The 55352-nt window shown below is 39.9% G+C and carries 69 protein-coding genes and 7 tRNA genes (1 of these 76 running past the window's edge); 18 read left to right on the top strand and 58 right to left on the bottom strand.

Annotation, left to right across the window (positions count from 1 at the left end; genetic code table 11):
- The 9 genes from lipA to rsfS all read right to left on the bottom strand — a co-directional run.
- Window positions 1-420 carry the 5' portion of a lipoyl synthase gene (lipA, locus tag AACU95_RS08750; RefSeq protein WP_004246057.1) on the bottom strand. 546 nt of this gene lie to the left of the window's left edge, so 420 of the gene's 966 nt are visible here — the first part of the coding sequence; its start codon is at window positions 418-420; its stop codon lies beyond the left edge, outside the window.
- A 101-nt stretch (window positions 421-521) separates the two neighbouring features.
- Entirely contained in the window at window positions 522-1166 is a 645-nt protein-coding gene (gene lipB / locus AACU95_RS08745) for a lipoyl(octanoyl) transferase LipB (RefSeq protein WP_004246056.1), read from the bottom strand.
- A 367-nt stretch (window positions 1167-1533) separates the two neighbouring features.
- A complete protein-coding gene (ybeD, locus tag AACU95_RS08740) occupies window positions 1534-1797 on the bottom strand; it encodes a DUF493 family protein YbeD (protein WP_026090527.1) in 264 nt (87 codons plus the stop codon).
- Between the two features lie 198 nt (window positions 1798-1995).
- Window positions 1996-3207 carry a D-alanyl-D-alanine carboxypeptidase DacA gene (gene dacA, locus AACU95_RS08735; protein ID WP_004246054.1) on the bottom strand — a complete coding sequence of 404 codons (1212 nt, stop codon included), beginning with the start codon at window positions 3205-3207 and terminating at the stop codon, window positions 1996-1998.
- Window positions 3208-3333: 126 nt separating this feature from the next.
- Entirely contained in the window at window positions 3334-4317 is a 984-nt protein-coding gene (rlpA, locus tag AACU95_RS08730) for an endolytic peptidoglycan transglycosylase RlpA (RefSeq protein WP_161737237.1), read from the bottom strand.
- A 10-nt stretch (window positions 4318-4327) separates the two neighbouring features.
- Window positions 4328-5440 carry a peptidoglycan glycosyltransferase MrdB gene (gene mrdB, locus AACU95_RS08725; protein ID WP_004246052.1) on the bottom strand — a complete coding sequence of 371 codons (1113 nt, stop codon included), beginning with the start codon at window positions 5438-5440 and terminating at the stop codon, window positions 4328-4330.
- Window positions 5441-5444: 4 nt separating this feature from the next.
- Window positions 5445-7340 (bottom strand): peptidoglycan DD-transpeptidase MrdA, encoded by a 1896-nt coding sequence (gene mrdA, locus AACU95_RS08720; RefSeq protein WP_049217381.1) that lies wholly within the window; start codon window positions 7338-7340, stop codon window positions 5445-5447.
- Window positions 7341-7377: 37 nt separating this feature from the next.
- A complete protein-coding gene (gene rlmH, locus AACU95_RS08715) occupies window positions 7378-7848 on the bottom strand; it encodes a 23S rRNA (pseudouridine(1915)-N(3))-methyltransferase RlmH (RefSeq protein ID WP_004246050.1) in 471 nt (156 codons plus the stop codon).
- Window positions 7849-7850: 2 nt separating this feature from the next.
- On the bottom strand, window positions 7851-8177 hold the full coding sequence (gene rsfS, locus AACU95_RS08710) for a ribosome silencing factor (RefSeq protein ID WP_004246049.1): 327 nt from the start codon (window positions 8175-8177) through the stop codon (window positions 7851-7853).
- A gap of 390 nt (window positions 8178-8567) precedes the next feature.
- On the opposite strand from rsfS, the gene AACU95_RS08705 reads away from it, so the two are divergent.
- The gene (locus AACU95_RS08705; protein WP_004246048.1) at window positions 8568-9323 is read left to right on the top strand and encodes a YbgA family protein; all 756 of its coding nucleotides are present in this window, start codon (window positions 8568-8570) and stop codon (window positions 9321-9323) included.
- 13 nt (window positions 9324-9336) lie between these two features.
- Here the strand turns inward: AACU95_RS08705 and nadD are convergent, their stop codons facing one another.
- From nadD to AACU95_RS08665, 8 genes are all read right to left on the bottom strand, one after another.
- Window positions 9337-10008: a nicotinate-nucleotide adenylyltransferase gene (nadD, locus tag AACU95_RS08700; RefSeq protein ID WP_004252240.1), complete on the bottom strand. Its 672-nt coding sequence runs from the start codon at window positions 10006-10008 to the stop codon at window positions 9337-9339.
- Window positions 10001-11035 carry a DNA polymerase III subunit delta gene (gene holA, locus AACU95_RS08695; protein ID WP_017628838.1) on the bottom strand — a complete coding sequence of 345 codons (1035 nt, stop codon included), beginning with the start codon at window positions 11033-11035 and terminating at the stop codon, window positions 10001-10003. The genes nadD and holA overlap by 8 nt, the downstream gene beginning before the upstream one ends.
- A complete protein-coding gene (gene lptE, locus AACU95_RS08690; RefSeq protein ID WP_004246045.1) occupies window positions 11032-11580 on the bottom strand; it encodes an LPS assembly lipoprotein LptE in 549 nt (182 codons plus the stop codon). Before lptE ends, holA begins: the two co-directional genes overlap by 4 nt.
- Before the next feature lie 12 nt (window positions 11581-11592).
- Window positions 11593-14175, bottom strand: coding sequence for a leucine--tRNA ligase (gene leuS / locus AACU95_RS08685; RefSeq protein ID WP_004247439.1), 2583 nt, complete (start codon window positions 14173-14175; stop codon window positions 11593-11595).
- A 359-nt stretch (window positions 14176-14534) separates the two neighbouring features.
- On the bottom strand, window positions 14535-15260 hold the full coding sequence (locus AACU95_RS08680) for an amino acid ABC transporter ATP-binding protein (RefSeq protein ID WP_004246043.1): 726 nt from the start codon (window positions 15258-15260) through the stop codon (window positions 14535-14537).
- Window positions 15261-15935 carry a glutamate/aspartate ABC transporter permease GltK gene (gene gltK / locus AACU95_RS08675; protein ID WP_004246042.1) on the bottom strand — a complete coding sequence of 225 codons (675 nt, stop codon included), beginning with the start codon at window positions 15933-15935 and terminating at the stop codon, window positions 15261-15263.
- Window positions 15935-16675, bottom strand: a complete 741-nt coding sequence (locus AACU95_RS08670) for an amino acid ABC transporter permease (protein WP_004247440.1) — start codon at window positions 16673-16675, stop codon at window positions 15935-15937. Before AACU95_RS08670 ends, gltK begins: the two co-directional genes overlap by 1 nt.
- Before the next feature lie 118 nt (window positions 16676-16793).
- Window positions 16794-17687 carry an amino acid ABC transporter substrate-binding protein gene (locus AACU95_RS08665; RefSeq protein ID WP_161737236.1) on the bottom strand — a complete coding sequence of 298 codons (894 nt, stop codon included), beginning with the start codon at window positions 17685-17687 and terminating at the stop codon, window positions 16794-16796.
- Window positions 17688-18043: 356 nt separating this feature from the next.
- Here AACU95_RS08665 and AACU95_RS08660 point away from each other — a divergent pair, with 356 nt between their 5' ends.
- The 4 genes from AACU95_RS08660 to AACU95_RS08645 all read left to right on the top strand — a co-directional run bounded on the left by AACU95_RS08660 (window position 18044) and on the right by AACU95_RS08645 (window position 21784).
- Window positions 18044-18433, top strand: a complete 390-nt coding sequence (locus AACU95_RS08660) for a metal resistance protein (protein WP_181407163.1) — start codon at window positions 18044-18046, stop codon at window positions 18431-18433.
- An 80-nt stretch (window positions 18434-18513) separates the two neighbouring features.
- Window positions 18514-20550: a protein-disulfide reductase DsbD family protein gene (locus tag AACU95_RS08655; RefSeq protein ID WP_110229828.1), complete on the top strand. Its 2037-nt coding sequence runs from the start codon at window positions 18514-18516 to the stop codon at window positions 20548-20550.
- Window positions 20550-21281 carry a DsbA family protein gene (locus AACU95_RS08650; protein ID WP_004246037.1) on the top strand — a complete coding sequence of 244 codons (732 nt, stop codon included), beginning with the start codon at window positions 20550-20552 and terminating at the stop codon, window positions 21279-21281. The genes AACU95_RS08655 and AACU95_RS08650 overlap by 1 nt, the downstream gene beginning before the upstream one ends.
- A complete protein-coding gene (locus AACU95_RS08645) occupies window positions 21281-21784 on the top strand; it encodes a protein disulfide oxidoreductase (RefSeq protein WP_004252236.1) in 504 nt (167 codons plus the stop codon). Before AACU95_RS08650 ends, AACU95_RS08645 begins: the two co-directional genes overlap by 1 nt.
- Window positions 21785-21792: 8 nt before the next feature.
- Here AACU95_RS08645 and AACU95_RS08640 read toward each other — a convergent pair whose 3' ends face one another.
- From AACU95_RS08640 to miaB, 6 genes are all read right to left on the bottom strand, one after another.
- Window positions 21793-22476 carry a hypothetical protein gene (locus tag AACU95_RS08640; protein WP_129623567.1) on the bottom strand — a complete coding sequence of 228 codons (684 nt, stop codon included), beginning with the start codon at window positions 22474-22476 and terminating at the stop codon, window positions 21793-21795.
- A gap of 76 nt (window positions 22477-22552) precedes the next feature.
- Window positions 22553-24076 (bottom strand): apolipoprotein N-acyltransferase, encoded by a 1524-nt coding sequence (gene lnt / locus AACU95_RS08635; RefSeq protein ID WP_161737235.1) that lies wholly within the window; start codon window positions 24074-24076, stop codon window positions 22553-22555.
- Between the two features lie 7 nt (window positions 24077-24083).
- Complete coding sequence (gene corC / locus AACU95_RS08630) at window positions 24084-24965, bottom strand: CNNM family magnesium/cobalt transport protein CorC (RefSeq protein WP_004246033.1); 882 nt, start codon at window positions 24963-24965, stop codon at window positions 24084-24086.
- 70 nt (window positions 24966-25035) lie between these two features.
- Window positions 25036-25503: an rRNA maturation RNase YbeY gene (gene ybeY / locus AACU95_RS08625; RefSeq protein WP_004246032.1), complete on the bottom strand. Its 468-nt coding sequence runs from the start codon at window positions 25501-25503 to the stop codon at window positions 25036-25038.
- Complete coding sequence (locus AACU95_RS08620) at window positions 25496-26557, bottom strand: PhoH family protein (RefSeq protein WP_004246031.1); 1062 nt, start codon at window positions 26555-26557, stop codon at window positions 25496-25498. The genes ybeY and AACU95_RS08620 overlap by 8 nt, the downstream gene beginning before the upstream one ends.
- Before the next feature lie 28 nt (window positions 26558-26585).
- Window positions 26586-28016, bottom strand: a complete 1431-nt coding sequence (gene miaB / locus AACU95_RS08615) for a tRNA (N6-isopentenyl adenosine(37)-C2)-methylthiotransferase MiaB (RefSeq protein ID WP_004246028.1) — start codon at window positions 28014-28016, stop codon at window positions 26586-26588.
- 212 nt (window positions 28017-28228) lie between these two features.
- Between miaB and ubiF the strand changes: the two genes are divergently transcribed.
- Window positions 28229-29416 (top strand): 3-demethoxyubiquinol 3-hydroxylase, encoded by a 1188-nt coding sequence (ubiF, locus tag AACU95_RS08610; protein WP_017827457.1) that lies wholly within the window; start codon window positions 28229-28231, stop codon window positions 29414-29416.
- Between the two features lie 48 nt (window positions 29417-29464).
- Here the strand turns inward: ubiF and fghA are convergent, their stop codons facing one another.
- From fghA to nagB, 13 genes are all read right to left on the bottom strand, one after another.
- Window positions 29465-30295, bottom strand: coding sequence for an S-formylglutathione hydrolase (gene fghA / locus AACU95_RS08605; RefSeq protein WP_017827456.1), 831 nt, complete (start codon window positions 30293-30295; stop codon window positions 29465-29467).
- Between the two features lie 53 nt (window positions 30296-30348).
- Window positions 30349-31461, bottom strand: a complete 1113-nt coding sequence (locus AACU95_RS08600) for an S-(hydroxymethyl)glutathione dehydrogenase/class III alcohol dehydrogenase (RefSeq protein WP_004246024.1) — start codon at window positions 31459-31461, stop codon at window positions 30349-30351.
- Between the two features lie 19 nt (window positions 31462-31480).
- Window positions 31481-31756: a formaldehyde-responsive transcriptional repressor FrmR gene (gene frmR, locus AACU95_RS08595; protein ID WP_004246023.1), complete on the bottom strand. Its 276-nt coding sequence runs from the start codon at window positions 31754-31756 to the stop codon at window positions 31481-31483.
- 262 nt (window positions 31757-32018) lie between these two features.
- Window positions 32019-32103: transfer RNA gene (locus tag AACU95_RS08590), tRNA-Leu, on the bottom strand.
- Window positions 32104-32154: 51 nt separating this feature from the next.
- Window positions 32155-32229, bottom strand: a tRNA-Gln gene (locus AACU95_RS08585).
- Window positions 32230-32232: 3 nt separating this feature from the next.
- Window positions 32233-32309: transfer RNA gene (locus AACU95_RS08580), tRNA-Met, on the bottom strand.
- Between the two features lie 44 nt (window positions 32310-32353).
- A tRNA-Gln gene (locus AACU95_RS08575) sits at window positions 32354-32428 on the bottom strand.
- A 44-nt stretch (window positions 32429-32472) separates the two neighbouring features.
- A tRNA-Gln gene (locus AACU95_RS08570) sits at window positions 32473-32547 on the bottom strand.
- 25 nt (window positions 32548-32572) lie between these two features.
- Window positions 32573-32657: transfer RNA gene (locus AACU95_RS08565), tRNA-Leu, on the bottom strand.
- Window positions 32658-32665: 8 nt separating this feature from the next.
- Window positions 32666-32742: transfer RNA gene (locus tag AACU95_RS08560), tRNA-Met, on the bottom strand.
- Window positions 32743-33156: 414 nt separating this feature from the next.
- Window positions 33157-34389: a DNA-binding transcriptional regulator NagC gene (gene nagC / locus AACU95_RS08555; protein ID WP_004246020.1), complete on the bottom strand. Its 1233-nt coding sequence runs from the start codon at window positions 34387-34389 to the stop codon at window positions 33157-33159.
- Window positions 34390-34398: 9 nt separating this feature from the next.
- Complete coding sequence (gene nagA / locus AACU95_RS08550) at window positions 34399-35562, bottom strand: N-acetylglucosamine-6-phosphate deacetylase (protein WP_004246019.1); 1164 nt, start codon at window positions 35560-35562, stop codon at window positions 34399-34401.
- Window positions 35563-35685: 123 nt separating this feature from the next.
- The gene (nagB, locus tag AACU95_RS08545; protein ID WP_004247451.1) at window positions 35686-36492 is read right to left on the bottom strand and encodes a glucosamine-6-phosphate deaminase; all 807 of its coding nucleotides are present in this window, start codon (window positions 36490-36492) and stop codon (window positions 35686-35688) included.
- A gap of 387 nt (window positions 36493-36879) precedes the next feature.
- On the opposite strand from nagB, the gene nagE reads away from it, so the two are divergent.
- Window positions 36880-38883 (top strand): N-acetylglucosamine-specific PTS transporter subunit IIBC, encoded by a 2004-nt coding sequence (gene nagE, locus AACU95_RS08540; protein ID WP_004252221.1) that lies wholly within the window; start codon window positions 36880-36882, stop codon window positions 38881-38883.
- A gap of 227 nt (window positions 38884-39110) precedes the next feature.
- Here the strand turns inward: nagE and AACU95_RS08535 are convergent, their stop codons facing one another.
- The 17 genes from AACU95_RS08535 to AACU95_RS08455 form a co-directional block, all read right to left on the bottom strand.
- Window positions 39111-40112 (bottom strand): tyrosine-type recombinase/integrase, encoded by a 1002-nt coding sequence (locus tag AACU95_RS08535; protein WP_036932466.1) that lies wholly within the window; start codon window positions 40110-40112, stop codon window positions 39111-39113.
- Window positions 40069-40314, bottom strand: a complete 246-nt coding sequence (locus tag AACU95_RS08530; RefSeq protein ID WP_012367595.1) for an excisionase — start codon at window positions 40312-40314, stop codon at window positions 40069-40071. The genes AACU95_RS08535 and AACU95_RS08530 overlap by 44 nt, the downstream gene beginning before the upstream one ends.
- Entirely contained in the window at window positions 40311-40631 is a 321-nt protein-coding gene (locus AACU95_RS08525) for a phage protein NinX family protein (RefSeq protein ID WP_036907939.1), read from the bottom strand. Before AACU95_RS08525 ends, AACU95_RS08530 begins: the two co-directional genes overlap by 4 nt.
- Window positions 40624-40800, bottom strand: coding sequence for a hypothetical protein (locus AACU95_RS08520; protein ID WP_162837621.1), 177 nt, complete (start codon window positions 40798-40800; stop codon window positions 40624-40626). Before AACU95_RS08520 ends, AACU95_RS08525 begins: the two co-directional genes overlap by 8 nt.
- Window positions 40801-40957: 157 nt before the next feature.
- Window positions 40958-41233 (bottom strand): hypothetical protein, encoded by a 276-nt coding sequence (locus tag AACU95_RS08515; protein ID WP_036907940.1) that lies wholly within the window; start codon window positions 41231-41233, stop codon window positions 40958-40960.
- Window positions 41226-41453: a hypothetical protein gene (locus tag AACU95_RS08510; RefSeq protein ID WP_036907941.1), complete on the bottom strand. Its 228-nt coding sequence runs from the start codon at window positions 41451-41453 to the stop codon at window positions 41226-41228. Before AACU95_RS08510 ends, AACU95_RS08515 begins: the two co-directional genes overlap by 8 nt.
- A 52-nt stretch (window positions 41454-41505) precedes the next feature.
- Window positions 41506-42090, bottom strand: coding sequence for a hypothetical protein (locus tag AACU95_RS08505; protein WP_036907942.1), 585 nt, complete (start codon window positions 42088-42090; stop codon window positions 41506-41508).
- 115 nt (window positions 42091-42205) lie between these two features.
- Window positions 42206-42889, bottom strand: coding sequence for a hypothetical protein (locus AACU95_RS08500; RefSeq protein ID WP_087726682.1), 684 nt, complete (start codon window positions 42887-42889; stop codon window positions 42206-42208).
- 62 nt (window positions 42890-42951) lie between these two features.
- Window positions 42952-43539 (bottom strand): Rha family transcriptional regulator, encoded by a 588-nt coding sequence (locus AACU95_RS08495; RefSeq protein ID WP_232467332.1) that lies wholly within the window; start codon window positions 43537-43539, stop codon window positions 42952-42954.
- 286 nt (window positions 43540-43825) lie between these two features.
- Entirely contained in the window at window positions 43826-44365 is a 540-nt protein-coding gene (locus tag AACU95_RS08490; protein ID WP_110144533.1) for a single-stranded DNA-binding protein, read from the bottom strand.
- On the bottom strand, window positions 44355-45239 hold the full coding sequence (locus AACU95_RS08485) for an ATP-binding protein (protein ID WP_087726680.1): 885 nt from the start codon (window positions 45237-45239) through the stop codon (window positions 44355-44357). Before AACU95_RS08485 ends, AACU95_RS08490 begins: the two co-directional genes overlap by 11 nt.
- A gap of 1 nt (window position 45240) precedes the next feature.
- Entirely contained in the window at window positions 45241-45561 is a 321-nt protein-coding gene (locus tag AACU95_RS08480; protein ID WP_017628824.1) for a hypothetical protein, read from the bottom strand.
- Window positions 45558-45710 (bottom strand): hypothetical protein, encoded by a 153-nt coding sequence (locus AACU95_RS08475; RefSeq protein WP_017628823.1) that lies wholly within the window; start codon window positions 45708-45710, stop codon window positions 45558-45560. The genes AACU95_RS08480 and AACU95_RS08475 overlap by 4 nt, the downstream gene beginning before the upstream one ends.
- A complete protein-coding gene (locus AACU95_RS08470) occupies window positions 45707-45961 on the bottom strand; it encodes a hypothetical protein (protein ID WP_161737234.1) in 255 nt (84 codons plus the stop codon). Before AACU95_RS08470 ends, AACU95_RS08475 begins: the two co-directional genes overlap by 4 nt.
- Before the next feature lie 7 nt (window positions 45962-45968).
- Window positions 45969-46124, bottom strand: a complete 156-nt coding sequence (locus tag AACU95_RS08465) for a hypothetical protein (RefSeq protein ID WP_162837622.1) — start codon at window positions 46122-46124, stop codon at window positions 45969-45971.
- Window positions 46125-46212: 88 nt separating this feature from the next.
- Window positions 46213-46440, bottom strand: a complete 228-nt coding sequence (locus AACU95_RS08460) for a hypothetical protein (protein ID WP_004247466.1) — start codon at window positions 46438-46440, stop codon at window positions 46213-46215.
- Between the two features lie 122 nt (window positions 46441-46562).
- Window positions 46563-46838, bottom strand: coding sequence for a hypothetical protein (locus AACU95_RS08455; RefSeq protein WP_004247467.1), 276 nt, complete (start codon window positions 46836-46838; stop codon window positions 46563-46565).
- A 164-nt stretch (window positions 46839-47002) separates the two neighbouring features.
- Here AACU95_RS08455 and AACU95_RS08450 point away from each other — a divergent pair, with 164 nt between their 5' ends.
- A complete protein-coding gene (locus AACU95_RS08450) occupies window positions 47003-47188 on the top strand; it encodes a hypothetical protein (protein ID WP_004247469.1) in 186 nt (61 codons plus the stop codon).
- Here AACU95_RS08450 and AACU95_RS08445 read toward each other — a convergent pair.
- Window positions 47185-47337, bottom strand: a complete 153-nt coding sequence (locus AACU95_RS08445) for a hypothetical protein (RefSeq protein WP_004247470.1) — start codon at window positions 47335-47337, stop codon at window positions 47185-47187. The two genes, AACU95_RS08450 and AACU95_RS08445, sit on opposite strands and share 4 nt — an antisense overlap.
- A 185-nt stretch (window positions 47338-47522) precedes the next feature.
- On the opposite strand from AACU95_RS08445, the gene AACU95_RS08440 reads away from it, so the two are divergent.
- On the top strand, window positions 47523-47735 hold the full coding sequence (locus AACU95_RS08440) for a hypothetical protein (protein WP_004247471.1): 213 nt from the start codon (window positions 47523-47525) through the stop codon (window positions 47733-47735).
- 106 nt (window positions 47736-47841) lie between these two features.
- Here AACU95_RS08440 and AACU95_RS08435 read toward each other — a convergent pair whose 3' ends face one another.
- From AACU95_RS08435 to AACU95_RS08420, 4 genes are all read right to left on the bottom strand, one after another.
- On the bottom strand, window positions 47842-48162 hold the full coding sequence (locus tag AACU95_RS08435) for a transcriptional antitermination N peptide (RefSeq protein WP_004247473.1): 321 nt from the start codon (window positions 48160-48162) through the stop codon (window positions 47842-47844).
- Window positions 48163-48548: 386 nt separating this feature from the next.
- On the bottom strand, window positions 48549-48725 hold the full coding sequence (locus AACU95_RS08430) for a hypothetical protein (RefSeq protein ID WP_159037577.1): 177 nt from the start codon (window positions 48723-48725) through the stop codon (window positions 48549-48551).
- Entirely contained in the window at window positions 48718-49629 is a 912-nt protein-coding gene (locus tag AACU95_RS08425; protein ID WP_107033972.1) for an SDH family Clp fold serine proteinase, read from the bottom strand. The genes AACU95_RS08430 and AACU95_RS08425 overlap by 8 nt, the downstream gene beginning before the upstream one ends.
- Before the next feature lie 48 nt (window positions 49630-49677).
- A complete protein-coding gene (locus AACU95_RS08420; RefSeq protein WP_004247476.1) occupies window positions 49678-50322 on the bottom strand; it encodes a LexA family protein in 645 nt (214 codons plus the stop codon).
- A 105-nt stretch (window positions 50323-50427) separates the two neighbouring features.
- Between AACU95_RS08420 and AACU95_RS08415 the strand changes: the two genes are divergently transcribed.
- The 9 genes from AACU95_RS08415 to AACU95_RS08375 form a co-directional block, all read left to right on the top strand.
- Window positions 50428-50637 carry a helix-turn-helix transcriptional regulator gene (locus AACU95_RS08415; RefSeq protein ID WP_004247477.1) on the top strand — a complete coding sequence of 70 codons (210 nt, stop codon included), beginning with the start codon at window positions 50428-50430 and terminating at the stop codon, window positions 50635-50637.
- Window positions 50638-50782: 145 nt separating this feature from the next.
- Window positions 50783-51130 (top strand): hypothetical protein, encoded by a 348-nt coding sequence (locus AACU95_RS08410; RefSeq protein WP_004247478.1) that lies wholly within the window; start codon window positions 50783-50785, stop codon window positions 51128-51130.
- A 95-nt stretch (window positions 51131-51225) separates the two neighbouring features.
- A complete protein-coding gene (locus AACU95_RS08405; protein ID WP_004251793.1) occupies window positions 51226-51399 on the top strand; it encodes a hypothetical protein in 174 nt (57 codons plus the stop codon).
- Window positions 51396-52163: a helix-turn-helix domain-containing protein gene (locus tag AACU95_RS08400; RefSeq protein WP_049213519.1), complete on the top strand. Its 768-nt coding sequence runs from the start codon at window positions 51396-51398 to the stop codon at window positions 52161-52163. The genes AACU95_RS08405 and AACU95_RS08400 overlap by 4 nt, the downstream gene beginning before the upstream one ends.
- Window positions 52163-53548 (top strand): replicative DNA helicase, encoded by a 1386-nt coding sequence (locus AACU95_RS08395; RefSeq protein ID WP_012367618.1) that lies wholly within the window; start codon window positions 52163-52165, stop codon window positions 53546-53548. The genes AACU95_RS08400 and AACU95_RS08395 overlap by 1 nt, the downstream gene beginning before the upstream one ends.
- A 25-nt stretch (window positions 53549-53573) precedes the next feature.
- On the top strand, window positions 53574-54023 hold the full coding sequence (locus AACU95_RS08390; RefSeq protein ID WP_012367619.1) for a YbcN family protein: 450 nt from the start codon (window positions 53574-53576) through the stop codon (window positions 54021-54023).
- A gap of 78 nt (window positions 54024-54101) precedes the next feature.
- The gene (locus AACU95_RS08385; RefSeq protein WP_004245984.1) at window positions 54102-54392 is read left to right on the top strand and encodes a DUF1364 domain-containing protein; all 291 of its coding nucleotides are present in this window, start codon (window positions 54102-54104) and stop codon (window positions 54390-54392) included.
- Window positions 54389-54745, top strand: a complete 357-nt coding sequence (locus AACU95_RS08380; protein ID WP_004245983.1) for a RusA family crossover junction endodeoxyribonuclease — start codon at window positions 54389-54391, stop codon at window positions 54743-54745. The genes AACU95_RS08385 and AACU95_RS08380 overlap by 4 nt, the downstream gene beginning before the upstream one ends.
- Window positions 54679-55352: bacteriophage antitermination protein Q (locus AACU95_RS08375; RefSeq protein ID WP_237612039.1), on the top strand; the 674-nt coding region annotated here is incomplete at its 3' end. The genes AACU95_RS08380 and AACU95_RS08375, both read left to right, overlap by 67 nt.

Raw genomic sequence — 55352 nt, 5'->3', positions numbered from 1 at the left:
GTCATCGCGATCTACTGAGGTGATAACAACATAACGTAATCCCATATCTTTTATCGTTTGGGCTAATTTAATTGGCTCTTGGGGATCGGGTGCGTTAGGACGACCATGGGCAACGTCGCAAAATGGGCAACGACGCGTACAGATTGCCCCTAAGATCATAAAGGTTGCGGTACCGTGGTTAAAACATTCTGCAAGATTAGGGCATGAAGCCTCTTCACAAACAGAATGCAGGCCATTTTTACGCATGGCCGCTTTAATACCTTGAATTTTACTTGAATCTGCGGGCAACTTTATTTTCATCCACTCAGGTTTGCGTAGCAGTTCTTCACGTTCTGTAACGATTGTTTTAACAGGAATAAGTGCCATTTTATCGGCGTCACGATATTTTACGCCGCGTTCCATCTGAATAGGTTTACTCATAATTGTGCCAGTTCCAGTTATCTAGGGTGATTAACACGATGTGACTGAGGTAATCAGGGTTTTAAAAAAAAATGATAAATGTTAAAAAAATTATAGCATTTTTATTGCTGTGGTTGGAATCCCAGTTGTGTACAAAAATGGTTGATTAATAATGATGCCACTTGTTCCGATGTTGCATTCGGCGCCAAATCAACCAGTTGTGTCATTTTTAGATCAGGATAACCACAAGGATTTATTCGCGTAAAAGGAGATAAGTCCATATCAACATTAAGTGCTAGACCGTGAAAAGAGCAACCTTTGCGTATACGTAATCCCAAAGAGCAAATTTTATCACCATTAACATACACGCCCGGTGCATCTGCACGAGCATATGCGTCTACATTAAATTCTGCGAGTGTGTTGATCACAGTATTCTCTAAAACAGTGACTAATTGGCGAACGCCAATATGGTTACGTTTTAGATCAAGCAAAACATACATCACTTGTTGGCCAGGGCCGTGGTAGGTCACTTGTCCACCGCGGTCAGATTGGATCACCGGTATAGAGCCTGTGTTTAAAAGGTGTTCTGCTTTACCCGCTTGACCTTGGGTAAAAACCTGTTCATGTTGAACCAGCCAAATTTCATCAGGTGTATGACTTTCCCGTTTTTCCGTAAACTGATGCATAGAATCAGAAACCGGTAAATAGGGTTTCATACCCAATTGGCGAATAATGATTGTTTTATCTTGCACCGTGAAAATCTTCATTTGTAGCGTAATTGTGAAAGGCAGTATAACGCTCCAACAAATGAACTACCAGAATGAGATGAGATTATTGCTTCAGTTTGTGTTTGATAAAGGAATATTGATAAAAAAACGACGTAGTGAGAAGGGGAGGAAGGGGAGATAGATGTGATTAACCAAGCAGTGCTTAATTGGCGATTAACCCCAATTAGGCTTTTATTTAAGTGAGACTTGCTAAATCTAGGTGACAAATCAATAACGAAATAATAAGAATTAATATAAGAAGTAAGGTGAAAGAGAAAGAGAAAGATAAAGAGAAGATACTGCGTAATATTGCTTCTTAAGTACGTCTAATGCCCCCTAATAGGGTAAGGGGGCAAATAGAAAACAATTATAACACCATGCGAACAAGCTCTAATTCACCTAACTCTTTATAGAGGGTTTCTACTTGTTCAATATGCGTTGCGTTGATAGTCACAGAGACTGAGTGATAGTTACCTTTGCTACTTGGTTTTACTGAAGGTGTATAATCACCGGGTGCATGACGCTGGATCACTTCAACGACTTGGTCAACTAATTCGGGTTTAGCATGACCCATGACTTTGTAAGTAAATGAGCAAGGGAACTCTAATAGTTCGTTTAATTTTGTTTTCATCATAATGTAATCCTTAAGACAACAGGCGATGTTGTTTTAATAATCTCTTTTACACCTCATCAGCACAAATAAAAAGCGCATTCCTCCTATGATGAGGAATGCGATACTGATAGTTAGGGTAAATATAGAATGGGTAAATGTGTTTATTCCAATATCGATATAATCTTTATATATGGACACATTTATCCTTTTCAAGCCTTAACCAAACCAACGTGAAAATAATAATTTGATGTAATCAATCAAGCGGCTGAAAATGCCACCTTCTTTCACTTCATTCATAACAACAAGTGGACGTTGTTCAATGACTTGCCCATCAAGTTGGAAATTAATGGTGCCAACCACTTGGTTTTTACTGACTGGCGCATGTAATTCAACATTATCTAATACATAACTGGCCTTTAGATCTTTGAGTCGGCCACGGGGGATCGTGAGATAAACATCTTTATCAACCCCTAATTGCACTTTATCAGTATCACCATACCAGATAGGTTCAGCGGCAAATTCTTTACCCACTTGCAGCGGTTTTACCGTTTCAAAGAAGCGAAAACCCCAAGTAAGTAGTTTTTTACTTTCAGCATCACGGCCTTTAGATGAGTGTCCCCCCATCACAGCAGAAATCAAGCGCATATTTCCTTCTGTTGCAGAGGCAACAAGATTATAACCCGCAGCTTCAGTATGACCTGTTTTAATACCATCAACATTGAGGCTAGTATCCCAAAGTAAACCATTACGGTTAGTTTGACGGATATTATTGTAGGTAAACTCTTTTTCTTTATAAATGGCATATTCTTCTGGAACATCACGAATTAATGCGGCGCCAATCAATGCCATATCTCGTGCACTACTGTATTGCCCAGGTGCATCTAAACCATGTACAGTTTGAAATTGTGTGTTTTGTAAACCTAGACGCTTAACATAGTCATTCATCATAGTGACAAAGGTATCTTGGCTTCCCGCAACATAAGAGGCCATTGCTACACAGGCATCATTACCTGATTGTAGATTGATACCGCGTGTTAATTGTGAAACGGTGACTTTATCACCGGGTTTCAAAAACATTAATGATGAGCCGCGAAATACAGGGTTGCCCGTTGCCCATGCTTCTTCACCAATAGGAACAATATCGTTGTTCGATATTTTTCCTGCACGAATGGCTTGACCTATAACATAACTGGTCATCATTTTGGTTAAACTGGCTGGATCACGACGGACATCTGCGTTTTTTTCCGCGAGGACTTTCCCAGAATTATAGTCGATAAGAATATAGGATTCGGCTTCGATATTAGGAACAGCGGGTATCATTGTTTTTAATGTGTCATCAGCAATAGCATGATGGCTAATAGCTAATAATATAAAGGTTGCACTAAATAGACGTGTTCTTAGTAATTTCACTGGGCGTGTCTGTTTCATTCTGTTTGTCTGTTCCGGAAATTCAGGGAAAATAAATAAAAGTTGATAAGAAAAATATCAGCAAACTCAGGTGATTCTATGCCTGAATTTGCTTTTAGAAAAAGAGTTTTTACGAATTATTACCCTTTATTGGCTAACAATAAACCCATCGATATTTTTACTTTGTTTCAACGCACTTTTTATTGTTTCGGCTTGCGTTTTTGATGAGTAGGGGCCTAATTGCACTTTATGTAGTCCATTAGTTGTATTAATGACACCTTGGGTATTTAAAGCATTGGTTAATTCAGATAACCATGTTTGTGCATTAGTTTGATTACTTAAAGCACCTACTTGTACATAGTAGCCTTGCGCTATTGCGCTAGATGAAGATACTGGCTGTGGAGCTGGAGCTGGAGCTGGAGCTGGAGCTGGAGCTGGAGCTGGAGCTGGAGCTGGAGCTGGAGCTGGTTGAGTCACTGTTATGGGAGACGGTGCTGTTACAGAGGGTTGGGGAGCCATTGTCGATGGCTGAGTATTAAAGTTAGGACGCTCAGGTAATGTAGTAGCTCTTTTCTCTATTTGTGCACCTTGAGTACCAATACCACTTATTTGGCCATTTTGATCAACGACAATACCTTCAATTTGAATAGGGGTTGTTGGCATTAACTGCAAACTGTTATAAACAGCAGGTGTAACCTGTATTTGTTTGCCTTCAACGTAAGGGCCACGATCGTTAATTCGCACAATCATTGTGCGTCCATTGATTAAGTTTGTTATTTTCGCATAACTTGGAATAGGCAATGTTGGGTGTGCCGCAGCAAACTCATAAGGGTTGACTCGTTCACCTATGGTTGTTAAGCGACTCATTGCTAAGCTGTCGTAAACAATCGCTTGTCCTCGTTCACTAAAGTTCGCCGGATCTTTGACTATGCGATAAATTACCCCATTTTTACGATAATCTTGATTCGCAGTCGGGTGATAAGGCTCATAACGAGGCTCTATACCTAATACGGGTTGTGTAGGTACATTTGGCAACCTTGTGGTTGGCTGATTATTATTCACAGGTTTATCAGCAACACATCCTGCAAGTAGCAATGCACTGACACCCATCAAAACCCATTGCAAACGCATAGAAACCTCATTATAAACTTTTTGATAATAGTTTTCGGTGTGTATGAATTGACATAACAATGCCAAATCCTGCCATTAGTACAATTAATGCCGATCCCCCATAGCTTACCAGTGGTAATGGCACGCCGACTACTGGGAGGATCCCACTCACCATACCAATATTGACGAAAACATAAACAAAGAAGATCAGCATTAATCCACCAATCATGACTCTGCCAAATGTATTTTGTGCTTTTGTCGCGAGATAAAGACCTCGAGCAATTAAGAGTATATAGAGCGTTAGTAGGATTAAAACACCAATCAGTCCTAATTCTTCTGCGAGTACGGCAAAAATAAAGTCGGTATGGCGCTCTGGTAAAAATTCAAGTTGAGACTGAGTCCCTTGTAACCAACCTTTGCCATGTAATCCACCAGAACCGATAGCAATTTTAGATTGGATAATGTGATATCCGGCTCCTAAGGGGTCAATTTCAGGATCAAGTAACATCATGACCCGTGTTCGTTGGTAATCATGCATCAAGAAAAACCAGAGTATCGGAATAAATCCAGCAATTAATAGTGTTGCGACAGTAATCAAACGCCAACTCATACCGGCAAGGAAGATAACAAAAATTCCTGAAGCAGCAATTAAAATAGAGGTACCCAAATCAGGTTGTGCTGCCACTAAAAGGGTGGGAACGAAGATCAACACTAAGGCTATTGCTGTGTTACGTAATGTTGGCGGGCAAACATCACGGTTCATAAAGCGAGCGACCATTAGAGGAACGGCAATTTTGGCAATTTCAGAAGGCTGAAAACGTATGATACCTAAATCAAGCCAGCGTTGTGCACCTTTACTAATTTGCCCAAAGACATCAACAAAAATAAGTAATACAACACAAAATACGTAAAGGTGAGGAGCCCAGTTTTCATACACCCGTGGAGGGATCTGCGCCATGATAATCATAACGATAAAACCCGTAGCAATTTGTCCCAGCTTGCGTTCCATCATATCGGGATCTTGCCCACTTGCTGTCCACATAATAAATGCGCTATAGCATAATAAGGCAATAATACAGAGCATAAAGAATGGATCGATATGTAAACGCGTCCAGAGTGATTTTTTCTTGTTATTTTCTGTCATTGGGTTATTCCTCTGAGCCTCGCGGTGAAGGCGGGGAAATAGGCAACTCGGTGTTGTTGTCTCCAAGTATAATGTGATCAAGTATTTGGCGAGTAATATCCCCAACAGATGGGCCAGCACCACCATTTTCTAAAATTATAGAGACGGCAACGGTAGGGTTTTCATAAGGCGCAAAAGCAATCATTAATTTATGATCACGAAGATGTTCTGCTAATTGGCTAGCATTATAGGTTTCATAACTAAATACCTGTGCTGTACCTGATTTTGCAGCAATCTTATAAGGAGCATCAGCAAAGCTACGTCGCCCTGTACCATTGGGTAGATTGGCAACACCATACATACCGTACTTCGCTAACTCCCAATAACCGGAGTTGATATCGCCAATTTGGCGTGTCTCTTTATCCATGTAAGGTAGCATTTCATTACCTAACTTGGTGCCATAAAGTAAGTGAGGGGTTTTAACCTGACCATCGTTAATTAAGGTCATTAACGCTTTTGACATTTGGATTGGGGTCGCCGTCCAGTAACCTTGACCTATACCAACAGGGATGGTATCCCCTTGATACCAAGGTTTTTTATATCGTTGTTGTTTCCATTCTCGGGTTGGCATAATGCCATTACGCTCTTCAGACAGGTCAATCCCCGTGTATTCACCATAGCCAAAGCGGGACATCCATGTGGAAATACGATCAATACCCATATCATAGGCAACTTGATAGAAGAAGGTATCTGCTGACTCAATAATGGATTTAGTAACATTGAGTTTTCCATGACCCCAACGTTTCCAGTCACGATAGCGTTTTTCAGAGCCGGGCAGTTGCCACCAGCCCGGATCATGGATAGTTGTGTTAGGAGTAATAACCCCTTCACTTAGGGCTGCAACAGACATAAAGGGTTTAACCGTTGATGCCGGAGGATATAGCCCTTGGGTTGCCCGGTTTATTAATGGTCTATCGGGATTATTAAGTAGGCCTTGATAGTCTGTATTAGATATTCCCCCAACAAATAGGTTAGGGTCATAACTTGGATTAGAAACCAGTGCTAATATCTCGCCGTTACGAGGATCTGTGACGACCACAGCCGCTCGGCTAGTGGTTAATAGCGTTTCAATATAGGTTTGTAATTCAAGATCGATAGTTAGGTAGATATCTTTACCGGCTTGTGGTGGTTGCTCATGCAATTGGCGGATCACACGGCCACGGCTATTAACTTCGACCTCTTCATAACCGGTTTTACCATGCAAAACAGATTCATAATAGCGTTCAATACCTAATTTACCGATATCTCGGGTTGCTGCGTAATTAGGATAGAGCCCTTCTTTTTCAAGACGTTCTACATCTTTATCATTAATTTTTGCAACATAACCAATAACATGAGTAAGGGCTGAACCATAAGGGTAATAGCGACGTTGATAGCCTTTGATTTCTAATCCGGGATAGCGATATTGATTAATGGCAAAACGTGCCACTTGCACTTGGTCAAGTGACGTTTTAAGCGGAATAGAACTAAAACGACGAGAGCGTTTTCGCTCTTTTTCAAATGCAGCAATATCGTCGTCAGTTAAATCAACGACCTCTCGTAAACTCTCCAATGTTTCTTGGATATTAGCCACTTTCTCCGGTACGATTTCTAATTGATAGATAGTACGATTTAGGGCAAGTGGAACCCCATTACGATCGTAAATAATGCCTCGGCTCGGTGGGATGGGAACTAATTTGATCCGGTTATCATTCGAGCGAGTTTGATAATCATCGTGGCGAGCGACTTGTAAGTGATACAAGTTAAAAACTAAGATGCCCGTTAAAACTAAGATCCCTGAAAATGCGACAATAACACGGCGGATAAAGAGTTTTGACTCCGCTGTATAATCTCGAAACGGGGTGCGTTTTCTTTTCTTCATCCCATTAGTTGATTTCACTTACTTACCCGCCAATTTATTATTCCCGATGATAAGGATGGTTTGTGGTAATACTCCATGCACGGTAAAGGCTTTCTGCTACCACTACACGTACTAGCGGATGTGGCATAGTTAATGGAGATAAAGACCAACTTTGTTCTGCAGCTGCTTTACAAGCGGGGGCTAAACCTTCAGGGCCACCAATTAATAAGCTGACATTTCTTCCATCTAACTTCCAGCGATCGAGTTGCTCGGCAAGTTTTGGGGTATCCCAACGGGCGCCAGGAATATCAAGGGTGACGATACGATTTCCTTTACCTACCGCTGCTAACATCTGTTCGCCTTCTTTTTCGAGAATACGCTTAATATCAGCATTTTTCCCTCGTTTACCCGCGGGGATCTCGATGAGTTCTAAGGGCATATCTTTGGGAAAGCGGTTAAGATAATCCATAAAGCCGGTCTGGATCCAGTCCGGCATTTTTGTACCAACGGCGATGAGCTGTAATTTCAAACTCAGCTCCAGAGTTTTTCGAGTTCGTACATACGGCGACTGTCTTCTTGCATTACGTGTACCATGGCTTCACCAAGGTCAACAACAATCCAATCAGAAACGCCTTGTCCTTCGATGCCTAAAGGTTGTAATCCTGCTTCACGACAGTCATCAACCAGATTATCGGCGACAGACATTAAGTGTCTGTTTGAAGTTCCCGTACAGATGATCATGTAATCAGTGACACTTGATTTTCCACGAACATCTAATGCGATAATGTCTTGAGCTTTAGAATCCTCAAGTTTATCAATAATAAATTGCTGTAATTCTGAGCCTTGCAAAAGGGTCACCTTTTTCTATTTAGTTAACTCAATCGAGAAAATAACAAAGCGCTATTTTAAAGGAATTTATACCAATAAATCTATTTTACTCGATGATTTATTCCAGTTGTCGATAGCAAAAACATCTATCAAGTATGGTTGCTATTCGACGCTTGATTTAGAAAAATTCATATATGCCTATTTATTGCGCCATAATAAATAATAAAAGCCGGCAGATAAGAACTTTCCAATTAGACGACAGTTTTACTCCACAGTTCCCTTAATAGGAACCGAGGGTGAGAATAACAGTAAAACAATGTCTGTCAATGCTCGTGAAATACCTGATAACGGTATCATCACGTCAATGATTGTATCATTATACGGTGTAATGTTGAGATAGTGACTAAGAGAAACAGACGAATGAAAGAAAATTATTATTATTTGGAGCAAACTTCAGAAATAGCGAGTAACAAAAACGCATTGTTACAGGCAGATTGGCAACGATTTTGTCAATTGTTATGCTATGAAGGCATTGAAATTAAACAAAATAATGATGAAAAACGACAAAATAAGGCAGTGATTTGTCGGGTTAAAATGAAAGGGGAATATTCATCAACCTTATTCACGCAGATTTTGGGGGAAGGAGAGTTACAATTAACCCTTGAACAATTTTCTCAACCTAGTGGATTGGAACATTTTCTGACACAGTTTTTTGCCTTAATTGATTATCAACAGCAGGTAAATGCTAAGTTGAGCAAAAAAGCACTGATCCAATTTCATAGTCGATATAAATATTTGTTAATGGCTTATTCTCAAGTCGCTTATCGAGAATTGGGGCGTTATATGGCCAATATCCCTAATTCGCTACCGCTGTTACAATTTGCCGAGCAGTATCAAAAGGCCTTAATGAAAGCACTGTCAATACCAGCAACTCGAGAAGGGCATACCAATGCATTAATGCATATGGCGGGATATTTTAAGCGAGCACTTAGCGCAGAGCAAAAACAGTTGTTAACACAAGAGATTTTATCTTATCGGCAAGGAAAAACGAGTCTTTCGGCTCCTTTGTCACGGTTGAAAAACTACTTGGCGTTTTATCCTGATAATTATCTACTTTCTCAACGCTATTTTTCACCTTATCCAGCGGTATTTGATGACTTAAGAGCGCAATTTTAATCTCTAAGATCTGTTATCGATACAACTGATGCTGTTTGATATAGTTTTCAACAGACTCAGGCAGAAGATCATGACAATCTAATCCTGCTTTATGTCTAGCCCTAATATCGGTCGCTGAAATATTGTATAAAGGAGTATCAGCAAGAAAAATTTTCCCGGCGGGTAAACAGTGAATATCTGCTTGCTGTTTGGTTTGATGTTGTTCAAGCCAGGTTTGCATTTGTGGTGATGTAAATGTGGTTTGGTAACCCGGGCGAGCGCAAACCAATAAGTGACACACATCTAACAACTCTTCCCATTTATGCCAAGTATCAATTGAAAGTAATGAATCTTGTCCAATAATAAAGGCTAATGGCTGTTTCTCACCAATTTCTTGTCTAAACGCTTTTAATGTCTCAATGGTATAAGAGGGAGTCGGTTTCTCTAACTCTCGAGTGTCGACTTTGAAAGCACTAAAAGGTTGTAATGCGAGCCGCACCATGGCTAATCGCTGTTGTGAAGAGGCTTCTGGTTGGGGGCGATGAGGGGGAATATTATTAGGCAACCAAATCACTTCTTTTAGCCCTATCAAGCCAGAAAGGGCTTCTACAGGACGTAAATGCCCATAATGGATCGGATCAAAAGTACCACCATATAGAGCAATGGCTTGATGAATTAAAGGGGGGTTATTATTGGTGCTAGCCATGGCGAATAAATCCTTCCGGTAATGCTTTTCCACATAATAATAAGCCAAGGGCATGAAGTTCAGGCCAAACGTTTTGTCCGTGATCCTGTTTAAGGGTTATTTCAATCTGGGTAAGTAATCGCATGGCAGTGAGTAATTGATGCTCTGACAAACGTTGTAACGCGGCGGTAAATATCGGACGTCGGTTTTGCCATATCCGATGTTGATCGAAAACGGATTTTAAGGAGGCCGTTTTAGCGCTACGATGTAAGGTAATTAATTGCATTAATTCGCGTTGCAATGTTCTAAGCAGAATAACGGGTTCAATATCCTCTCTTTTTAGTTGCTGCAAGATATGCCATGCCCGTTGGGTTTTACCTGCTAATAATGCATCAATCCAATGATAAGCAGTAAAATGAGAGGCATCATTGACAGCCGCTTCAACTCTTGGCAGGGTTAATTTACCATCAGGATAGAGCAAACAGAGGCGTTCAATTGCTTGAGCTAAAGCGAGTAAATTTCCTTCATAGCAGTAACACAGTAATTGATTACCTTGTTCATCAAGCTCAAGGCCTTTTTGCTTGGCGCGTCTCGCTACCCAATTTGGTAATTTATCTAACTCAGGGGTTAAGCAAGTCACATAAATACCTTGCTGGCTGAGTGTTTTAAACCATTCGCTATTTTCCTGTGCCTTGGTTAATTTATGTCCACGTAAAATTAACAAGAGATCTTCATGCAATTCGTGAGATAAGCGTAAGAGCTTTTCTGACATTGCCGCATTAGGACCATTTTCAGGAAGATGGAGTAAGATAGATTGCTTTTGTGAAAAAAGACTCAGTGACTGGCAGAGTGAATATATTTCATTCCAATCAGTGCTGTTATCAAGGGTAAATTGATAATGTTCCGTAAAGCCTTGTGATTTTGCCACCGTTTGAATGGCATCTTGAGATTCTTGGAGTAATAGCGGTTCATTACCCCAAAGTAGGTAACTTTGGCGCAACCCCTCTTGGAGTTGCGCATTAAGTTGTTCTGGATAAAGGCGGATCATTTGGCTGGTGAGATTATCTGTTTCGCTTTAGCTGCCTCTGACGCTTTTTGGCGTTCAGCATTGTGAACCACCAATAATTTACGTACTAAGATAGCGGTAGCCTGTTCACGCATTTCCTGTTTGATAATATCATTTTCGGCATCTTTAGCTAATGCTTCTAATGGGTTATCAAAGAATGGACGTGAAACCTGTGATGAAATAGGGTAGATGGTTCCATCAGGCATAATCACTTGTGCATCTAGGACAAAAGTGAGCTGACGTTCAGCCGATTTACCGTCTTGATACACAGAGACAGTCTCTTTATTTTCTGAAGATCCAACAATTTTGAGAACAGGAATATCTGCTTTTGGCGTTTCAACCAGTTGAACTCCACTTAATCTCAATTGTTGACGCATTACACGAGATAGTGGCCCGTATGGGTCACCAGAGCTTAGGTAAAGCGTTTTTAATTCAGCTGGAACTTGGGTTTTACCTTGTAGGTGAAAACCGCAGCCAGCGGTGACCAACACCGCTAACGCAAAAAACAGCGAAAATAGATATCGCACTAAGCCTCCTTATCAGCCAACAACGATGTTCAGTAATTTGCCCGGTACATAAATCACTTTACGTACGGTGACATTTTCTAAATATTTAGCAACACTGTACTCTTTTGTTGCCATTTCCTGAACATAATCTTTTTCTGAATTAGCAGGAACAGTGATACGACCACGTACTTTACCATTAACTTGAACAATAATAAGTTTCGTGTCATCGACCATCGCTTCTTCATCAGCAACAGGCCATGGTGCAACATCAATATCCTCTTTACCACCTAACGCTTGCCACATGACAAAACAAGCATGTGGAATGATAGGAGAAAGCATACGTACCACTGCTTCTAATGCTTCTTGCATTAAAGCACGATCTTGCTCAGTCTCTTGTGGTGCACGTGTTAATTTATTCATTAACTCCATAATTGCAGCAATAGCCGTATTGAATGCTAAGCGACGACCTACATCATCAGAAACTTTGGCGATAGTTTTGTGTAAATCGCGACGTAAGTCTTTTTGCTCTGTGGTTAATGTTGCCAAATCAAGTGATTGAGTCGTTCCTTTTTCGGTATGCTCATGAACTAAACGCCATAAACGACGTAAGAAACGGTTCGCACCTTCAACACTTGATTCTTGCCACTCAAGTGTTAATTCTGGTGGTGCAGCAAACATCATAAATAGACGTACGGTATCAGCACCATAACGCTCAACCATGGTTTGTGGGTCGATGCCGTTATTTTTTGATTTAGACATTTTGCTCATACCAGCGTAAGTCAGTTCATGGCCTGCACTGTCAGTTGCTTTGATGATGCGATTTTTTTCATCGCGTTCAACAATCGCTTCTGCAGGAGAGACCCAATGGCGAGCGCCATCTTCACCGGTATAATAAAATGCATCTGCTAATACCATGCCTTGGCACAGTAAGCGTTTAGCAGGTTCATCAGAATTAACTAAACCAGCATCACGCATCAATTTATGGAAGAAACGGAAATACATCAGGTGCATGATAGCGTGTTCAATACCACCAATGTACCAGTCAACCGGTAACCAATAGTTAGCAGCTTTTGGATCTAACATTCCCTTGTCGTAATCAGGGCAGGTATAACGTGCGTAATACCAAGAAGATTCCATAAAGGTATCAAAAGTATCTGTTTCACGTAGCGCAGGTTGACCATTAATCGTTGTTTTAGCCCACTCAGGATCGGCTTTAATTGGACTGGTAATGCCGTCCATTTTCACATCTTCTGGTAAAATAACCGGTAATTGGTCATCAGGAACTGGAACAACGCTACCATCTTCTAAGGTTGCCATTGGAATTGGCGCACCCCAATAACGTTGACGAGAAACCCCCCAGTCACGTAAACGGTAATTCACTTTACGTTCACCCACACCCATTGCAGTAAGTTTATCTGCAATAGCATTAAAACCAGCTTGGTTATCAAGTCCTGAGAATTCACCAGAGTTAATTAGGCTATTTTTCTCAGTCAGAGCGCCTGTTGATAAGTCAGGTTGGTTACCTTCTGCATCAGCAATAACCGCTTTAATCGGCAAACCATATTTAGTGGCAAATTCCCAGTCGCGTTCATCGTGACCTGGAACGGCCATAACCGCACCTGTACCGTATTCCATTAAGACAAAGTTAGCTACCCAAATAGCGACTTTCTCTTGGGTTAATGGATGAATAGCATACAGACCTGTAGCAATACCTTTTTTCTCCATGGTTGCCATTTCAGCTTCTGCCATCTTCATGTTACGGCATTCATCAATGAAGTGCTGAATTTCAGGATTATTTTGAGCGGCTTTTTGAGCTAATGGATGACCGGCGGCCACAGCAACATAAGTGACCCCCATAAAGGTATCTGGACGTGTGGTATATACGGTCATAGTATCGTCGCTATCTGCGACATCAAAGGTAATTTCAACACCTTCAGACCGGCCAATCCAGTTACGTTGCATGGTTTTAACTTGTTCTGGCCATTCATCTAACGTATCTAAGTCGTTTAACAGCTCTTCAGCATAATCGGTGATTTTAATAAACCACTGTGGAATTTCTTTGCGCTCGACAGGGGTGTCGCAACGCCAGCAACAACCATCGATGACTTGTTCGTTAGCCAGTACGGTTAAGTCGTGTGGGCACCAGTTTACAGCAGAGGTTTTTTTATACACTAAACCTTTTTCATACAGCTTAGTGAAAAACCACTGTTCCCAACGATAATATTCTGGTGTACAGGTGGTGACTTCACGATCCCAATCATAACCAAAGCCCAGTTTTTTTAACTGGCCTTTCATATAATTGATATTTTCATAAGTCCACGGTGCAGGTGCGGTGTTATTTTTTACGGCAGCACCTTCTGCGGGTAAACCAAACGCATCCCAACCAATAGGTTGTAAGACGTTTTTACCCAACATACGTTGATAACGGGAAATCACGTCACCAATGGTGTAGTTACGGACGTGTCCCATGTGTAGTCGACCAGAAGGATAAGGTAGCATTGACAGGCAGTAATATTTTTCTTTGTTATTATCTTCTGTCACTTTAAATGTATTGTTCTTTTCCCAGTGTTCCTGGATAGTTTGCTCTATATCTTCGGGACGATATTGTTCTTGCATGGCACCGATAATCCTATGGTGAATTAATGGCTACCGAAGGGTAACCGCTATGATGAATTAAGACTTGCATAGCATAGCTGATTTTGTCTAATAGCCACAACTATTGATCTCAAGGAAAGCCATTGTTTGCATAACTTTTTTGCCACAATGGCGAGATAGCGCGAAAACAGCATTTTTTTGTTAATGATAAATGCGAGATTTTCAAGCGTTTAGCCTAATTATTGCAATAAAAATGAATTAATTGCTACTGTGTTGCGTCATCAAAGGTTGATGATTATTTTTAGCGATATTTTGCTGGCATGTAATAATTCATGCCAGCAAAGGGGAAAAGTGAGTGGGATGAAAAAGAAAATTGAAGATTAATGTAAGATTTTAGCTAGGAAATCTTTAGCCCTTTCTGATTTAGGATTATCAAAGAAGTCATTTTTCGGGCTATCTTCGACAATACGACCTTCATCCATAAAAATAATACGGTCAGCAACTTTTTTAGCAAAGCCCATTTCGTGTGTAACCACCATCATGGTCATGCCTTCATTAGCCAGCTCAACCATAACATCAAGAACTTCATTAATCATTTCAGGATCAAGTGCGGATGTGGGTTCATCAAATAGCATCGCAATAGGATCCATACATAAAGCACGAGCAATAGCAACGCGTTGTTGTTGACCACCAGAAAGTTGAGCAGGGTATTTATTAGCGTGGTTGGCTAAGCCTACGCGCTCTAATAATTTTAGCCCTTTCTCTTTTGCTGCACCTTTCTCTCTATTAAGGACTTTCACTTGCGCTAGTGTAAGATTTTCAATAATGGAAAGGTGAGGAAATAATTCAAAGTGTTGAAACACCATACCAACTTTGGCTCGTAACTTAGCTAAATCAGTTCGTTTATCATTGACTTTTATATCATTTACTAGGATTTCACCTTGTTGTATAGGCTCTAAACCATTAACGGTTTTGATAAGCGTCGATTTACCTGATCCTGAAGGTCCACAGACAACAACAACTTCCCCCTTTTTCACTTCAGTGGAACAATCTGTCAGTACTTGAAACTGACCATACCATTTGGATACATCTTTTAGGGAAATCATCTAAGTAGTCCTTTTTTTAAGAAAGTTCACTAACATTGAAGCGGAGAAACTAATTATAAAGTAGACAAAACCAGCAAAAAGGATCATTTCAACCTGTGTGCCATCACGCTCACCAATATTTGCCGCTGTTCGGAAAAAGTCGGTCAGACTTAATACATACACGAGTGAGGTATCTTGAAATAAAACGATACCTTGTGTGAGCAATAAAGGGATCATGGCACGAAATGCTTGAGGTAAAATCACTAAACGCATCGTTTGTGATTTTGTCATTCCTAAAGCTAAGGATGCTGAAAACTGGCCTTTACTGATGCTTTGTATACCTGCTCTGATGATTTCAGAGTAATAAGCAGCTTCAAATAGAGAGAACGCTACCATTGCTGAAATTAAACGGATATCACTTTTTGGTGAAAGGCCTAGAACATTTTGTAATATGTTAGGCACAATTAAATAGAACCACAGTAATACCATCACTAAAGGAATAGAACGAAAGGTATTAACGTAAGCGGCCGCAAACCAACTGATGGGCTTAAAAGTAGATAAGCGCATCACTGCAAGTATTGTTCCCCATAAAATACCGATAACAATTGCTGTTATGGTAATTTTTAAGGTAATGACCATGCCATCCATTAAAAAAGGTAGGCTAGGAACAACAGAACTCCAGTCAAACTCGTACATTATTGACCTCCTGCTGTGCCAGGTAAACGCACCCGTTTTTCTAACCAGTGCATAATCAACATAATAATGACGTTAATAAAGACATAGGCTAGCGTGATAGCGGTAAAGGATTCATAAGCTTTAGCTGAATAATCTAATAATTTATTCGCTTGCGCAGCCATATCAATCAGGCCAATCGTTGAGGCGATTGCAGAGTTTTTGACTAAGTTCAGCATTTCAGAGGTCATTGGCGGAATAATGACGCGATAAGCATTAGGTAATAAAACATAGCGGTAGGTTTGTGGCAGTGTTAAGCCTAGTGCTAAGCCTGCTGCTTTTTGTCCTCTTGGTAATGAATTGATTGCCGCCCGCACCTGTTCACACATGCGCGCTGCGGTAAACAAACCTAAACAGAGTGCTGAAGAGACAAAGAATTGGATATTCGGCGTTAAGTCCATTTTGAACCAATCACCAATAGCTTGTGGTAAGAGTTCAGGGATCACTAAATACCATGTGAAGAATTGTACAATCAGGGGGACGTTACGAAATAGTTCAACATAGATAGCCCCTAAACTAGAGAGCAAGCGATTAGGTACGGTTCGTAAAATACCAAAAAAAGAGCCGACAATAAAAGCGATGATCCAAGCACAAAGAGATAAAGCGACAGTAACTTGAAAGCCTGAAATAAGCCAACCTAAGTAAGTGGTATTTCCAAAAGGGGCTTCTTGGAAGAATATCCCCCAATCCCAATCAATCGACATGATTTCACCTCCGGTGAAAAAAATGGGGCAGGGAACGGCTGCCCCAAACTTCACTGATCTGTCTGTCCAACAGATACTTTATAATTATTAATTTTGCATCAATTACTTATATGCATTGTTAGTTCAATGCTTTATCATTTGGTGATGCAAAGAGTGCTTTCATTTCATCCGAGATAGTGAATTCTAAATTGAGGTTTTTCGGTGGAATTGGGGCATTAAACCAACGATTGAACGATTTTTCTGCTGCGCCAGATTTTTGCGCATTAGCAATGGTTTCATCAATTAACGACTTAAATTGTGTATCACCTTTGCGTAACATACAGCCATAAGCTTCTTCCGATTGAGGTGTTCCCACAATCTCCCATAACGCAGGTTTTTTCGCTTTAGCACGTTCACCCGCTAATAAGGCGTCATCCATCATAAAAGCAACGGCACGCCCTGATTCAAGTGTACGGAATGAGTCGCCATGATCTTTTGCGCTAATAATGCGCATATTCATTTTTTTCTCATCATTGAGCTTGTTGAGTAATATTTCAGATGTGGTGCCTGACGTAACAACCACATTTTTGCCCGCAAGATCAGCAAAATCTTTAATTCCACTGTCTTTTTTCGCAAGTAAACGTGTACCAACAATAAAAATAGTATTTGAGAAATCAGCTTGTTGTTGGCGAGCGAGATTATTGGTCGTTGAGCCACACTCAAAGTCAAATGTACCATTTTGTAATAGTGGAATTCGATTCTGAGAAGTGATAGGGATAAGACGAACTTGTAGGTTAGGTTTGCCTAATTTTTCTTTTACTGCCTCAACAATCAGGTTGGAATAGTCTTGAGAGTATCCGACCACTTTTTGTTGATTATCGTAGTATGAAAAAGGGACAGAGGATTCACGATGACCAACAATAATAATATCGTTATCGTTGATTTTTTTTAAGGTACCAGTGAGTTCTTCTGCTTGCACAGCTCCTGCAGCCCCTAAAATCATTAATGATAATGCTAGTTTACGCATGCGCATAATAACTCCTGTCGTGGTGATATTGATGTGTTGCTTTGTGTTACTTTTTTGTTTTAATTTGTTTTGATAATGTTAATAAATAGAACAAATAACATACGGTTGGGAAGTGCCATATTCCAAATACGAGAGCTATCTCTCAATAAAAGGATGAAATAAAAAATTGTTCAATGTTTTTTGGAAGTGATTTTCAATATTTAAAATTATTATAGTAATAACCATGAGAAGTTAAAGGTTAAAAAGAACAAAGAAGAAAAAGGCGTTAATCTAAAAAAGAAAAGAATTTGTAAAGTTTATCTTAAGGAGTTGTTTGTCTGTAGATTACCGTTAAGATAGCAGGTCAACAAATGAGGAAATCTATGCATAATTGGCGGTCAGGTCGCTGGCTAGTGTTGATAACAGTATTGCTGATCTTGTGTTGTATTGTTCAGCGCTCTATGGGGGCTCATGTGATTAGTGAGCGCTTAGCATCTGCTGTTTCGCAAACACAGTCCTCATTCTTGACGCCAATTGCAGAGCAACAAAATGCAAGTGAAGGGAAATATTCACTTTCAACCTGCGAATTAAGTGCTAAATCACTCTTATCGATTCCTCCTTTAGCGATTGAACCGCTTTTTTATACTTGGGCGGTATTACTTTTATTTGGTATGGCTGCCATTTATGTTTCTCGTCAACGTAGCCAGAAAAAACAACATCACCCACCGCCACGAATAAGGCTTCACCTTCATTACTGTATTCTAAGGGATTAGTAGCGCTTTAACTCAATAATACGTCTTATATTGAGGCGTTGTTTTATGTGTAGCGTTAGTGGATTTTTTAGGGAGTTGCTATGGTTCGTTCTTTTTTAATAGCATTGATGTTGATGCTATTTTCATTATCTTCATTAGCCGCCGATACAGGTTGGCTAACTATGCCAGACAATGATCATGCTCAGGTTAGGGCTACGGCTGACAAGTCATCGACAGGCGATGTTAAAATATTGCTTGAGGTGCAATTAGCGCCGGGCTGGAAAACATATTGGCGCTCTCCCGGAGAAGGTGGCGTAGCACCTGAAATTAATTGGACGCAATCTGTGTCTGATATGATATGGCATTGGCCATCACCTTCCGCTTTTGATGTCGCAGGTATTCATACCCAAGGTTACGATAAAGAAGTCGTCTTCCCCATTGAACTAAAATCTGTCGATAGCGATAACTTAAATGGGGTATTAACACTTTCAACCTGTAGTAATGTCTGTATTTTAACTGATTACTCATTAAATCTGGATTTAAACGAGCCTGCTCCCGCTGACTTTGAATGGCAATATAATCAAGCCATGGCCAAAGTACCAGTGACAAGTGGATTAATTTCTGCTGTTTCATCTGATTATCGAAATAGTCAATTAACCCTCTCATTACAACGAGAACAAGGTGATTGGCATCAACCTAATATTTATCTCGATCCACCACAAGGAATGCTATATGGCATTCCACAGTTAACAGCAAAAGGTGATCATTTATCTGTTACTGTCGATGTAACCGATGATTGGGGAGACGCTGCGGGTGACATTGTAGGAAAACCACTCTCCTTTGTTGTGACTGACGATGGCTATTCACGTCAAGTCAATGACACTATAGGCCAAGGCGATAGCGTATCTCTGCCTACTGCTGACTCGGGGGTAGGATTATGGAGTATTTTATCCTTTGCGCTGTTAGGGGGCCTAATTCTTAATTTAATGCCTTGTGTGTTACCTGTTTTGGCGATGAAATTGGGCTCAATTCTTCATATCGAAAAACGTGATACAGGGGCTATTCGTAAACAGTTTTCTGTTTCTGTTGTGGGAATTTTAGTGTCATTCTGGGCCTTAGCGCTGTTTATGACCGTATTACGCTACAGCCAAGAAGCAATAGGTTGGGGCATACAGTTTCAAAGCCCTTGGTTTATCGGCTTTATGGTGCTGATCACGGCTATTTTTACCGCTAATTTATTTGGCCTATTTGAATTACGTTTATCAAGTAATATGAATACCAAAATAGCGACAGCAGGAGGCCAAGGTTATAGTCGACATTTCTGGGAAGGGGCTTTTGCTACATTGCTTGCCACACCGTGTTCTGCCCCATTCTTGGGGACTGCGGTTGCTTATGCATTGATAGCACCATTAAGTGAGTTATGGTTAATTTTCACCGCATTAGGTCTTGGAATGAGTTTACCATGGATCATGGTTGCTATGTTTCCATCAATTGCCAAAGTGTTGCCAAAACCCGGTAAATGGATGAATCGCCTAAGAGTTGTTTTAGGCTTTATGATGTTGCTATCTTGTATTTGGCTGATCACTTTATTGATCCCCCATTTTGGTATTGGCATTGTTGCGGCTATTTTTGTGGCTATCGCCCTGATCTTGCTTTTTGCTATTGCTAAACATTACGGCAAAAAAACGCTATTTGCTTCAATGGTGATCACCCTTATTTTAGGTGGTACAAGCTATCTATTTATTGCTCAGCCTGATACTCAGACCTTGGCGGGGCAAGATCATGTGAATTGGCAACCACTCTCAGAAGAGGCTATTCATCAAGCGTTAGCTGAAAATAAACGGGTGTTTATTGATGTTACCGCAGATTGGTGTGTTACCTGCAAAGCAAATAAATACAATGTATTATTACGCGATGATGTGCAAAAGGCACTTTCAGAGCCTGATGTTGTCGCATTAAGAGGGGATTGGACGAAACCGTCAGAACAGATCACCCAATTTTTAAAACAGCGCGGTCAAGTCGCCGTGCCGTTTAACCAGATTTATGGACCATGTAACAAGGAGGGGGAGATCCTACCGCCTCTTTTAAATAAAGATCTAATGTTAACTATTCTTTCAGAGGCTAAAGGAGCCCAATAATGAAAAAAACACTTTCTGCACTGGTTATCTCTTCGTTACTTTTTGGTGCAAATGTTCAAGCCGCTGCCTTGAATGCAGCTCAAGAAAAAGAAGTACGTGCATTAGTTCGTGATACTTTAGTGAGTAATCCTGAGATTTTGGAAGAAGCTATCATGGCATTGCAAACTAAGAAGGCAGATGAGCAACAAGCACAGTTCCGTCAAGCATTGGCCTCTGAACATGATGCATTATACAACGATGCGGCAAGTCCACGTATTGGCGCTAAAGATGCTAAGTTAGTGTTAGTGTCGTTCACTGATTATAACTGCCCGTATTGCAAACGCTTTGACCCATTATTAGAAAAGATCACTGAACAATATCCTGATGTGGCGGTTATCATTAAACCATTACCATTTAAAGGCGAAAGCTCTGCTAAAGCCTCTCAGGCGGTGCTTTCTGTCTGGAAAGAAGATCCAAAAGCATTCTTAGCACTTCATCAACGTTTGATGCAGAAGAAAACGATGCTAGATAATGCAAGTATTGAAGATGCAATGAAGAGCACTAATACTAGCAAAATTAAGTTAACTGATGACAGCTTAAAAACGTTGCAAAATAACTTAGAGCTTTCTCGTAAACTGGGTATTCAAGGTACGCCAGCGACGGTAATTGGTGATACTATTTTACCGGGTGCTGTTGATTATGATCAGTTAGAAATTATTGTGAAAGAACAACTGGCGAAAGTGAAAAAATAATGGCAAATCGTTTACGAAAATGGGGTAAAGAATTAATTATTCTCGCCCTTATTTTTGTGGCTATTTCATTTGCTATGGACTGGTGGCGTCAACCAACGCCACCAGAACTTACTGATTTATCTACGCTTTATACAGTTGATGATAAACCAGTCTCATTGATTGCCCTTAGCCAAGAGAAACCATTACTGATCTATTTTTGGGCGAGTTGGTGTGGCATTTGTAAGTTAACTACACCGACGGTAAATGATTTAGCACAACAGGGTTATAATGTTACGTCTGTAGTTATCCGCTCTGGTGATGATGCCAAAATAATACGTGGCATTAACTCCAAGCAACTAGTTTTTCCGGTTATTAATGATGATAGAGGGGCTATTTCTCAACGTTGGGGGATAAGTGCTACACCTTCTTTTGTTATTCTCTATAAAGGTGAAATGGTGCACTTTACAAGTGGCTGGACATCCTCTTGGGGATTAAAACTTAGGTTATGGTGGGCTTCAATTTAACTTGTTTATCAGAATTTAAATGAAGAAAAAATAATACCAGGTAAGCTGACAATAAAATCTATTATCTCATAGACAAGTTTTTTACGTCTGCGTTTTATTTTTGCTTCTTGGCTACCTTGAACAATTAATTCCTTTTCATTGTAAGTGCGTTTTGAGGTATTAATATGTATTGGTACAATATTAATAGGAATAACGATTTGATTATTCTTATTGGCTGGTGTTAATTGAGCTAATGTCCAACCATATTGATGTTGTTTATCTCCAAACGCATTTTTCTGGATAATACGACCGTAATAATCTTTACGAAAACCTTTTTCTTCATTATCGCTGGAAATCTGATGGGCATGTTGCCAATAAGGTAAAACATCTGTTGGTGATTGAATGAGTCGCGATAGTGCTGGTGGGTCAAGTGGGATCATATTGAGACGTTTAGAGCTTGCTTCTTGTTTTTGCTCATAGGCTCTCGCTGTTTGCCAATGTAAAGGCACAATTGTTTCATCTTCAATAAGTTGATGAATCGAACTAGGTTGTTTTGATAATACCCAGCCAAATTCATTTTGTTGATTAAACAGTTGGCGCTTGATCCATTTAGTTTCTTTATCTTTACGAAATCCTTTTGTTTCATTATCGGCAGATATTTTTTTCGCTCTTTGCCAAATAATATCAAGAATATATTCAGGGTAATGGATCATTGAAAAGTCCTTTTATTAGAAAAGCCCTTACTTAATTAACTGTTTTAAGATTAATTGAGTAGGGCTTTATTTAACATTAAGAACGACGCTTAATAAAAGCAAGAATTAAAAATACCCCTGCTAAAATCCACACTGGATAACTCCCCATTTTATAATAAGGTGTTGATCCTGTCGTGGGCGTCATTTTTTCAGCTAATGCACCGGCTTCAAATTGTGGAAGCTGGGCAATAACATCACCATTAGCAGCAATAAAGGCGGTAATGCCGTTATTAGTTGAACGTAATAATGGGCGTCCTAACTCTAATGAACGCATTCTAGCCATTTGAAAATGTTGCCATGGACCAATTGAATTACCAAACCAAGCATCATTTGAAATAGTTAATAAGAAACGTGTATCCGGCTTAAAGTTAGCGCGAACTTGTTCTCCAAGAATAATTTCATAACAGATGGCGGCGGTTATTTTAGCATCATTTACCGTCAGTTGAGGTTGTATGTATTCACCTTGGCTTAATGATGACATAGGTAAATTAAAAAATGGCGCTAATGGGCGCAATAAGGACTCTAAAGGGACATACTCACCGAAAGGCACAAGATGATGTTTGTTATAGCGATCTGTTGCCGGATATTGGTAAGCATAGTGCTCACCTAATGTAATAACACTATTATAAAAACGATAGCCTTCTAAGGTAGGACGCGCATCAATAATTCCTGTCATTAGATGCGTGTCTTGTGCTCTTAATTGTTTATCCAATTTAGCTAAAAAGCCTTGTTGCTGAATTTCAACATCAGGGATAGCTGACTCAGGCCAAATAATTAAGTTTGCTTTACCCATAAAAGGGCGACTTAAAGTGAGATAGGTGTTTAACGTACTTTCTAAAGTACCGGGTTGCCATTTTAATGATTGCGCGATATTGCCTTGAACTAAGGCAATTTCTTGTGTTTCATCAGTTAAAGGTTGATACCATTGATAAGATTTAAAGCTGATAGGTAAGAGTAATAATATTGCTCCGATCACTGCACTATATAGTGATTTACGATAGATAGAGACAGCAATAAGTCCACTAATTATGGTCAGCAAAAAGGTTATCATGGTGACACCAAAAATAGGTGCAATACCTTTTAATGGGCCATCAATTTGGCTATAACCAAATTGTAACCACGGAAACCCTGATAACACCCAGCCTCTTAAAAATTCAGTGAGTTGCCATACAGCAGGAGCCGCAAAGACAAAACGCCAAACGGTAGGTTTAGGGAAGAACTTGTTTAATAATCCGGCAAATAGGGCGGTATAAAGCGATAAGTAAAGGGCTAACAATATGACTAAGAAAATATTGATAGCAAATGGCATTCCCCCAAAATCAGCAATGCTGACATATACCCAGTTTACACCACTACCAAATAATCCAAATCCCCAGGCAAAACCAAGCCATGCCCCTTGTCGTGTGGTTCGTTGCGTTATTATCAGTAGCAAACCTGATAAAGAAATTAACGCTGCAGGCCAGAAATCAAAGGGAGAAAACGCGAGTGTGCCACTGGCACCGAAAAAAACCGCCAGTAGGGTGCGAACCCACTGGCGGTTTAATAAAGAGAAATTATTCATTAATATCCTACACATCATTACCTAGTTCAGGTACAGGCGCATCGTCAGGAATGTGCACATAAACCTGAATAATTTTACGGCTATCAGCCATAACAACTTTAAATTGGTAATTATCAATGGTAATAGTTTCACCTCTAGCAGGAAGATGACCGAAGGCTTGCATAACTAAACCACCAATCGTATCGACTTCTTCATCACTAAAGTGAGTACCAAATGCCTCATTAAAATCTTCTATTTGGGTTAATGCTCTCACTGAGTAGGTATGGCGACTTAATGGACGAATATCAATATCATCCTCATCATCATACTCATCTTCAATTTCGCCGACGATAAGTTCAAGAATATCTTCAATCGTGACCAAACCAGAAACACCACCAAATTCATCAATGACAATAGCCATATGATAGCGTTGCGAACGGAACTCTTTTAGTAAGCGGTCAACGCGTTTACTTTCTGGTACAACGACAGCAGAACGTAAAACTTTGTCTATACTAAATGGCTCAGCACCAGTACGCATGAATGGCAATAAATCTTTTGCCATTAATAAGCCTTCAATATGATCTTTGTCTTCACTGATGACAGGAAAGCGAGAGTGTGCTGAATCAATAATCACATCAAGGCACTCATCAAGGGTTTGATTGCGTTTTAATGTGACGATTTGCGAGCGGGGGATCATAATATCCCGTACACGCTGTTCAGCGATATCCATTACCCCCTCTAACATATCACGGGTATCAGGATCGATTAATTCTTTCTGTTCAGAATCGCGGATAAGCTCCATCAGATCATCACGATTTTTAGGTTCACCGTGGAATAACTGATTAAGCAATGTGAGAAACCCCTTTTTAGGACCAGGGTTATCGTTACTCGAAGATTGGTCGTCGCTCATGGCGTTTTAACTATTTTTCCTCATTGAATGGTTATTAGATATAGTATTTATCATAAAATAAAGAGAACTGTTACTCTTTTTCAATCAAATAGGGATCTTCATAACCTAATTTTTGTAAGATTTCTGTCTCTAAACCTTCCATTTCTTCAGCTTCATCATCTTCAATATGATCATAGCCTAAAAGGTGCAGACAACCATGGATAACCATGTGTGCCCAGTGCTCTTCAACAGTTTTATTTTGCTCATCGGCTTCTTTTTCAACGACCTGACGACAGATAATTAAATCACCCAGTAAAGGTAATTCCACTTCAGGCGGTGCTTCAAAAGGAAAAGAAAGTACATTAGTTGGCCTATCTTTTCCACGATAAGTTAGGTTTAACTCATGGCTTTCCGCTTCATCAACGATACGGATAGTCACTTCACTAATAGGCTGAAATTGCGGTAGTACGGCTTCCAGCCAAGTGATAAATTGGGCTTCACTCGGAAGCCCTTGTGTATTTTCAGTGGCAACTTGTAAATCAAGAATCACTTCACTCATGATTTTCTCTCTGCAGTCTCTCTTTTTCTGCTTTAATTGCTTGGCGGCGTTTTTGATCTTCAACTTCCCAAGCTTCATATGCGACAACAATCTTAGCAACCACAGGATGGCGAACCACGTCTTCACTATGGAAGAAGTTAAAGCTTAAATCATCGACATTAGATAGCACTTCTATGGCATGACGCAATCCGGATTTATGGCCTCGAGGAAGGTCGATTTGCGTGATATCACCTGTGATGACCGCTTTAGAGTTAAAACCGATACGCGTTAAAAACATCTTCATCTGTTCGATTGTGGTGTTTTGACTTTCATCGAGAATAATAAATGCGTCATTGAGTGTACGACCTCGCATATAAGCTAAAGGGGCCACTTCAATCACATTACGCTCTATCAGTTTCTCAACTTTTTCAAAACCTAACATCTCGAATAACGCATCATAAAGTGGTCGTAAATACGGATCGACTTTTTGGCTTAAATCGCCGGGTAAAAAACCGAGCTTTTCACCCGCCTCTACCGCAGGGCGAGTCAGTAAAATACGGCGTACTTCTTGACGCTCAAGGGCATCGACAGCGGCAGCAACAGCCAGATAGGTTTTCCCTGTACCTGCAGGCCCGATACCAAAAGTAATATCGTGAGTTTGGATATTGGCAATATATTGCGCTTGGTTAGGCGTACGTGGTTTTATCACGCCGCGTTTAGTGCGAATATTGGTCGATTTCCCAAATTCAGGCACATGCTCATCACTTTGCTCAAGCACTCGGCTCTCTTTGATGGCAAGGTGAATTTGCTCAGGGTCGATGTCGGGTATCACACCTTTAATAGGTGAGGTTTCCACATACAGATGTCGCAAAATTCCTGCAGCTGCATTCACATTCAGTGATTTACCCGTTAGTTTAAAACGGTTATCACGGTGATTGATCTCGATACCTAAACGGCGTTCAAGTTGCTTAATATTGTCGTCAAATGGGCCACATAAACTCATTAAACGGTCATTATCTGCGGGCTCTAAGAAAATCTCTTGGGTCGCTACCTGTGTATGGGCTATTACTGTCACTGAGTATCCTTTTGTTAAGTCTGATCAATTAAGGTTGGTAAACACCTACACCTAATTCATCTTCTTTACGAGTACGGGCAATAACGGATTCTGGTGATTCATGGATACGTAAATCCATTTGATCTTCCGTTCTGACCACTTTACCACGCAATGAGTTAGCGTAAACGTCAACAATTTCGACATCAACGAATTTACCAATCATATCCGGTGTACCTTCGAAGTTAACCACGCGGTTATTTTCGGTACGACCTGAAAGTTCCATCACATTTTTACGTGAAGGGCCTTCCACAAGAATACGTTGTACGCTGTTAAGCATGGCACGGCTGTAGTTCATTGCTTGCTGATTAATGCGCTGTTGTAACAGATATAAACGCTGTTTCTTCTCTTCTTCGCTCACATCATCAGGTAAATCAGCCGCAGGGGTTCCTGGACGGGCTGAATAGATAAAGCTAAAGCTCATATCAAAGTTTACATCCGCAATTAATTTCATGGTTTTTTCGAAATCATCTTGCGTTTCACCTGGGAAACCAATGATAAAGTCTGAGCTTATCAGAATATCAGGGCGTGCTTTGCGTAATTTACGAATAATGCTCTTATATTCAAGAGCTGTATGATTACGCTTCATTAAGGTTAAAATACGATCTGATCCGCTTTGTACTGGTAAGTGTAAGAAGCTAACCAATTCAGGGGTATCTTCATAAACCGCAATAATATCGTCAGTAAACTCAATAGGGTGGCTGGTAGTAAAACGAATACGATCAATACCATCAATCGCTGCCACTAGGCGCAGTAATTCTGCAAAGCTACAGATTTGCCCGTCAAAGGTTTCACCACGATAAGCATTGACGTTTTGACCTAATAGATTAACTTCACGTACCCCTTGAGCGGCCAGTTGTGCGATTTCAAATAGGATATCATCACAAGGGCGACTGACTTCTTCACCACGCGTATAAGGCACTACACAAAATGAACAGTATTTATTACAGCCTTCCATGATAGAAACAAATGCAGAAGGGCCTTCAGCACGAGGTTCAGGTAGACGGTCAAATTTTTCAATTTCAGGGAAACTGATATCGACCACTGGGCTTTTGGTGCCTTTTACCTGATTAATCATTTCTGGTAAGCGGTGTAAGGTTTGTGGTCCGAAGATAATATCGACACACTGCGCACGTTGACGAATGTATTCACCTTCTTGAGAGGCAACACAACCACCAACGCCGATGATAATATCAGGTTTATTATCTTTAAAATTTTTCCAACGTCCTAACTGATGAAAGACTTTTTCTTGTGCTTTCTCACGGATAGAACAGGTATTTAGCAGTAGAATGTCCGCATCTTCGGCGACATCGGTTAACTGATAACCGTGGGTGCTTTCGAGTAGGTCTGCCATTTTAGATGAATCGTACTCATTCATCTGGCAGCCCCAAGTTTTAATGTACAGTTTTTTTATCGTCGACATTGTATAAATCCGGTATTTACAGTGAGATAATAGCTAATCACTGAAAAACGTTGCGTGTAATAAGCCAATAAGGCGGTTATTGTAGTCATTTGTGTGGTCAGTGACTAGAGTCAGTCGGCGCTAATTCTTTCTGGCGTTCAGTTTTGCTTATTTCTAATAAACTGATATAGCGCTTACCTATTATTTTTAAAGCAATGAGTTATGGCATAACAATGATGAGAAATGTAAAAAACGATTTTGATGCAGTCATTGCCGGTGGTGGCATGATTGGCGCAGCCGTTGCCATTGGGCTGGCGCAAGAAGGGTTGCGTGTTGCAATGGTAGAACGGCAATCTCCAGCACCTTTTGATGCCTCATCTCATCCTGATATTCGTATTTCTGCGATCAGCTGCGCGTCCGTTAGTTTATTAAAACAGCTAGGTGCATGGCAACATGTTTTAGCGATGCGCAGTGCGCCATACCTAACCCTCGAAACATGGGAAGAAGATAATGCCCATGTTATTTTTGATGCCAAAAGTCTTGGTTTACCTGAATTAGGTTATATGGTTGAAAATCGCATTTTGCAATTGGCATTGTGGCAAGAAGCAGAACGTTATAGCAATATCACTTTATTATGCCCAAATAGTCTAAGTAACATGAAATACTTAGATAATAAATGGCAAGTCACGCTTGCTGATGGTCAGGAAATCACCACTCAGTTAGTTGTAGGGGCCGATGGGGCTAATTCGCAAGTGCGTCAAATGGCAGGGATTGGCAGTAATGGTTGGCAGTATCGTCAATCCTGTATGTTAATCACCGTGAAAACGCAATTGCCACCAGAAAAGGGTACATGGCAACGCTTTTACCCTTCAGGGCCACGGGCTTATTTGCCTCTGTTTGATAATTGGGCTTGCTTAGTTTGGTATGATTCTCCGCAGAGAATTAGAAAGCTACAAACGATGTCAATGGCACAGTTAGAAAAAGAAATCGAACATGCTTTCCCTGAACGCTTAGGCAAAGTGACACCTATTGCAGCAGGCTCTTTCCCATTAACTCGTCAGCATGCTAGTCGTTATGTTGATAATGGTGTGATTTTAGTGGGGGATGCGGCACATACTATTAATCCATTAGCAGGACAGGGGGTTAACCTCGGTTATCGTGATGTGGATTGCTTGCTTAATTTAGTGGCGCAAGCGAAACAGCATTTTGAACCTTGGCATTCAATGGCATTGTTAAAAAAATATCAGCGCCGTCGTATGCCTGATAATATGCTGATGCAGGCAGGAATGGATCTCTTTTACCACGCTTTTAGCCATCAATTACCAGGCTTAAAATTAGCCAGAAATATCGGATTATTAGCTGCGCAGCATGCAGGAAAAGCGAAAGAAGCCGCGCTACGTTATGCTTTAGGGATTAAATGATGAGCAATGCGATGATCTGAATTGTCTTCATCGATCATCGCATTAGGTTTAAGCCTTTAAGTGCTTAGCATGAAAGGCTATATGTTCACCGATAAAACTCGCGACAAAATAGTAACTGTGGTCGTAGCCTTGATGTAAATTTAAACAGCACGCAAACTGTTTTTTATCACACACTTGTGCTAAACGTTCTGGCTGTAGTTGCTGTTGGTAAAAAGGATCATCAAGACCGACATCCACTCGTATGGGCACTGTCTGTTGTGTTTTATTCAGTAATTCAATCGTGTCATATTGTTGCCATTGTGCCATATCGTCGCCTAAATAAGCGCTGAAGGCTTTTTGTCCCCAAGGGACTTGGGTTGGTGCAACAATGGGTGAAAACGCTGAAATACTGCAATAGCGAGACAAATTACGCAAACCAATCATCAATGCACCATGTCCCCCCATTGAATGTCCACTAATAGCACGTCGCTCATTGGCAGGAAAATGTGTCTCAATCAATTTAGGGAGTTCATTAACAATGTAGTCATACATTTTATAATGACTATTCCAAGGTGCTTGTGTGGCATTCAGATAAAAACTAGCACCTTGTCCTAAATCATAAGCACTATCATCAGCCACATTTTCACCACGAGGGCTAGTATCAGGTACCACTAAAATAACACCGTGTTGCGCAGCATATTGCTGTGCTCCGGCTTTGGTAATGAAGTTTTGTTCATTACAAGTTAATCCAGATAACCAATATAAAACCGGATATTTTTGCCCATCTTCCATAGGCGGGAGATAGATAGCAAATTTCATCTCACAATTGAGGGTGGTAGAGGTGTGTTGATAAACCTCTTGCCAACCGCCAAAACAGGCATGGCGTTCAATGTTGTTCATTTTGACTCCTTAACAACAAAGTCAGACCTATTTGCTAATAGGCCTGAGAGTGATTAATCGAAATGAATAACAGTTCTAATTGATTTACCTTCATGCATTAAATCAAAGGCTTCATTTATTTTTTCAAGAGGTAAAGTGTGGGTCACAAAAGGTTTGAGTTCGATTTTCCCATTCATTGCATCTTCAACCATATTGGGTAGTTGGCTACGACCTTTTACTCCGCCAAATGCAGTCCCTTTCCATGAACGACCTGTGACGAGTTGGAAAGGGCGTGTTGAGATCTCTTGTCCTGCCCCCGCAACACCAATAATGATAGATTGCCCCCAACCACGGTGAGCACTCTCTAGAGCGGCTCTCATCACATTGACGTTACCAATACACTCAAAAGTATGATCAACGCCCCACTGAGTCATTTCAACCAGTACTTCTTGAATAGGTTTGTCATAATCATTGGGATTTAAACAGTCTGTGGCACCAAATTGGCGTGCTAATGCAAATTTTTCAGGATTAGTATCAATCGCAAAAATACGGCCTGCTTTGGCTTGTCTAGCGCCTTGCAGTACAGCAAGACCAATGCCACCTAAACCAAATACAGCCACCGAGTCACCTTCTTGTACTTTTGCCGTATTATGTACAGCACCAATACCTGTTGTCACGCCACAACCAAGTAAGCAGACTTCTTCATGGTTGGCTTGTGGATTGATTTTAGCGAGTGATACTTCAGCTACTACCGTATACTCACTAAAGGTAGAGCAACCCATATAGTGATAAATAGGTTGTCCATTATAGGAAAAGCGCGTTGTGCCATCAGGCATTAAGCCTTTACCTTGGGTTGCTCTTACTGCTACACAGAGATTCGTTTTGCCTGATTTACAAAATAGGCATTCGCCACATTCTGCTGTATAGAGAGGGATCACGTGATCACCCGGTTTGACACTGGTGACGCCTTCACCTACTTCAACCACCACCCCCGCGCCTTCATGACCTAAAATGGCAGGGAAAACACCTTCAGGATCATCACCTGAAAGGGTAAAGGCATCAGTATGGCATACGCCAGTGTGACTAATTTTAATCAATACCTCACCTGCTTGAGGTGGCATCACATCAACTTCAACAATTTTTAAAGGCTCTCCTGGTCCAAAGGCGACCGCAGCACGAGATTTCATAATGATATCCTTGTTGTTATTAGCGCAGGTAAGTGCGTATTAGTGAGATTGCATCATCAACGGAATTTTTTTGATCTTCAGGAGAAGCGACGGCATCCATTAGACCTTCACGTAAATGACTTTCGAGTACGCCCGCCATCAGGCCATTGATAGCACCCCGAATGGCAGCAATTTGCTGTAAAACTTGGCCGCATTCATTTTCGTTTTCAAGGGCGGTTTCTAATGCCAAAATTTGCCCTTTGATTTTTCTTACACGGGTTAACGCGGCTTTTTTTTCTGCTGGTGAGTGTGGCATATATAATCCTTAAATATACTATGGGGGAGTATAGTATTGGTATGAATATATGTACAGCTTGATCAAAAAATAACGTTACGATGAGTCTATGTAGATTATCGAGCAAACAATGATAAGTATGAGAGTAATGAGGAAATAGACAAGGCGTCAGCGTGTTGATAAAGGGTGAGAGTGAGGGGATATTTAAGGCTAAAAACAAAAAAGACCCGCCATAGCGAGTCTTGTTTGTTGATTTTAGTTAGTGTTTGACACTATTAATCAATGGTGCGGGAGGCGAGACTTGAACTCGCACACCTTGCGGCGCCAGAACCTAAATCTGGTGCGTCTACCAATTTCGCCACTCCCGCAACAACCTTTGAGAAAAAAAGACTCGTTTAACGAGTCTCTCTTTCAGAATATGGCTGGGGTACCTGGATTCGAACCAGGGCATGCCAGGATCAAAACCTGGTGCCTTACCGCTTGGCGATACCCCAAAATGGTGGCTATGACGGGATTCGAACCTGTGACCCCAACATTATGAGTGTTGTGCTCTAACCAGCTGAGCTACATAGCCAATAGGAGATAATTTCTCACTATTTATTGAATTTAGCAGAAATATGGCTGGGGTACCAGGATTCGAACCTGGGAATGCCAGGATCAAAACCTGGTGCCTTACCGCTTGGCGATACCCCATCCGCTAATTCAATTGTCAACACGCATATTATCTATCAGGAAAATGGCTGGGGTACCTGGATTCGAACCAGGGTATGCCAGGATCAAAACCTGGTGCCTTACCGCTTGGCGATACCCCACCTGATAAATTGACGACGGTTAAAATGGTGCGGGAGGCGAGACTTGAACTCGCACACCTTGCGGCGCCAGAACCTAAATCTGGTGCGTCTACCAATTTCGCCACTCCCGCAAAAAAGATGGTGGCTATGACGGGATTCGAACCTGTGACCCCAACATTATGAGTGTTGTGCTCTAACCAGCTGAGCTACATAGCCATCTTTTTTTTGCATAACCTTCGTCGGCGTTGCGGGGCGCATTATGCGTATTACAGACAAATCCGTCAACTGCTTTTTGCATTAATTTTCGAGAAAAGTGTTCGTTTGCTCGCTGGTTAATCATTTTGTCGAAAAAAGATCCAAAAAACAACCTTATTGATGAAAAATCTTACTAAGTAAATAACAACAGATTGTCTGAATAAAAAGAAAAAACAGCCTAATAGGTGATAATTTGATAGCACAGGGAAGGGGATATTGCGGTGTGGTGGTGACATAATAAAACAACGCACAGTTATTTTAGCTGCACGTTGTTTTTTAAACAAAGATGACTGGTTGAAATTTATCCTAAAATTAATCTTAATTGAGATAAATAACAGCCTTCATTTAAAAATCCGTTTTATTGTAACAAAAAGATTATTTGTCGAATAAATATTGTAGTAACTCTCCATTAAGCATTGCTCGCTTGGTAAGTGCAAATGCCCCAATGGCTGAGCGATGATCAAGTTCGGAGATAACAACAGGAAGCGCTTCTCTAAACTCTTTTAATACTTGGGTATTAATGCAACTTTGGATCGACGGTAGTAATATTTCAGCCGCTTCGGTCACTTCTCCTGCCAGAACCACTTTTTGTGGGTTAAATAGGTTAATTGCAATGGCGATGGCTTTACCTAGATGAAGACCCACTTGTTTAATGGTTTCAACAGCGAGGGGATCGTTTTTTACCGCTGCATCGCATATATCTTGAATTTGGCATTGTGTTGCAGATAAATGCTGGCTGGGATAGCCTTGTTCAAGTTGGTAGCGGACTTTAGCTTCTATTGCGCTATTGGACGCAATGGTCTCTAAACAACCAAAGTTACCACAGTGGCAACGCTCTCCTAATGGATCTATTTGGATATGACCAATTTCACCAAGATTACCACGCTGGTTGAGCAAAATTTTGTTGTTGATAATAACACCAGCCCCTGCGCCACGATGAATACGAACCAAGATAGAATCTTCACAATCTCTGGTGGCACCAAAATAGTTTTCTGCTAAGGCGAGACTCCGAATATCATGGCCCGCATAGCAAGGCAGATCAAAGTGTTTTTCTAAGTTATCAACGAGTGCCCAGTTATTTACCTTCATATGAGGCATATAGTGGACAATGCCTTTATTAGGATCAACTAACCCGGGCAAGATAATTGAAATTGAAATAAGCTCATTAATACGACGTTGATTTTGTTTAATAAAATCATCAATAGCATTAATAAGCAAGGTTTCAACTTCTTGTTGGGTGCTTTGTTCTAAAGGGTAGTGTTGCTCTACTAAGGCTTTGCCACTGAGATCATAAAGAGCAACAGTGGCATCATTGCGTCCTAATCGGACGCTGACGGTATTAAAACGGCGATGTTCCACAACAATGGATATTGCGCGACGACCTCCGGTTGAAGCCTGTTGATCAACTTCTTTAATCAAGCCACGTTCAAGAAGCTGACGAGTAATTTTAGTGACACTGGCAGGGGCGAGTTGGCTCTGCTCGGCGATTTGAATACGAGAAATCGGCCCGTGTTGATCAATGAGCCGATATACAATCGCACTGTTAAGTTGCTTAACAAGATCGATATTGCCAATTTGCGTTTCAGTGTTGTTGTGACTCATCAGCATTTACATCCATTAGTTATCTGTTATTTCAATACCATTGACAAATGTTGTGCAAAGGTTGAAGTCCTTATCAAAAGAAGCAATATTTGCTATTTTACCTGCTTCAATTGTACCGAGTTCGTTATCTGCACCAATCGCACGGGCAGGGTAAAGTGTTGCCATACGCAACGTTTCATCTAATGGAATACCAACATGAAGTACACTATTTTTAATAGCGTCAATCATCGTGAGTGATGAACCACTTAATGTACCGTCCGCATCCACACACAGCCCATTGCGATAATATATCGTTTTTCCAGCAAAAACGAAGCTATCCATCTCATTTTTATTTGGATCAAGCCCCGCAGGAGCTGTCGCATCTGTCACTAATAACAGTTTTTCACCTTTTAAGCGCTTACTGTTACGGATATTTGCCCATGAAACATGTAAACCATCGGCAATGATCCCTGCGTAAACCTCAGGGGTATCATAAATTGCCCCTACAAGACCCGGGCCACGACCTGAAATATAAGGCATTGCATTATAAAGGTGAGTCGACAATGAAATACCGTTACGAAAGCCTTTACGCGCTTCTTCATAGGTGGCATTTGAGTGGCCTGCAGAAACAACAATACCTGCTGTGATTAATTGACGAACATATTTTTCATCGACCATTTCTGGTGCGAGTGTAATTTTAGCGATGACATCAGCGTTATCACACAAATAGTCAATCATCTGTGCACTTGGTTGACGAATAAATTGAGGATCATGTGTCCCTTTTTTAATGATATTGATATAAGGGCCTTCTAAATGTAATCCCAACACTTTATTTTGGTGTTTTTGCATATAAGCGCGAGTTGCTTCAATGCCTATTTTCATCAATTCATCAGAACAGGTAATTAATGTTGGTAAATAGCTAGTACAGCCTAAGCGTTCATTGGCTTTTTGCATAATCTCTAGCGTTTTTACTGTGACATTTTCCGCGGTGTCATTAAATTGTACACCGCCACAGCCATTGACTTGTAAATCAATAAAACCGGGGGAGACAATCGCACCTTGCATATCACGAGTGGCTATATCTTTTGGTAGTTGATCCTGTGGGCAAACCTGCTCAATACGTGACCCGTTAATAATAATGGCGTGATCTTCTAAACGGTCATAACCTGTATAAATAACAGCATTTGTTAAGGCAAACATACCTTTGTCTCCTAATATAAGGGAAGTCAATCTAAAAAACCGATATCAGCCAGCAAACTCTGGCTGATAAGTAAGATAGCTTAGTTTTTCCACTACTTATTGTAGGTACTTAATTTACTAAACTTAGTCTTGGTATTGCTGGCGCTCTTGCGCTTCAATTTGTTGAAAATAACGCAGTGTTTTCACGCGCAGTTCCATTGTTGCCGGATCATCACAGACTAAAATTGCTTTAGGGTGTAATTGTACGCAAGAGATAGTCCATAGATGATTAACAGCACCTTCTGTTGCCACCTGTACTGCTTGAGCCTTATTGATGCCAGTCGCTAAAATCATTAACTCTTCTGCATCTAATAATGTCCCTACACCGACAGTTAGCGCATATTTAGGCACTTTATTGATATCGTTGTCGAAGAATCGTGAATTAGCGAGACGAGTATCTTCAGTCAGTGTTTTCATCCGTGTACGAGAAGCGAGTGATGAGGCGGGTTCATTAAAAGCGATATGACCATCATTACCAACACCTCCCATAAACAGATTGATTTTGCCATAAGACTTTATTTTCGCCTCATAACGTGCACATTCTGCTTGTGGATCTGTTGCATTACCGTTTAATAAATTGATATTTTCATCTTTAATATCAATATGATTAAAAAAGTTCTCATACATAAAAGTACGATAACTTTGTGGGTGATCTGCTGGAATGCCAACATATTCGTCCATATTGAAGGTGACAACATGCTGGAAACTTACTTTACCTGCACGATGTAGTTCAATTAGCGCTTTGTACGTTGCTAATGGTGTACCACCAGTAGGTAAACCAAGAACAAAAGGACGATCGGCGCTTGGCGCAAATGCGTTAATTTTCTCAACGATATAATTAGCCGACCATTTTCCCACTTGCTGTGCCGTGGATAGGGGGATTAACCTCATAATAACCTCATAGAAAAAAGACAAATCTGACAATCAAGTTACATACTATTTCAATGCGTGATTATCAGTGACTCATCTATAACACGAATTGCTTTTCATTTTTAGTCAATGAAGACATCAATCCTTCAAAAGATATTTTTAATCATAAAATAAGCTTTCTGACTTAGCCAGCATTTAAGCTAAAAAATATCCTATATAGGTGACTTTAATCACAAATTAGCACTAATTAATTTGCGATACAAAATAATTTTTTTAGACTAAAAATGGAATTAAATAATTAACTCATCAATAAATATAAATGAGTATAAATAAGATCCCAAATAGGGGTTATCCAAGGGGGAGTGTGTGAATATTTTAAGTTATCTGCAAAAGATAGGACGGGCATTGATGGTGCCCGTTGCGACATTGCCTGCTGCAGCAATTCTGATGGGAATAGGCTACTGGATTGATCCGGTAGGCTGGGGAAACGATAATGCGCTAGCTGCTTTACTGATCAAATCAGGTGCTGCCATTATCGATAATATGTCAGTATTGTTTGCGATAGGTGTTGCTTATGGTATGTCAAAAGACAAAGACGGGGCGGCGGCCTTAACTGGCTTTGTCGGCTTTTTAGTGGTGACTACACTTTGTTCACCTGCTGCGGTATCGATGATCAAAGGTCTACCACTTGCAGAAGTGCCTGTGGCTTTTGGTAAAATAAACAACCAGTTTGTCGGTATTCTGGTTGGGGTACTTTCAGCTGAGCTGTATAACCGCTTTAGCAGTGTCGAATTACCTCGTGCATTATCATTTTTTAGTGGTCGTCGCTTAGTGCCGATCCTCACGTCATTCTTGATGATTATCGTCGCCTTTATTCTAATGTATATCTGGCCGGTAATTTACGGCGGCTTAGTGAGCTTTGGTGAAAGCATTAAAGATATGGGGGCTTTGGGCGCCGGTATTTATGCTTTCTTTAACCGCCTATTAATTCCTGTTGGTTTACACCATGCGCTGAACTCTGTGTTCTGGTTTGATGTGGCAGGTATTAATGATATTCCTAACTTCCTTGCTGGTCAGCAAGCGATTGATGCGGGCTTGGCAACGGTCGGTGTGACAGGACGTTATCAAGCAGGTTTCTTCCCAGTTATGATGTTTGGTTTACCAGGGGCAGCACTGGCTATTTATCATTGTGCGCGCAAAGAGCATAAAGCAAAAGTTGCGGGTATCATGATGGCTGGGGCATTTGCGGCATTCTTTACGGGGATCACTGAACCGCTTGAATTCTCCTTTATGTTTGTTGCTCCAGTGCTTTATGTTATTCACGCATTCTTAATGGCGATTTCTGTTTATATTGCCGCAAGTATGGAGTGGATTTCAGGCTTTGGCTTTAGTGCGGGCCTTGTGGATATGTTCTTATCTTCACGCAACCCTCTGGCGGTTAAATGGTATATGTTGATTGTGCAAGGTATCGCATTCTTCTTCATTTACTATGGTATTTTCCGTTTCACTATTACTAAATTTAACCTGAAAACACCGGGTCGTGAAGATGAAGTGGCGGGGGATGAAACCGCAGACGGCTATGATGAAGATATCAAAGCCGTCCCCACTAATAGCAAAGAAGCAGTGCAACAAGAAGCACGTCAATATATCGCTGCAGTTGGTGGCTCAGATAACTTAACTGGTATTGATGCTTGTATTACTCGTTTACGTTTAAATGTAAAAGATGCCAGTGTAGTCAACGATGCTTACGCAAAACACCTAGGTGCTTCAGGGGTTATTCGCTTAAATAAACAGAGTGTTCAAGTGATTGTGGGCACACGGGCTGAAATTGTTGCAAGTGCCATGCGTGATGTATTAGCACAAGGCCCAGTTGCCGCTTATGCTGGTAGACATACAGATAACGCGGTATCGACAGAAAAAACATCAGAAAAACAGACTAATAATGATGCCAAAGTCATTCTTGAAATGGTCGCGCCATTTGATGGTGAAGTGGTTGCATTAAAAGATGTGCCTGATGAAGCTTTCTCAAGCGGTGTCGTGGGAGATGGTCTTGCTATTAAACCCACATCAAATATTGTGATGGCACCTGCTGCCGGTACGGTAGTAAAAATCTTTGATACTAACCACGCATTTTGCATTGAAACGGATAACGGTGTTGAGATTATCGTCCATATGGGGATTGATACGGTCGCATTAGGAGGAAAAGGCTTTAAACGTCTGGTTGAAGAAGGTACAGAGGTTAAACTCGGCCAGCCTATCTTAGAGCTAGATCTTGAGTATTTAAACACTAATGCTAAATCAATGATAAGTCCGGTTATCATCAGTAATATCGATGACTTTGATAAAGTGAGTGATATTGCATCCGGTCAAGTGACGGCAAATAACACCATAATCTATAAAGTATTAAAATAAATATCATATAGATATTTAATCCTCTATAAAGAGATGGTTAAATAAGACGATAAAACGGGGAGTGTTGTCTACTTCCCGTTTTTTTATCCCTATCTTGATAAATATCTCTGCGCTCTCTTTCGCTAGGGTATTTATGAAACCTGCTTATTGGATTATAGTGGTGTTCGTTTTTTTGTATTATAAATCAATGTCATACATATCGATACTCACAATCACTCACTATTAACTCACAATTCAACGTAGCCATTACCTCTATCATCAAGGTATTTATCTGTCATTCTCATAGATTTGTGGCCAAGTATTTTCTTTGCAAACTCAGCACTTTTTTCTTCTTCATATAATCTTGCAGATAAACTTCTAATTTCATGAAATGTTGGTTTATTTTCCAAATACTCAGGTAGGGCTTCGATAAACTTACCTCTTAATGTTTTTGCTGTGGTATTGCCACAGATTTTATCTGAGTTCCTATTCATGAGATTTAAAACATCTTTAATAGAATAACCAATAGACTCAAGTCTTAATGAGAGTGGTATTGCTACTTTAGAACCTGTTTTTATTTGGGTGACATACAGCCTATCATTTTTTATATCATCCCACTTCATATTGATAATATCGCTAATGCGCTGAGCTGTAAGGGCCGCTAGTAGAAACATATGCCTATATTTGTCATTTGTGTGCTCCAAGGCGTATTTAAACTCTTCTAGCGATAACCTTGATCGCTGAACGCTTGTTTTTGGCGGCTTTGTCACGGAAACGGGATTTTCCTTTATCACACCATCCGCAATGGCTTCATTAAAAGCATCTAGCATAGTGGACCTTAGTAATTTTGCCATTGCCTTTTTAGGGTACTCTGAAATAAATGTGGCTACATCTCTTGGTGTTACATTCTCAATTGGACAGTCATTAAAGTGTAATTTGATTAACTTTATTCTTGATTCGTAATCGTAGAGCGTCTTCTCTTTTAACCCCCGGCTGTTTACCTTCCCCCTATAAGTATCAAGCCACTCATGCAATGTTACACAGTGAACATTATTAATTCTGTCAACTAATGGCTCTTTAGGTTTATAAATAGCTAAATTGGCTTGTATGGCTTCGGTTATTGCCAATGATTTGTTTGAGCCAACAGAAAATTCCTTTTTAGTTCTTACATCCCTGTAATAGTAAATCCCTTTACGCAAATACAAGTTAGGCGGTAAACCCTTGTTCTTTGCACTTCTGCTTCTGCCCATTAATTTTCTCCATTAAATATTGCGGTTCCCTTACCATTTTGTCATTTGTTAGAATTGTCCACGGCTCTAACTCATATTCTCTACCAACCTTTTCTGGAGCAGGGTATAACCTACCTTCCTTTATATAGCGAGATAATTGCCGTTGACTTCTAGGGTTAGCGAAATATTTATTATTCCATTCTGATAATGTAATTCGTTTCATTGATTATTCTCCGTATCCTTCATCATTAAAAAAACTTCCATAGCGCCACGGTATGGGTTTTTATTTACTGACATGAAGTCATAATCAAGGCAGTCAGTTGTCCATTTATTAGAATGGTACATTGGTGATAACCCTATTTTATTTTCAATAATAATCGGCATTGCGTCTGATGGGTTATTGCATGGGTCGAAAGGCGTTGCATCCATATCATCAAACAAAACTATTTCAGTGTGTTCGTATGCAATTGTGTTTAATTTAAGACTCTCAGCAACCTTTTTATTAACCTCGAAGTCAGAGAGTTCGGTGTATTTATTCATTATCATCTCCTAGTATTTCATTAATAGTATTTCTGATGTCAATTAAGTCTTGTTTTGTCACATCTATATTCCAAGATGGAGTATGTAAAACAAAGCAATCTTTTGTTGTAGGTTCAATCTCAATACAATCTTTGTAATTTTCTAAGCCAGCATAATATTTATCTTTCATTCCATACCTCTCCACAAACAACTTTAACATTCCTCACTGACATTAAATATTCAGCACGTTTATTGCATTCCGATTGCGTGTATATATCTTCCGTTACAGGTACAGTAGAACCCTGTATTAGCATGAGTAATACATATCCAATTATTTGCATGGTTGTTTAATCTAAAATAAATAGAGGGTAAATATCGTCTTTTATTTCTGGGTTTTTATTATTAAATTCTACCCATTCATTTAATACTGTCTGAGATACGGTTAAATCCAGATGCCTTTGCATTCCTGTGTGTCTGGCAAATGCTACTGGCTCTAAATCATTAATTCGTTCTATTTCATTACAAACGTCAATTATTTCTTGCCAATTGTGTTCATCAATACCTTTGCCTGAGTTTATTTTATTTTTTAAATGTTTTGCTATTTCTAATATATTCTTATTCATTTTTTATTTTCACTCCGTTATCTAATAATGAAATTTCACATGCTGATATTCCACTATTATATCCATCAGTGAAAAAATCATAATTTCCTTTATTCTTTTCTCTTTCTGGTAGGTCTAATACGAGTGAGTCGCGTGATGCTTGCCATACATCGAATAGATTTATCGTTGATGATTTATTCTTACTGCGCCACTCTTCAAACTGCTGTCTTGATTTATCCATGCCTGCTCCTGAATTTTAGGTATAAAAAACCCTGCTAGTGCAGGGCCATATGCTATAATGAGTCAATTTCTATCTCTAGTCTTTCTAAACTTTGAGTAAATTGATTACAACTACTTATAACTGATTCTAGAGTATCATTCAGTGATTCAATTGGTTTTTTATCTATTAATCTATGACCAAGCAATATTGAGTCAAATAGCGTATTATAAGAACATATAATATGTTTTTGAAAAATCTCTATAACATCAGATGGTAGGTGCTCGCTACATAATATTAATGACTCCTCTAATTTTTCTGTGTTTATTTTATATATTCCATATGTTTTTGGATTTACTCCTTTTATGTGTTTTATTGATTGGTTGTTTAAATCTACTAATATGAAATCCACAAAATTAGTGGCTGTAACATTTACTTCATCCTTCCTTCTTTTTATTTCTTTTGATAATTCAAGCAAATCAGATATTATATTCAAGTTAACATCAGAATGATGCTTTAGCCTTATCTTTAAGTTTTTTATTTTCTCTTTTTTATTATTGTTCTTTTGCCAGATATAAACGAAGATAGTTGCTAAAATACTAAATGAAGATAAAACGCTAGCCCCAATAACAACCCAATCAACCAAATCTCTGCTATTCATACCACCTCCTTATTTAAAGCAGAAATCATACTCACATCCATGTGACTAATCCACACCTAAGAGACTGAATCAATACATATGTGGCGTTACTTTCATTGCATCCCTGCGAGTTAAATTAAGCTGCGTTTTCCCAGCCTGAAATGGCAAATCTACCTATCTTATTGTGATACCATTGGGTTCCGCGTTGCTCTGCTTCATTCATCATTTGATGAAGTGATTGCTTGAAAGTTTCTTCATGCACCACTGACATTTGAGTTACTTGTCCACTTGGTGCGATATGTGGAACTTTTTTGTTAGGCACAGCCCAAGCCATAACAAGTTGACGGCATTTGGCATCACTTAATCCATAAGTGGCTTTTAGGTAGCTGTATCCCTGATAACCTACAGGGATAGTACCTTGCTCCATTTGTTCAATTTTCTGTTCAACGCAGTTAAGACGCCTTTCCTGCTCTACATTGACTTGCGCCATAGCGGCGATTAACTCAGCTTGTGACATTTGCGGTGGATTAGACAATGTTTTAAGTTTTTCAAGAACCGAGCGACGAACCGCTTTTGATTCTCTCATACCAACCAACATTAGCTGATCCATGTTTAAATCATAAGCTCTAACTTCGTTTCCATAGCGGTAAAAAGTTTTTACCGCTGGTAAATCATCCAATTCATCCTCTATTCGTTTAACAAAATGAGCATTTTTAACCTCTGCTTCACCACAAGACACTCTGGCAGGGTTTATTATATTATTAAGAAAATCTAAACTGCTCATGGTGATTTCTTTTTCAACGTTAATTAAATTTTGCATATAAAAATCCCTCGCTGGTTAAAACGATGCTAAAAGCCCTGAATTAACAGGGCTGAGATTGATTAGTGGTGACGCGGCAGTTGACGGTTCGTCAGCTTAGAGTTTAAATCTTGCTGTAGGTATTTAACGAATACATAGCCGTCTTGGAATCTGTCATACAGGCGACCATAAACAGGTGAGTTGAGCGTTTTTAATGCAGGGCGTAATTCTTCTTTCCAAATCTGATAAATGGCTTCGTAGTGTTTGGCGAGAGCATTTATGTTGTAGGCATCTCGTTCTTCTTGAGTAACGCATGAGGTTATTCTATTCCCGTACAGTTCAGCTTCCATACGGTTAAATTCGGCAATGTAGGCTTCTTTGAATTGAGCCGCTTTCTTGCCTGTGAATCCCATAACCAAAAAGACAAATCCGTCTTTAGTCATCTGGTAGTAAACAATTTCACGCTTTGCTCCACTGCCAATTGGTTTGTTTTTGACCATTCGCGAAAAGTTGCGGATGGTAAATTCTTTTGAGCAATCAAGTGATTCGAGCTTTTGAACGACATGATGATGCTGTTTGCCAAAGTAAATGGCTACATTTTCCGTAGTTGTGATTGCTTTCCCATTTTGGATGGTAACGGTTGGTGATAATACGGAGATTTGAGTATTCATATTTATGTCCTTACGATATTTTTGATTACCCCTTTTGAGAGGGCGGTCGGGCGCTCAAAACCGTCGTAAGTCGGCGGGCATATTCCCATCACTGGTATTGTATTAGCCGCACGCCCGACCATATCAAAATACTATGGACATAAAAAATCCGCATGACTATCGGGTGCGGTATCCGCTTACGAAGGTGTTTTGAGCACCTACGAGCAATCTACAGCAACCCGTTGAGTTCGTCAAGTTTCTACCTCCTGTTTGCATCCTTGCACTGAGTAATGGTCATATTCTTTGGTTAAATCACATAAATAGCGTGGCGTGGGTAGGGGAGTCCGATAGGGGCGAAGGGGATATCATCCTCAAAATCCATCGGAGGCTCACTTTGTGGTGTTTGATTACTCGATGCTTGTTTTTGCGCTTGCGGTTGCTGAGGTTGTCCCCATCCTTGATTCTGCTGTGACTTCTGGCTTCCTGCCTGATTACCACCGTTACCGCCTAACATCTGCATAGAACCGCCGACATTAACTACCACTTCCGTTGTGTATCGGTCTTGCCCGCTTTGGTCTTGCCATTTTCTGGTTTGCAGAGAACCTTCGATATATACTTGACTTCCTTTTCTCAGATATTCACCTGCAATTTCTGCTAATTTGCCGAAGATGCACACTCGATGCCACTCGGTTTTTTCTTTCATCTCACCGGTTTGTTTATCACGCCACGATTCCGATGTGGCTAGTGTGAGATTAGCGATTGCGCCACCTGATGGCATATAGCGGATTTCTGGATCCTGCCCCAAGTGACCAATGAGAATACATTTATTCACGCCTTTACTTGCCATCAGTACCTACCTCTTGTTTGGTTAGTTCTTCTTTTCTTAGCTCATACACTTTTTGAGCCTCCGCTTGTTCAGGTGTATCTCTAAGTGCTTTGTATGCTTCACTAAAGGCGATTTTTAACTCATCCATGTTTTGTGCTTCCGTTGCAATGCTCGTAAAGTGAGCTAGATCTATCTCTGCTTTAGTGCGTCCATCATTAAGCCAATCCATTAGCTTTTTACCTGTTAATTCATTTAACTGAGTAACTTCGGCGTTGCTGAACAATCCTGTTCTATCCTTGCTTGCCATTGCCGTGTGAGTTTCGTGATTTAGGTCTAGTACAGTCGTAAACTCATACTCAACCCCGTCACGCTGCTCTGATTTCATGCCAAGTTTATCTACGCCTTTCTTACCATTGCTTTTATCGACCTGAGCAGTTTCCGTTTTACTTCTCATCGTTGCGATAATATGCAGGTCAGACCGTAGTATCGCGTCGAGAAATGCATTGTGACGTGGTGTTATTTCGCTCCATGCTGACCACGTATTGCCTCGATACTTGGCTTTTGCTAACACATCGAGTAATTCTAGACATCCGCCTGTTCCACTCCATTCGTGAGTAATACTGTCGATTATCAAATTATCGTAGCCAGCTTCCTGCGCAACCCCGATAGCTTCAATAAATCGCTCTGGTGTGAATGGTGGATCTAACTCCAATACGTCAAAATTAAAACGGTCAGAGTAAAGAGAAGCACTTCCTTTTTCCGTATCAATCAATGCCGTTTTTCCGCCAAGTCCTTTGGCTATTTCCAGTGCTCCATAGGTTTTACCTGAGCCACTAGGCCCTGTTAAAGCGAGCCTTAATTTTGCTTTTTTTCGCATTGCCTTGGCGAATTTCATACTAATCTCCTAAGTATTGACCTTGACGTCGATCGCTTCCGTAGTAATCGACTTCAAACTTATTACTCGGTGCAGAATTCCTTTCCGCATCACGTAATGCCTGAATATGAGCAGGTAGAGGAGGGTGATTTTTCGATGCGTCCAAGTTCATGTGTAGCAGTTCCATTGCTAATCGTTTTTCCCTGTCTGGCGCACTCGTATTTGGCAAACACCCCTCAATCATTGCAATAGCTTGAGCCAGAGCTTCCTCTCTGTTTTTTGCTAATGACGGTGATGTTAATTGGGGGTATTTATCGGTAGGGTATGAGTTAGAAACGTTCATTGAAAATCTCCTGAAAAGTCCTTGAGAGGCATAGACAATCCTTGTCGTCCTAACACTTCCGTTTGATACATAAATTCATCGTGTTCGCGTTCCTGCGATTCTTTACGCTTCCTGCGTAATTCTTCTAGCCATTGTTGATGCTGAGTCACGCAACCCTCCTTAGCAGATTCATCTTAGAAACAGGTGCATCCTTGCTTGCTTCATTGACAATCCTGTCAATCTCTTCCTTGTCGAACTGCATAATCCATTGCAGAGCTTCAACTGGGTCGATTTCCGTTAATTTAGCCAACTCACTGAAACTTCCTGTCTCAATACTAAGCTTGCTACTTTCGTCAAATTCCATGACTGTTTTATCGTGAATTACCCGAGTTCCGTTCGAGTAGCTGTATGAAATTTTCATAGCTACCTCAACTTACAAATGTCGGTATTACGCCAACGGTTGTCACAATGACCACAGCTAAACTGAATAACCATGGGTTTGTACGCTTATTTTTACGTGCTTGAGGCGTAGTGATACGCACCGCCATGCAATCACGCATAGCGCTGTAATAGTTAGTTTTCATGGTGACCCCGTTAGATGAGAGATAAGGCGGTTATCTGGTGTTGGCGAAGTGAAGGTGTATTAATTTATTTTTAATGATTTGAATTTTATTAGTGTGTTTTTTTATTGAGTAATGTATTTATAATCGCTTTTTCAAATGATGATTTAATTGAATTTTCTCCAACTAAATTATCTGAGAAGTTATTTAGTAATAATTCTAATTCTGGAGTTTCTTCATGAACGTATATTTTTGTTTTTACTTTAACATGTGGTGATTTAATTCCATGTTCTAAAGTTAATTTTACGTTAATAACGACACTGGTTTTTTGTTTCATCATTTTTATTTCCTTTTAATGAATATAATTAATTACGAAATGTCTTGTTTATATATCTAAATATAGGGTGGGTTACTGCTGAACGAGGGATGTCATACTCCCTCCGTTATTAACTAAACACGATGCTAATCATCAAGTTTGAGTTTTTGAATTAAGTTACTCACCGCGGTATCTACTGCTTCCTGATCGATGGTGTCGAATAGCTTGTTGCGTGCTTCTTCCGCTTTATCAAAGCTTTCCTCGTCATCGTCGTCGTAATCTATCCATAATCCAAAGTCGACATCGAAAATCTTCTCAGGCCAGCAATACTGCACTCCGACTTTTTGCTTATCGGCGTCATGAGCTTTCTTGATTAGAATCTGACGTCCATGTGACTCAAATTCCTTAAACCATATTTCCATCTCTATTTCCTATCTATTAATCAACTCGCCACAGCCCACCTTGATGGACTGTAATTAGTTAACTGTGCCTGCTTTTAACCACGTCAGGCGAGGTGGTTCCTTACTTTCCACAGTCAAGGAAAATTGATATATTGGTTATTCCACAGTCAATATAGGAATGTTTTATGTCAGATGTAGTAATTGATCCAAAAGAAAACCCTGAATTAGCGGCTCAGCAATTAGTTATAGAATTGATTAAGGCTGAAAAAACAGCCATGATTAATGGAGCGGCGTCAAGATCAACAGTTGAGTCGATCATATTTGCTCACCAAAGTTTTACTAATTACTTTAAAAAACTTAAAGATAATTAATTGTCTTGATATAGCTTTATAAAAGCCACTGCCACAGAGCGAGCAAGTTCTTCTGCTTGCTCTTTATCTGGATTGTTATTGGTTATTAAACATGCCAATGTTTGGCTTGCAATCTCTTGAATTTTTACTGGTAAATCTTCAAATTTCATCTTACTTCTCCTATTTATCTCGACATAATATGTCACCTTAAATCTTATTGTTGTTTAGATGACATACTTCCATTCGTAATGGTTGCCTGAACTGTCTTAACCTCCTCAGACGGCAGAGGTCTATTACTCCCCAGTAATAAATCAGATATAATTAAGTTTCCCCAGTGATAGAAAGGATTAAATCAATGTCTAAAAAGGTTATTACCGAACACAACCCAGTAGAAAGAGTTGCTTTCGATATGGCGCTGGCTTTAGCAGCTAAACAGGATTCAATTAAAACACCTGAGCAATTAATGGCTGAAATTGAAGCGCTTTATCCTGAGTGTTTAGAAGTTGCTAAAAAGCAGTACGAAAAAGAAACTCCGCCTCCGGTTAGTTTTTTTACAAAAAAACGTTAAGTATCTAATGCTGCGAGAGTTGTATTTAGTATGGCTCTTGCTACTGTATTTGAGTCGAAGTTATCATTATTGGAGTAGGGTTCAATTTCTTTTTCGTTATTTTCCCCTATCTAGCCGTAACACCGAACTCACTGCTCGGTTGTTTTGTTTTAACTCCTGAAAATATTAATACGTCTGGTAAACAACAGTTATCAGGTGATGATTGATACTTAGGTTCAATACTTCTAGTCACAGGAATGTGGCTTAGCGATAGTGTCTTTTCAACTCGGTTTAATTTTTTAGTTTCTAGTTGAAATATTGAGTTTAGTTGCATCTCAATATCTTTAATTGCAATGGCTTCGACTTTCCGTCTGGCGTGACGTCTATTTGCAGAGTTACCACGTAAAAAGTCTGGTTTGCGTGATTTCTTCACTTTTATAGTTGCCATATATCCTCCAAACAGTTGGCTTTAGTGATTGGTGATAAAATAATGAAACACCAATCCGAAAACTTTCTGAGAAGGTTGACGCTTTATCAGCGTCGCCTTTCTGATAGCTAATACACAGCTTGCTACCATCGTTGTTAAAGAACATCAACGTGCTGTGTTCCGTTGATGGATAGTATATTCACAAATTGTGATTTTAATGTCAACCACAAAATGTGTTTATTTATTTGTTTTTAAATTAAGTCGATGATTTGAAATATAAAATAAATGGTAAATAAACACGGAATGTGTTGTTTGTCACATAAGATTGGAATGGAGATCACCTCTTTGGAGGGGAGAGGGTACAAAAAAGCCCTCGCGGGGAGGGCTGAGGGTCATTCTTAATGGTGTTAATTATTTCTAGGTTGAAAATATGCCGATGGGGAGCATTTGAGATTGAACGAAGGTGTAACTAACAACCCCATATCATCAAGATCACGAATCATTTTTACTTGTCTTTCATTTATTTCTTTATTTCTTATAGAAATGACATTTGTAATGATTTTTGAGTTAGTAGCCTTATTCATTTTCTATCTCCAGTTGTGGGTCTTCTTCATCTAAAAATGGTGTTGACCCTATGACAACTATTTCTTGATTTGATTTCATTGCAAATTGAAGTAATAAATTATGGATATCAATAACTTCAGCTGAGAAATCCTCATCGCCTGAGTAATCTTCAACTTTTAACTTTAAAGTATCAATTATAGTTTTAATGCCAATTGATCTACCATGTGAGTGCCATCGTTTATTATCAGATAATAGTATAGCTATTTCTTCCGCTCTATCCATTTTATCCTGTAAACTAACGACTTCACCTGAACTCTCTTTATAATTCCATTCTTTAAATTTATAATCAACAAGCCACTTTTTCAAGAGTTCTTTTGATAATTCTCTTGCTTCCTCATATCTTCGAAGTTCGGCAAGGTCTAAACGGTTAAGCATCATTAACTCTGCTTGAGTAACAACCCCTTGTTCGGATTTTTTTATAATCTCTTCTACTTTATCTAAATAACCTAATGCTGGAACCCATTTATCATCTGGGTTGGCTACTTGTGGGTCTATGGGGCCTAGCGATGACGCATAATCCATATAAATTCTATCACCTGACATGCACCATATTGTTCCAGCTGACATAGCAAAGTCAGGAACTATAAAATATACCTCGTCGTAGAAATATCTTGTTATTTCTACCAGTTTTTCAACTGATTCTACACTCCCACCTGTCGTCTGAAGTAGAATTACCAGTTTTTTTACTCTCCTTTTTTGGGCTGCTTTACCAAGAAAAGATACTGTTGGTTGGAATGCATGTTTAGACCAAAAATTTATTCCACCATAATAAGACACAATATCAGCATCAGGAAAGTGTTTTTCCTTAAACTTATCAATGTTATATGTTATAAATCCTTGCAGCGCATTATCTAAATTTTGCATAAAATTATCCATGTATTTAAATCATATTACGTTTTTATTCCCCACACCCTAAAACGTGTCGTCAGGCCATTGTGATTTGATTACCTTACCTATGATTGTGCAATTCCCGTTAATAGGGATCAGATCGAAGCGAGGGTTTAATGGCTCTAGATACTCAATTCCACCATCTCTAATCAATCGTTTGAATGTGAATTCATCATTCAGTAAACGCGCGACGCAAAAATCTCCGAACTCAACTTCTTCCTCTGGATCAACCAAGATAAGCATTCCTTCTGGAAAGCTTGGCTTGCCTCCTGGTGGTGCTGTCATTGATTGACCTTCAACTTCTAACCAGAAAGAACGTTCACTAGCTTTCTTAGCTGTAGGTATCCACGACACAGCATCTTTCTGGGTGTATGAGTTAAATTCTGTTGAGAAAGCGCCGGCCTGTACCTTTGTGAATAGAGGGTATTCATAATTTTTGATCACTTGCTCACTTTGACTGCCAAACATTAATTCGGCAGGTGATATACCAAGAGCTTCGCTTATAACAATCGCATCATCAGCGCTAATCTTGCGCTCTCCAAGCTCATAGTTTCCTATTCTGGACGCAGCAGAGTAGCCGCACAATTTAGCTAATTGAGCTTGACTTAGCCCTCTTGATTCACGAATGGATTTTAACCTTTCGCCAATAACTTCATTTACTTTTTTCATGTATACCTTTTAACACAAACCGTGATAAATGTATTTAAACGTTTTGTGATTGACAGTTAATCACATATTGTGTGTAATATTGGAATAAACAAGGAGGATACACACATGAACAATATCGCAGAACAGCGAAAAAAACTGGGAATTTCTCAAGCTGTTTTAGCTTCATCAATAGGATGGGGGCAGTCACGAATTGCTAACTATGAGTTAAACATTAGAACTCCTAGCTTAAATGACTGCCGAGCTATTGTTGAAGCATTACAAAAATTAGGGGCAAATTGTTCTTTAGACGACGTTTTCCCTCCAAAAGTAGCTTGATTTCACCACGTTCTTTAACAACCGCAGGGTTCTTGACTGCTACGGAGTCGCTGATAAAGCGACAACTCTTCCCCCAATATCAACTCATACGGAATGAGTCACGGATCATTATTGTCCCTTAGTTAACTCATAAGGACTTTAAACAATGGAATGCGCAAATACACGCAAACAATTCAATCAATTTATCTCTAACCACCTAATAGCTTCAGCATTACAAGCATTGAGAAATAAAACTCAGTCTGCCGTGGCTAGAACGTTAGGTGTTCATGATTCAACTATCCTACGTCGAACTGAAAAATATCCTGAAATATGCGAAACGCTTGTCGCATCGGGAATTATTGATTTTGTGATGGAAGGAGAACGAAAAATCTCAGAAGAAGAGTACCGATTTTTGTGGAAACAAATGGGTGAACTTTCTCAAATGAAAATAAAAGAAAACGCCTCGATTGCGGCAACAAACGAGGCGTGTTGTTCAATGGAATTCACCATTTAACGTACAAATATACTGTATCAATATCCAGTTTTTATCACAAGGGGAAACTTCAGTTTCCCTTTTTTGATACAGCTTTGGAATGGAGAAATTATACCATGAGACAAAGAATAAATCATGAATTTAATGGCTGTGATGAGCATAAAAACATCATGAGAAATAGGCTATTACAAGAAATAACCCCACTGGGTTGTCAGCGTTTAAAGGAAGCATTGAAAGACGCAAAATTAAGGAAAGCACATCGGGATAAGTTATTAGGAGAGCGAAAATGAGTATGCTTCTAATGGCAAAAGCCATGCAATTACAGGTGGGGAGTACAGCACAAAAAATGGTGCTACTGAAACTTGCTGATAATGCCAATGATAAAGGTGAGTGCTTTCCTTCTTATGAGACTATTGCACGTCATTGCGAAATTAGCCGTCAAAGTGCGATAAACCACATTAAAAGTTTATGTAAAAAAGGGTTTGTTCGTAAAGTTACGCGAAAAACAGATAAGGGACATACTTCCAATTTATATATTTTAGATTTGGAGGCTAAATCTCTTGATGACGGTAGTCAAAATACAGTACCACCTAGTCAAAATTCTGTACCAGAGGTAGTCAAAGAATTTGACCACGGTAGTCAAACTGTTGGACTAGGGGGTAGTCAAAAAATTTTACCCAGAACCAGTCAGTCTTTTAACCAGTCAATTAACCCTAAAAAATTATCGTCTGACGACTCGAAACCTGCAAAGCAGATTTCAATTAATCGACAAGCTAAAATTCCTTATCAGGAAATCATGCAAGCCTTCAACGAATCGGTAGGGGATAGATTACCCAATGCCGAATCACTGAATGACAAACGCAAACGAGCAATATCCAAATTCCTGAAAGAGCTCAAAGAACCCACAGTTGAATCAGCTAAAAATTATTTTGATTATTTTATGGAAACGGCGAGTGCTTGGTATTTTGGCGAAAATAATCGGGGTTGGCGAGCGAATTTTGATTATTTACTCAGACCTGAAACGGTACTCAAAACAAGGGAAGGAGCACTGTGATGAACCAAGTTCCGAATAATTTAATGGCGGAACAAAATGTTATTGGAGGACTACTGCTTGACCCGCAAAGTGATAATGCGCAATCAATTTTTTCACTGCTAAAACCTGAAGATTTTTATGCCCGACACCATCAAATTATTTATCTCACCCTGCGAGAAATGTATACCCAACGTATGCCAATAGACATCATGACGGTGACGGATTGTCTGGAGTCAAAAGGCCGAATTAATCAATCAGGTGGTTTTGCCTATCTTGCTGAGATGGCAAGAGAAACACCGAGTATTGCTAACATTATGGCTTATGCGAAAAAAATCCGAGAGTGTTCCGCACAGCGTTTTGTTATCGAAAAGACGGTTGAAATTCAAAAGCTCATGATGGCGCCAAGTGAGTTAGGTTTTACAGATAAAATTGAACAAGCACAACGCTTGCTTGATGAAGCTACTTCGTTTGGAAAAATGGGGAGAAAAACAGGGTTACGCCGAATTGATGATGTGCTGGATGATGTTTTTACCGACATTTGTGATCGACAAGATAACCCAGAGAAACATCGAGGATTAAAAACGGGATTTAAAGATTTTGACCGTCTATTAAGCCCGAAACAGATTGTCATAGGCTCACTGTTCGTGATTGGTGCTCGTCCAAAGATGGGAAAAACAACCGTTCTCACTGAAATGGCAAAAAATGTCTCACAACAAGGTAAGCCTGTATTACTGTTCAGCATGGAAATGACGGATAAACAGCTTGTTGAACGGACACTAGCCCAACAAACCCAGATTAATTCAGATAAATTTTACCAAAAGTTAGAAGAGCATGAATGGGATAGGCTTTGCAATGCCATCGGTCGCCTTAAAGATGAGCCCAATATTTGGGTGGATGATACACCAGGTATGTCCTTACAGCATATTCGCTCTGAAAGTCGGAAAATTAAACGCAAAGTCGGTGATATTGGGTTCATTGGTGTCGATTACCTCACGCTGATGCAAGCGGGAAAAGCTGACCGTAATGACATTGCCTATGGTGAAATCACTAAGGGGCTAAAAATATTAGCAAAAGAGCTCAATACGGTGGTTGTGTTGCTTGTACAACTGAATCGAGGATTGGAAAACAGAGCTGATAAACGCCCCGTACCAAGTGATTCAAGAGACACAGGACAAATCGAGCAAGATTGTGATTATTGGTTAGGCATTTATCGTGATGCGGTGTACCACGATAATGCAGATGAAACGCTGACCGAGATGATTTTAAGGCTCAATCGGCACGGTAAAACAGGCACGGTGTATGTTGACCAACAAGGATTGAGTATTACACCAGTTGATCAATATATGGCTGCTTATCGCGCTCAACCGAAACGAGAGCCTAAAAGGTATTGTGAAAAATCGTTTTAACTCATGAAAGTAAAAAGGAGACCTCGTGACAGATGATATCTGTCTCCATAAATCCAATCTCAACAGTATTTTCAAAGTGCTCTCCGAAATCGTGACAACAGGTAAACGCTATCGCATCAAAATCACCGAGTGGCGTGATTTAAGAACCATACCCATGAATAAAACATGGCGTATGTGGATGGAAACCACAGGCGAGTGGTTACGTGCACGTGGCGTTGTTATCGATATTAAAAATGGTGTCGGTGAAATCGTTTTATCAAAGCCCATTACTAATGAGGAAACGCATGAATATTTCGTTGGACACTGGTTAGGGCGCAATGAAAACGGTGAGCGTGAAGAAACCAGCAAGATGGATAAAGCAAGGATGCTTTACATGATGGAGAAACATGAACAATGGTGCATTGAGAAGGGAATTCCGATCATCATTCCTCGTAACTCTGAATATATGAGTTTGAAAAGAAAGCAAGAAGAATAGGAAATAGTGATGATTATTTCAGTTAATAACATGATCGTTTTTATTTTAAAGTGATAAAAAATAGTAATCAGGAGGCTCATGATGAATTTACGCAATGAGGCAAAAGGGCGTGAATGTCAGATTAGAATACCTTCAGTTTGTAATGGTAACTCTGAAACGGTTGTTTTAGCCCATTACAGAATGTCAGGTCTTTGTGGCGTCGGAATAAAATCGCATGACTTATTTGGCGCTTGGGCTTGTAGTGCATGTCACGATGAAGTTGATAGACGAACACGATTTACGGATATGGAGTATGCAAAACAATGTCATCTAGAAGGTGTTTTGAGAACGCAAGCCATATTGATCCAAGAAGGGAAGTTGAACGTGTGAAGGTCTTTAATATCGAACCAGTACCTAAACCAAGGATGACTCAGGCTGATAAATGGAAAAAACGTCCCCCAGTTTTAAAGTATTTTGCGTTTAAGGACGAAGTAAAGTTAAACAAAATCACCCTACCTGAATCACATTACCACATTACATTCATTCTACCCATGCCGAAGAGTTGGAGTAAAACTAAACGCTCCGAAATGAACGGTAAACCCCATCAACAAAAACCGGATAAAGATAATCTCGAAAAAGCATTACTTGATGCTATTTTTGACGATGATTCACGTGTATGGGATGGGCGGGTAACAAAAGTGTGGGGAAAAAGGGGGCAGATAATTATCCAAGAGGTGCGATAGTGAATATTGAGTGGATACGCGAGCGAGTAAGTACAGCGTTGATGAATGTTTGTATTATAGAAAATGGGCCGTTAAGTGCCATGGAGGAACAAGCAATACTTGTAACCGATAGGTTTAAAAGAAACCCAATACGCTATGCGGGTGAAAGAAAGTCTCGATACAGACTCCCCTCACATCCACTCAAAATTAAGCAAAAACATGCCAAAGGAAAATCAAAACCATTAATTAATGAAGTTACTTATCGCACTTCATCATGGCGCAGAGGTATTCATCAATTGCCTAACGAAATGCGCTTATGGTTACTCTATTGCTATGGTGATTATCAATATTATCGTGAGCAAATACTCATTGTTCCCTATATTTGGCATGAGTTTCAGCGATTAAATAGTAAAAAAAGGATAACGAAAAAAGTTAAGCAACGACTTCAATCTCTTACCTTACTAGCCATTCAGGCGGTAAAAGCAGAAATTAATCAAACAGCAAAAAAATATACGGATGTTAAGCTTGCTGAATTGTTGGGCGTCAGTGCTGATGCTTGGCGAAAGAGCTATAAACTGTATTGGATTTGTTTATTAGATTGTTGCTATCAATTAGATAGAGATTCGCT

Source organism: Proteus sp. G4415, from assembly GCF_963896075.1.
Classification (GTDB): domain Bacteria; phylum Pseudomonadota; class Gammaproteobacteria; order Enterobacterales; family Enterobacteriaceae; genus Proteus; species Proteus mirabilis.
The sequence above is the reverse complement of the archived record's forward strand: the minus strand, read 5'-3'. Positions and strand labels throughout refer to the sequence as shown.

Excerpts from the sequence above, each read along its gene's own strand:
- lipB (WP_004246056.1), bottom strand. The coding sequence starts at position 1,166 with ATGAAGATTTTCACGGTGCAAGATAAAACAATCATTATTCGCCAATTG.
- ybeD (WP_026090527.1), bottom strand. The coding sequence starts at position 1,797 with ATGAAAACAAAATTAAACGAACTATTAGAGTTCCCTTGCTCATTTACT.
- dacA (WP_004246054.1), bottom strand. The coding sequence starts at position 3,207 with ATGAAACAGACACGCCCAGTGAAATTACTAAGAACACGTCTATTTAGT.
- rlpA (WP_161737237.1), bottom strand. The coding sequence starts at position 4,317 with ATGCGTTTGCAATGGGTTTTGATGGGTGTCAGTGCATTGCTACTTGCA.
- mrdB (WP_004246052.1), bottom strand. The coding sequence starts at position 5,440 with ATGACAGAAAATAACAAGAAAAAATCACTCTGGACGCGTTTACATATC.
- mrdA (WP_049217381.1), bottom strand. The coding sequence starts at position 7,340 with ATGAAGAAAAGAAAACGCACCCCGTTTCGAGATTATACAGCGGAGTCA.
- AACU95_RS08705 (WP_004246048.1), top strand. The coding sequence starts at position 8,568 with ATGAAAGAAAATTATTATTATTTGGAGCAAACTTCAGAAATAGCGAGT.
- nadD (WP_004252240.1), bottom strand. The coding sequence starts at position 10,008 with ATGGCTAGCACCAATAATAACCCCCCTTTAATTCATCAAGCCATTGCT.
- holA (WP_017628838.1), bottom strand. The coding sequence starts at position 11,035 with ATGATCCGCCTTTATCCAGAACAACTTAATGCGCAACTCCAAGAGGGG.
- leuS (WP_004247439.1), bottom strand. The coding sequence starts at position 14,175 with ATGCAAGAACAATATCGTCCCGAAGATATAGAGCAAACTATCCAGGAA.
- AACU95_RS08680 (WP_004246043.1), bottom strand. The coding sequence starts at position 15,260 with ATGATTTCCCTAAAAGATGTATCCAAATGGTATGGTCAGTTTCAAGTA.
- gltK (WP_004246042.1), bottom strand. The coding sequence starts at position 15,935 with ATGTACGAGTTTGACTGGAGTTCTGTTGTTCCTAGCCTACCTTTTTTA.
- AACU95_RS08670 (WP_004247440.1), bottom strand. The coding sequence starts at position 16,675 with ATGTCGATTGATTGGGATTGGGGGATATTCTTCCAAGAAGCCCCTTTT.
- AACU95_RS08665 (WP_161737236.1), bottom strand. The coding sequence starts at position 17,687 with ATGCGCATGCGTAAACTAGCATTATCATTAATGATTTTAGGGGCTGCA.
- AACU95_RS08660 (WP_181407163.1), top strand. The coding sequence starts at position 18,044 with ATGCATAATTGGCGGTCAGGTCGCTGGCTAGTGTTGATAACAGTATTG.
- AACU95_RS08655 (WP_110229828.1), top strand. The coding sequence starts at position 18,514 with ATGGTTCGTTCTTTTTTAATAGCATTGATGTTGATGCTATTTTCATTA.
- AACU95_RS08650 (WP_004246037.1), top strand. The coding sequence starts at position 20,550 with ATGAAAAAAACACTTTCTGCACTGGTTATCTCTTCGTTACTTTTTGGT.
- AACU95_RS08645 (WP_004252236.1), top strand. The coding sequence starts at position 21,281 with ATGGCAAATCGTTTACGAAAATGGGGTAAAGAATTAATTATTCTCGCC.
- AACU95_RS08640 (WP_129623567.1), bottom strand. The coding sequence starts at position 22,476 with ATGATCCATTACCCTGAATATATTCTTGATATTATTTGGCAAAGAGCG.
- lnt (WP_161737235.1), bottom strand. The coding sequence starts at position 24,076 with ATGAATAATTTCTCTTTATTAAACCGCCAGTGGGTTCGCACCCTACTG.
- corC (WP_004246033.1), bottom strand. The coding sequence starts at position 24,965 with ATGAGCGACGACCAATCTTCGAGTAACGATAACCCTGGTCCTAAAAAG.
- ybeY (WP_004246032.1), bottom strand. The coding sequence starts at position 25,503 with ATGAGTGAAGTGATTCTTGATTTACAAGTTGCCACTGAAAATACACAA.
- miaB (WP_004246028.1), bottom strand. The coding sequence starts at position 28,016 with ATGTCGACGATAAAAAAACTGTACATTAAAACTTGGGGCTGCCAGATG.
- ubiF (WP_017827457.1), top strand. The coding sequence starts at position 28,229 with ATGATGAGAAATGTAAAAAACGATTTTGATGCAGTCATTGCCGGTGGT.
- fghA (WP_017827456.1), bottom strand. The coding sequence starts at position 30,295 with ATGAACAACATTGAACGCCATGCCTGTTTTGGCGGTTGGCAAGAGGTT.
- AACU95_RS08600 (WP_004246024.1), bottom strand. The coding sequence starts at position 31,461 with ATGAAATCTCGTGCTGCGGTCGCCTTTGGACCAGGAGAGCCTTTAAAA.
- frmR (WP_004246023.1), bottom strand. The coding sequence starts at position 31,756 with ATGCCACACTCACCAGCAGAAAAAAAAGCCGCGTTAACCCGTGTAAGA.
- nagC (WP_004246020.1), bottom strand. The coding sequence starts at position 34,389 with ATGCTGATGAGTCACAACAACACTGAAACGCAAATTGGCAATATCGAT.
- nagA (WP_004246019.1), bottom strand. The coding sequence starts at position 35,562 with ATGTTTGCCTTAACAAATGCTGTTATTTATACAGGTTATGACCGTTTA.
- nagB (WP_004247451.1), bottom strand. The coding sequence starts at position 36,492 with ATGAGGTTAATCCCCCTATCCACGGCACAGCAAGTGGGAAAATGGTCG.
- nagE (WP_004252221.1), top strand. The coding sequence starts at position 36,880 with ATGGTGCCCGTTGCGACATTGCCTGCTGCAGCAATTCTGATGGGAATA.
- AACU95_RS08535 (WP_036932466.1), bottom strand. The coding sequence starts at position 40,112 with ATGGGCAGAAGCAGAAGTGCAAAGAACAAGGGTTTACCGCCTAACTTG.
- AACU95_RS08530 (WP_012367595.1), bottom strand. The coding sequence starts at position 40,314 with ATGAAACGAATTACATTATCAGAATGGAATAATAAATATTTCGCTAAC.
- AACU95_RS08525 (WP_036907939.1), bottom strand. The coding sequence starts at position 40,631 with ATGAATAAATACACCGAACTCTCTGACTTCGAGGTTAATAAAAAGGTT.
- AACU95_RS08520 (WP_162837621.1), bottom strand. The coding sequence starts at position 40,800 with ATGAAAGATAAATATTATGCTGGCTTAGAAAATTACAAAGATTGTATT.
- AACU95_RS08515 (WP_036907940.1), bottom strand. The coding sequence starts at position 41,233 with ATGAATAAGAATATATTAGAAATAGCAAAACATTTAAAAAATAAAATA.
- AACU95_RS08510 (WP_036907941.1), bottom strand. The coding sequence starts at position 41,453 with ATGGATAAATCAAGACAGCAGTTTGAAGAGTGGCGCAGTAAGAATAAA.
- AACU95_RS08505 (WP_036907942.1), bottom strand. The coding sequence starts at position 42,090 with ATGAATAGCAGAGATTTGGTTGATTGGGTTGTTATTGGGGCTAGCGTT.
- AACU95_RS08500 (WP_087726682.1), bottom strand. The coding sequence starts at position 42,889 with ATGCAAAATTTAATTAACGTTGAAAAAGAAATCACCATGAGCAGTTTA.
- AACU95_RS08495 (WP_232467332.1), bottom strand. The coding sequence starts at position 43,539 with ATGAATACTCAAATCTCCGTATTATCACCAACCGTTACCATCCAAAAT.
- AACU95_RS08490 (WP_110144533.1), bottom strand. The coding sequence starts at position 44,365 with ATGGCAAGTAAAGGCGTGAATAAATGTATTCTCATTGGTCACTTGGGG.
- AACU95_RS08485 (WP_087726680.1), bottom strand. The coding sequence starts at position 45,239 with ATGAAATTCGCCAAGGCAATGCGAAAAAAAGCAAAATTAAGGCTCGCT.
- AACU95_RS08480 (WP_017628824.1), bottom strand. The coding sequence starts at position 45,561 with ATGAACGTTTCTAACTCATACCCTACCGATAAATACCCCCAATTAACA.
- AACU95_RS08470 (WP_161737234.1), bottom strand. The coding sequence starts at position 45,961 with ATGAAAATTTCATACAGCTACTCGAACGGAACTCGGGTAATTCACGAT.
- AACU95_RS08465 (WP_162837622.1), bottom strand. The coding sequence starts at position 46,124 with ATGAAAACTAACTATTACAGCGCTATGCGTGATTGCATGGCGGTGCGT.
- AACU95_RS08460 (WP_004247466.1), bottom strand. The coding sequence starts at position 46,440 with ATGATGAAACAAAAAACCAGTGTCGTTATTAACGTAAAATTAACTTTA.
- AACU95_RS08455 (WP_004247467.1), bottom strand. The coding sequence starts at position 46,838 with ATGGAAATATGGTTTAAGGAATTTGAGTCACATGGACGTCAGATTCTA.
- AACU95_RS08450 (WP_004247469.1), top strand. The coding sequence starts at position 47,003 with ATGTCAGATGTAGTAATTGATCCAAAAGAAAACCCTGAATTAGCGGCT.
- AACU95_RS08445 (WP_004247470.1), bottom strand. The coding sequence starts at position 47,337 with ATGAAATTTGAAGATTTACCAGTAAAAATTCAAGAGATTGCAAGCCAA.
- AACU95_RS08440 (WP_004247471.1), top strand. The coding sequence starts at position 47,523 with ATGTCTAAAAAGGTTATTACCGAACACAACCCAGTAGAAAGAGTTGCT.
- AACU95_RS08435 (WP_004247473.1), bottom strand. The coding sequence starts at position 48,162 with ATGGCAACTATAAAAGTGAAGAAATCACGCAAACCAGACTTTTTACGT.
- AACU95_RS08430 (WP_159037577.1), bottom strand. The coding sequence starts at position 48,725 with ATGAATAAGGCTACTAACTCAAAAATCATTACAAATGTCATTTCTATA.
- AACU95_RS08425 (WP_107033972.1), bottom strand. The coding sequence starts at position 49,629 with ATGCAAAATTTAGATAATGCGCTGCAAGGATTTATAACATATAACATT.
- AACU95_RS08420 (WP_004247476.1), bottom strand. The coding sequence starts at position 50,322 with ATGAAAAAAGTAAATGAAGTTATTGGCGAAAGGTTAAAATCCATTCGT.
- AACU95_RS08415 (WP_004247477.1), top strand. The coding sequence starts at position 50,428 with ATGAACAATATCGCAGAACAGCGAAAAAAACTGGGAATTTCTCAAGCT.
- AACU95_RS08410 (WP_004247478.1), top strand. The coding sequence starts at position 50,783 with ATGGAATGCGCAAATACACGCAAACAATTCAATCAATTTATCTCTAAC.
- AACU95_RS08405 (WP_004251793.1), top strand. The coding sequence starts at position 51,226 with ATGAGACAAAGAATAAATCATGAATTTAATGGCTGTGATGAGCATAAA.
- AACU95_RS08400 (WP_049213519.1), top strand. The coding sequence starts at position 51,396 with ATGAGTATGCTTCTAATGGCAAAAGCCATGCAATTACAGGTGGGGAGT.
- AACU95_RS08395 (WP_012367618.1), top strand. The coding sequence starts at position 52,163 with ATGAACCAAGTTCCGAATAATTTAATGGCGGAACAAAATGTTATTGGA.
- AACU95_RS08385 (WP_004245984.1), top strand. The coding sequence starts at position 54,102 with ATGATGAATTTACGCAATGAGGCAAAAGGGCGTGAATGTCAGATTAGA.